Source organism: Halosimplex amylolyticum (assembly GCF_051414035.1).
GTDB lineage: Archaea > Halobacteriota > Halobacteria > Halobacteriales > Haloarculaceae > Halosimplex > Halosimplex amylolyticum.
On the sequence record NZ_JBLKNW010000009.1, the window covers coordinates 56,775 to 111,761 of the forward strand.

Annotated in this window: 60 protein-coding genes and 5 pseudogenes (2 of these 65 running past the window's edge); 43 read left to right on the top strand and 22 right to left on the bottom strand. The window is 59.7% G+C overall.

Features of this window, described 5'->3' with window-relative positions:
- The 6 genes from ACMGFE_RS23070 to ACMGFE_RS23095 all read left to right on the top strand — a co-directional run.
- Window positions 1-608, top strand: partial view of a DUF955 domain-containing protein gene (locus ACMGFE_RS23070; RefSeq protein ID WP_436927623.1) — the 3' portion only. It extends 316 nt beyond the left edge of the window; only the last 608 of its 924 coding nucleotides appear in the window; its start codon lies off the left edge, out of view; its stop codon occupies window positions 606-608.
- Window positions 609-669: 61 nt separating this feature from the next.
- Entirely contained in the window at window positions 670-1,347 is a 678-nt protein-coding gene (locus tag ACMGFE_RS23075; protein WP_436927624.1) for an IS6 family transposase, read from the top strand.
- 467 nt (window positions 1,348-1,814) lie between these two features.
- Window positions 1,815-2,318, top strand: coding sequence for a hypothetical protein (locus ACMGFE_RS23080; RefSeq protein ID WP_436927625.1), 504 nt, complete (start codon window positions 1,815-1,817; stop codon window positions 2,316-2,318).
- A 553-nt stretch (window positions 2,319-2,871) separates the two neighbouring features.
- The gene (locus tag ACMGFE_RS23085) at window positions 2,872-3,495 is read left to right on the top strand and encodes a DUF6735 family protein (protein WP_436927626.1); all 624 of its coding nucleotides are present in this window, start codon (window positions 2,872-2,874) and stop codon (window positions 3,493-3,495) included.
- A 181-nt stretch (window positions 3,496-3,676) separates the two neighbouring features.
- Complete coding sequence (locus tag ACMGFE_RS23090) at window positions 3,677-4,627, top strand: helix-turn-helix domain-containing protein (protein ID WP_436927627.1); 951 nt, start codon at window positions 3,677-3,679, stop codon at window positions 4,625-4,627.
- Between the two features lie 357 nt (window positions 4,628-4,984).
- On the top strand, window positions 4,985-5,926 hold the full coding sequence (locus ACMGFE_RS23095; RefSeq protein ID WP_436927628.1) for a transcription initiation factor IIB: 942 nt from the start codon (window positions 4,985-4,987) through the stop codon (window positions 5,924-5,926).
- 192 nt (window positions 5,927-6,118) lie between these two features.
- On the opposite strand, the gene ACMGFE_RS23100 is transcribed toward ACMGFE_RS23095, so the two are convergent.
- Window positions 6,119-7,444 (bottom strand): outer membrane protein assembly factor BamB family protein, encoded by a 1,326-nt coding sequence (locus ACMGFE_RS23100; RefSeq protein ID WP_436927629.1) that lies wholly within the window; start codon window positions 7,442-7,444, stop codon window positions 6,119-6,121.
- Window positions 7,445-7,618: 174 nt separating this feature from the next.
- Between ACMGFE_RS23100 and ACMGFE_RS23105 the strand changes: the two genes are divergently transcribed.
- The 4 genes and pseudogenes from ACMGFE_RS23105 to ACMGFE_RS23120 all read left to right on the top strand — a co-directional run bounded on the left by ACMGFE_RS23105 (window position 7,619) and on the right by ACMGFE_RS23120 (window position 9,973).
- Window positions 7,619-8,068: an SWIM zinc finger family protein gene (locus tag ACMGFE_RS23105; protein WP_436927630.1), complete on the top strand. Its 450-nt coding sequence runs from the start codon at window positions 7,619-7,621 to the stop codon at window positions 8,066-8,068.
- A 266-nt stretch (window positions 8,069-8,334) separates the two neighbouring features.
- A pseudogene (locus ACMGFE_RS23110) lies at window positions 8,335-8,469 on the top strand (CBS domain-containing protein); the annotation flags it as partial.
- Window positions 8,470-8,556: 87 nt separating this feature from the next.
- Window positions 8,557-8,784 (top strand): CBS domain-containing protein, encoded by a 228-nt coding sequence (locus ACMGFE_RS23115; protein ID WP_436927704.1) that lies wholly within the window; start codon window positions 8,557-8,559, stop codon window positions 8,782-8,784.
- A gap of 103 nt (window positions 8,785-8,887) precedes the next feature.
- On the top strand, window positions 8,888-9,973 hold the full coding sequence (locus ACMGFE_RS23120) for a saccharopine dehydrogenase family protein (protein WP_436927631.1): 1,086 nt from the start codon (window positions 8,888-8,890) through the stop codon (window positions 9,971-9,973).
- Between the two features lie 48 nt (window positions 9,974-10,021).
- On the opposite strand, the gene ACMGFE_RS23125 is transcribed toward ACMGFE_RS23120, so the two are convergent.
- Window positions 10,022-10,480, bottom strand: a complete 459-nt coding sequence (locus ACMGFE_RS23125) for a DUF411 domain-containing protein (RefSeq protein WP_436927632.1) — start codon at window positions 10,478-10,480, stop codon at window positions 10,022-10,024.
- 379 nt (window positions 10,481-10,859) lie between these two features.
- Between ACMGFE_RS23125 and ACMGFE_RS23130 the strand changes: the two genes are divergently transcribed.
- The gene (locus tag ACMGFE_RS23130) at window positions 10,860-11,846 is read left to right on the top strand and encodes a PLP-dependent cysteine synthase family protein (protein ID WP_436927633.1); all 987 of its coding nucleotides are present in this window, start codon (window positions 10,860-10,862) and stop codon (window positions 11,844-11,846) included.
- Window positions 11,843-13,036, top strand: a complete 1,194-nt coding sequence (locus ACMGFE_RS23135) for a cystathionine gamma-synthase (protein WP_436927634.1) — start codon at window positions 11,843-11,845, stop codon at window positions 13,034-13,036. Before ACMGFE_RS23130 ends, ACMGFE_RS23135 begins: the two co-directional genes overlap by 4 nt.
- Before the next feature lie 27 nt (window positions 13,037-13,063).
- On the opposite strand, the pseudogene ACMGFE_RS23140 reads toward ACMGFE_RS23135, so the two are convergent.
- The 4 genes and pseudogenes from ACMGFE_RS23140 to ACMGFE_RS23155 all read right to left on the bottom strand — a co-directional run bounded on the left by ACMGFE_RS23140 (window position 13,064) and on the right by ACMGFE_RS23155 (window position 15,072).
- Window positions 13,064-13,456 (bottom strand): annotated as a pseudogene (locus tag ACMGFE_RS23140) (DUF302 domain-containing protein).
- Between the two features lie 86 nt (window positions 13,457-13,542).
- Window positions 13,543-13,842, bottom strand: coding sequence for a hypothetical protein (locus ACMGFE_RS23145; protein WP_436927635.1), 300 nt, complete (start codon window positions 13,840-13,842; stop codon window positions 13,543-13,545).
- 239 nt (window positions 13,843-14,081) lie between these two features.
- A complete protein-coding gene (locus tag ACMGFE_RS23150; RefSeq protein WP_436927636.1) occupies window positions 14,082-14,675 on the bottom strand; it encodes a helix-turn-helix transcriptional regulator in 594 nt (197 codons plus the stop codon).
- Between the two features lie 199 nt (window positions 14,676-14,874).
- Window positions 14,875-15,072: a heavy-metal-associated domain-containing protein gene (locus ACMGFE_RS23155; protein WP_436927637.1), complete on the bottom strand. Its 198-nt coding sequence runs from the start codon at window positions 15,070-15,072 to the stop codon at window positions 14,875-14,877.
- A 128-nt stretch (window positions 15,073-15,200) separates the two neighbouring features.
- On the opposite strand from ACMGFE_RS23155, the gene ACMGFE_RS23160 reads away from it, so the two are divergent.
- From ACMGFE_RS23160 to ACMGFE_RS23170, 3 genes are all read left to right on the top strand, one after another.
- Complete coding sequence (locus tag ACMGFE_RS23160; protein ID WP_436927638.1) at window positions 15,201-15,782, top strand: AsnC family transcriptional regulator; 582 nt, start codon at window positions 15,201-15,203, stop codon at window positions 15,780-15,782.
- Window positions 15,783-15,869: 87 nt separating this feature from the next.
- Window positions 15,870-18,476, top strand: a complete 2,607-nt coding sequence (locus ACMGFE_RS23165; protein ID WP_436927639.1) for a heavy metal translocating P-type ATPase — start codon at window positions 15,870-15,872, stop codon at window positions 18,474-18,476.
- Between the two features lie 135 nt (window positions 18,477-18,611).
- Window positions 18,612-18,971 (top strand): hypothetical protein, encoded by a 360-nt coding sequence (locus ACMGFE_RS23170; RefSeq protein WP_436927640.1) that lies wholly within the window; start codon window positions 18,612-18,614, stop codon window positions 18,969-18,971.
- 171 nt (window positions 18,972-19,142) lie between these two features.
- Here the strand turns inward: ACMGFE_RS23170 and ACMGFE_RS23175 are convergent, their stop codons facing one another.
- Window positions 19,143-19,430, bottom strand: a complete 288-nt coding sequence (locus ACMGFE_RS23175; protein ID WP_436927641.1) for a cupredoxin domain-containing protein — start codon at window positions 19,428-19,430, stop codon at window positions 19,143-19,145.
- 213 nt (window positions 19,431-19,643) lie between these two features.
- Between ACMGFE_RS23175 and ACMGFE_RS23180 the strand changes: the two genes are divergently transcribed.
- The 8 genes from ACMGFE_RS23180 (at window position 19,644) to ACMGFE_RS23215 (ending at window position 23,442) form a co-directional block, all read left to right on the top strand.
- Window positions 19,644-19,946, top strand: a complete 303-nt coding sequence (locus ACMGFE_RS23180) for a hypothetical protein (protein WP_436927642.1) — start codon at window positions 19,644-19,646, stop codon at window positions 19,944-19,946.
- A gap of 172 nt (window positions 19,947-20,118) precedes the next feature.
- On the top strand, window positions 20,119-20,475 hold the full coding sequence (locus ACMGFE_RS23185; protein WP_436927643.1) for a DNA glycosylase family protein: 357 nt from the start codon (window positions 20,119-20,121) through the stop codon (window positions 20,473-20,475).
- Between the two features lie 153 nt (window positions 20,476-20,628).
- Window positions 20,629-20,949 (top strand): hypothetical protein, encoded by a 321-nt coding sequence (locus ACMGFE_RS23190; RefSeq protein WP_436927644.1) that lies wholly within the window; start codon window positions 20,629-20,631, stop codon window positions 20,947-20,949.
- 57 nt (window positions 20,950-21,006) lie between these two features.
- Window positions 21,007-21,360, top strand: a complete 354-nt coding sequence (locus ACMGFE_RS23195) for an SHOCT domain-containing protein (RefSeq protein WP_436927645.1) — start codon at window positions 21,007-21,009, stop codon at window positions 21,358-21,360.
- A gap of 94 nt (window positions 21,361-21,454) precedes the next feature.
- Window positions 21,455-21,871: a DUF302 domain-containing protein gene (locus ACMGFE_RS23200; protein WP_436927646.1), complete on the top strand. Its 417-nt coding sequence runs from the start codon at window positions 21,455-21,457 to the stop codon at window positions 21,869-21,871.
- A 3-nt stretch (window positions 21,872-21,874) separates the two neighbouring features.
- On the top strand, window positions 21,875-22,228 hold the full coding sequence (locus ACMGFE_RS23205; RefSeq protein ID WP_436927647.1) for an SHOCT domain-containing protein: 354 nt from the start codon (window positions 21,875-21,877) through the stop codon (window positions 22,226-22,228).
- A 121-nt stretch (window positions 22,229-22,349) separates the two neighbouring features.
- Complete coding sequence (locus tag ACMGFE_RS23210; RefSeq protein ID WP_436927648.1) at window positions 22,350-22,658, top strand: thioredoxin family protein; 309 nt, start codon at window positions 22,350-22,352, stop codon at window positions 22,656-22,658.
- A 19-nt stretch (window positions 22,659-22,677) separates the two neighbouring features.
- Window positions 22,678-23,442 carry a plastocyanin/azurin family copper-binding protein gene (locus tag ACMGFE_RS23215; protein ID WP_436927649.1) on the top strand — a complete coding sequence of 255 codons (765 nt, stop codon included), beginning with the start codon at window positions 22,678-22,680 and terminating at the stop codon, window positions 23,440-23,442.
- A gap of 237 nt (window positions 23,443-23,679) precedes the next feature.
- On the opposite strand, the gene ACMGFE_RS23220 is transcribed toward ACMGFE_RS23215, so the two are convergent.
- The gene (locus tag ACMGFE_RS23220) at window positions 23,680-23,961 is read right to left on the bottom strand and encodes a hypothetical protein (protein WP_436927650.1); all 282 of its coding nucleotides are present in this window, start codon (window positions 23,959-23,961) and stop codon (window positions 23,680-23,682) included.
- A gap of 14 nt (window positions 23,962-23,975) precedes the next feature.
- Here ACMGFE_RS23220 and ACMGFE_RS23225 point away from each other — a divergent pair, with 14 nt between their 5' ends.
- Window positions 23,976-24,164: a hypothetical protein gene (locus ACMGFE_RS23225; RefSeq protein WP_436927651.1), complete on the top strand. Its 189-nt coding sequence runs from the start codon at window positions 23,976-23,978 to the stop codon at window positions 24,162-24,164.
- A 48-nt stretch (window positions 24,165-24,212) separates the two neighbouring features.
- On the opposite strand, the gene ACMGFE_RS23230 is transcribed toward ACMGFE_RS23225, so the two are convergent.
- A complete protein-coding gene (locus tag ACMGFE_RS23230) occupies window positions 24,213-25,796 on the bottom strand; it encodes an ABC1 kinase family protein (RefSeq protein ID WP_436927652.1) in 1,584 nt (527 codons plus the stop codon).
- A 97-nt stretch (window positions 25,797-25,893) separates the two neighbouring features.
- Between ACMGFE_RS23230 and ACMGFE_RS23235 the strand changes: the two genes are divergently transcribed.
- From ACMGFE_RS23235 to ACMGFE_RS23250, 4 genes are all read left to right on the top strand, one after another.
- Window positions 25,894-26,037 carry a YHS domain-containing protein gene (locus ACMGFE_RS23235; protein ID WP_436927653.1) on the top strand — a complete coding sequence of 48 codons (144 nt, stop codon included), beginning with the start codon at window positions 25,894-25,896 and terminating at the stop codon, window positions 26,035-26,037.
- 63 nt (window positions 26,038-26,100) lie between these two features.
- Window positions 26,101-26,736 (top strand): MaoC/PaaZ C-terminal domain-containing protein, encoded by a 636-nt coding sequence (locus ACMGFE_RS23240; RefSeq protein WP_436927654.1) that lies wholly within the window; start codon window positions 26,101-26,103, stop codon window positions 26,734-26,736.
- A 58-nt stretch (window positions 26,737-26,794) separates the two neighbouring features.
- Window positions 26,795-27,157, top strand: a complete 363-nt coding sequence (locus tag ACMGFE_RS23245; RefSeq protein ID WP_436927655.1) for an SHOCT domain-containing protein — start codon at window positions 26,795-26,797, stop codon at window positions 27,155-27,157.
- 75 nt (window positions 27,158-27,232) lie between these two features.
- Entirely contained in the window at window positions 27,233-27,439 is a 207-nt protein-coding gene (locus ACMGFE_RS23250) for a hypothetical protein (RefSeq protein ID WP_436927656.1), read from the top strand.
- An 11-nt stretch (window positions 27,440-27,450) separates the two neighbouring features.
- On the opposite strand, the gene ACMGFE_RS23255 is transcribed toward ACMGFE_RS23250, so the two are convergent.
- A complete protein-coding gene (locus tag ACMGFE_RS23255) occupies window positions 27,451-27,741 on the bottom strand; it encodes a hypothetical protein (protein WP_436927657.1) in 291 nt (96 codons plus the stop codon).
- Here ACMGFE_RS23255 and ACMGFE_RS23260 point away from each other — a divergent pair.
- Window positions 27,640-27,870 (top strand): hypothetical protein, encoded by a 231-nt coding sequence (locus ACMGFE_RS23260; protein ID WP_436927705.1) that lies wholly within the window; start codon window positions 27,640-27,642, stop codon window positions 27,868-27,870. The two genes, ACMGFE_RS23255 and ACMGFE_RS23260, sit on opposite strands and share 102 nt — an antisense overlap.
- 44 nt (window positions 27,871-27,914) lie before the next feature.
- On the opposite strand, the gene ACMGFE_RS23265 is transcribed toward ACMGFE_RS23260, so the two are convergent.
- Complete coding sequence (locus ACMGFE_RS23265; RefSeq protein ID WP_436927658.1) at window positions 27,915-28,325, bottom strand: hypothetical protein; 411 nt, start codon at window positions 28,323-28,325, stop codon at window positions 27,915-27,917.
- 453 nt (window positions 28,326-28,778) lie between these two features.
- Here ACMGFE_RS23265 and ACMGFE_RS23270 point away from each other — a divergent pair, with 453 nt between their 5' ends.
- From ACMGFE_RS23270 to ACMGFE_RS23305, 8 genes are all read left to right on the top strand, one after another.
- Window positions 28,779-29,084, top strand: a complete 306-nt coding sequence (locus ACMGFE_RS23270) for a hypothetical protein (RefSeq protein ID WP_436927659.1) — start codon at window positions 28,779-28,781, stop codon at window positions 29,082-29,084.
- The gene (locus tag ACMGFE_RS23275) at window positions 29,072-30,793 is read left to right on the top strand and encodes a DUF8186 domain-containing protein (protein ID WP_436927660.1); all 1,722 of its coding nucleotides are present in this window, start codon (window positions 29,072-29,074) and stop codon (window positions 30,791-30,793) included. Before ACMGFE_RS23270 ends, ACMGFE_RS23275 begins: the two co-directional genes overlap by 13 nt.
- A complete protein-coding gene (locus tag ACMGFE_RS23280) occupies window positions 30,790-31,629 on the top strand; it encodes a hypothetical protein (RefSeq protein ID WP_436927661.1) in 840 nt (279 codons plus the stop codon). Before ACMGFE_RS23275 ends, ACMGFE_RS23280 begins: the two co-directional genes overlap by 4 nt.
- Window positions 31,622-32,998 carry a TrbL/VirB6 family protein gene (locus ACMGFE_RS23285; protein WP_436927662.1) on the top strand — a complete coding sequence of 459 codons (1,377 nt, stop codon included), beginning with the start codon at window positions 31,622-31,624 and terminating at the stop codon, window positions 32,996-32,998. Before ACMGFE_RS23280 ends, ACMGFE_RS23285 begins: the two co-directional genes overlap by 8 nt.
- 2 nt (window positions 32,999-33,000) lie before the next feature.
- Window positions 33,001-34,014: a TraC-like domain-containing protein gene (locus ACMGFE_RS23290; protein WP_436927663.1), complete on the top strand. Its 1,014-nt coding sequence runs from the start codon at window positions 33,001-33,003 to the stop codon at window positions 34,012-34,014.
- On the top strand, window positions 34,011-36,014 hold the full coding sequence (locus ACMGFE_RS23295) for a VirB4 family type IV secretion system protein (RefSeq protein ID WP_436927664.1): 2,004 nt from the start codon (window positions 34,011-34,013) through the stop codon (window positions 36,012-36,014). Before ACMGFE_RS23290 ends, ACMGFE_RS23295 begins: the two co-directional genes overlap by 4 nt.
- Window positions 36,015-36,157: 143 nt before the next feature.
- Window positions 36,158-37,651, top strand: coding sequence for a lamin tail domain-containing protein (locus ACMGFE_RS23300; RefSeq protein WP_436927665.1), 1,494 nt, complete (start codon window positions 36,158-36,160; stop codon window positions 37,649-37,651).
- A complete protein-coding gene (locus ACMGFE_RS23305; RefSeq protein WP_436927666.1) occupies window positions 37,648-37,938 on the top strand; it encodes a DUF3006 domain-containing protein in 291 nt (96 codons plus the stop codon). Before ACMGFE_RS23300 ends, ACMGFE_RS23305 begins: the two co-directional genes overlap by 4 nt.
- A gap of 50 nt (window positions 37,939-37,988) precedes the next feature.
- Here ACMGFE_RS23305 and ACMGFE_RS23310 read toward each other — a convergent pair.
- From ACMGFE_RS23310 to ACMGFE_RS23345, 8 genes and pseudogenes are all read right to left on the bottom strand, one after another.
- Window positions 37,989-38,240, bottom strand: a pseudogene (locus ACMGFE_RS23310) (secretion system protein); the annotation flags it as partial.
- Window positions 38,241-38,474: 234 nt separating this feature from the next.
- Complete coding sequence (locus tag ACMGFE_RS23315; protein WP_436927667.1) at window positions 38,475-39,161, bottom strand: MBL fold metallo-hydrolase; 687 nt, start codon at window positions 39,159-39,161, stop codon at window positions 38,475-38,477.
- Complete coding sequence (locus tag ACMGFE_RS23320; RefSeq protein WP_436927668.1) at window positions 39,158-39,751, bottom strand: hypothetical protein; 594 nt, start codon at window positions 39,749-39,751, stop codon at window positions 39,158-39,160. Before ACMGFE_RS23320 ends, ACMGFE_RS23315 begins: the two co-directional genes overlap by 4 nt.
- Before the next feature lie 107 nt (window positions 39,752-39,858).
- Window positions 39,859-40,997 (bottom strand): annotated as a pseudogene (locus ACMGFE_RS23325) (NmrA/HSCARG family protein).
- Window positions 40,943-41,317: a winged helix-turn-helix transcriptional regulator gene (locus ACMGFE_RS23330; RefSeq protein WP_436927669.1), complete on the bottom strand. Its 375-nt coding sequence runs from the start codon at window positions 41,315-41,317 to the stop codon at window positions 40,943-40,945. The pseudogene ACMGFE_RS23325 and the gene ACMGFE_RS23330 overlap by 55 nt, the downstream one beginning before the upstream one ends.
- Before the next feature lie 422 nt (window positions 41,318-41,739).
- Window positions 41,740-41,898: a hypothetical protein gene (locus ACMGFE_RS23335; protein WP_436927670.1), complete on the bottom strand. Its 159-nt coding sequence runs from the start codon at window positions 41,896-41,898 to the stop codon at window positions 41,740-41,742.
- 156 nt (window positions 41,899-42,054) lie between these two features.
- Window positions 42,055-43,455, bottom strand: a complete 1,401-nt coding sequence (locus ACMGFE_RS23340; protein ID WP_436927671.1) for a sodium-dependent transporter — start codon at window positions 43,453-43,455, stop codon at window positions 42,055-42,057.
- Window positions 43,456-43,584: 129 nt separating this feature from the next.
- The gene (locus ACMGFE_RS23345; protein WP_436927672.1) at window positions 43,585-44,481 is read right to left on the bottom strand and encodes a universal stress protein; all 897 of its coding nucleotides are present in this window, start codon (window positions 44,479-44,481) and stop codon (window positions 43,585-43,587) included.
- Between the two features lie 102 nt (window positions 44,482-44,583).
- On the opposite strand from ACMGFE_RS23345, the gene ACMGFE_RS23350 reads away from it, so the two are divergent.
- The 3 genes from ACMGFE_RS23350 to ACMGFE_RS23360 all read left to right on the top strand — a co-directional run bounded on the left by ACMGFE_RS23350 (window position 44,584) and on the right by ACMGFE_RS23360 (window position 46,463).
- Window positions 44,584-45,072 (top strand): DUF2267 domain-containing protein, encoded by a 489-nt coding sequence (locus ACMGFE_RS23350; RefSeq protein WP_436927673.1) that lies wholly within the window; start codon window positions 44,584-44,586, stop codon window positions 45,070-45,072.
- A gap of 197 nt (window positions 45,073-45,269) precedes the next feature.
- Window positions 45,270-45,557 carry an amphi-Trp domain-containing protein gene (locus ACMGFE_RS23355; protein ID WP_436927674.1) on the top strand — a complete coding sequence of 96 codons (288 nt, stop codon included), beginning with the start codon at window positions 45,270-45,272 and terminating at the stop codon, window positions 45,555-45,557.
- A gap of 27 nt (window positions 45,558-45,584) precedes the next feature.
- Complete coding sequence (locus ACMGFE_RS23360) at window positions 45,585-46,463, top strand: universal stress protein (RefSeq protein ID WP_436927675.1); 879 nt, start codon at window positions 45,585-45,587, stop codon at window positions 46,461-46,463.
- A gap of 13 nt (window positions 46,464-46,476) precedes the next feature.
- On the opposite strand, the gene ACMGFE_RS23365 is transcribed toward ACMGFE_RS23360, so the two are convergent.
- Both ACMGFE_RS23365 and ACMGFE_RS23370 read right to left on the bottom strand, forming a co-directional pair.
- The gene (locus ACMGFE_RS23365) at window positions 46,477-46,908 is read right to left on the bottom strand and encodes a universal stress protein (protein WP_436927676.1); all 432 of its coding nucleotides are present in this window, start codon (window positions 46,906-46,908) and stop codon (window positions 46,477-46,479) included.
- Window positions 46,909-46,996: 88 nt separating this feature from the next.
- On the bottom strand, window positions 46,997-48,367 hold the full coding sequence (locus ACMGFE_RS23370) for a nicotinate phosphoribosyltransferase (protein WP_436927677.1): 1,371 nt from the start codon (window positions 48,365-48,367) through the stop codon (window positions 46,997-46,999).
- A 110-nt stretch (window positions 48,368-48,477) separates the two neighbouring features.
- Here ACMGFE_RS23370 and ACMGFE_RS23375 point away from each other — a divergent pair.
- Window positions 48,478-49,300, top strand: a pseudogene (locus ACMGFE_RS23375) (IS5 family transposase).
- Window positions 49,301-49,464: 164 nt separating this feature from the next.
- On the opposite strand, the gene ACMGFE_RS23380 reads toward ACMGFE_RS23375, so the two are convergent.
- Window positions 49,465-49,728, bottom strand: a complete 264-nt coding sequence (locus tag ACMGFE_RS23380) for a DUF7344 domain-containing protein (RefSeq protein ID WP_436927678.1) — start codon at window positions 49,726-49,728, stop codon at window positions 49,465-49,467.
- Between the two features lie 295 nt (window positions 49,729-50,023).
- Here ACMGFE_RS23380 and ACMGFE_RS23385 point away from each other — a divergent pair, with 295 nt between their 5' ends.
- Together ACMGFE_RS23385 and ACMGFE_RS23390 are read left to right on the top strand one after the other, a co-directional pair.
- Window positions 50,024-53,893 (top strand): PAS domain S-box protein, encoded by a 3,870-nt coding sequence (locus tag ACMGFE_RS23385; protein WP_436927679.1) that lies wholly within the window; start codon window positions 50,024-50,026, stop codon window positions 53,891-53,893.
- Window positions 53,894-54,367: 474 nt separating this feature from the next.
- Window positions 54,368-54,987: the 5' portion of a CBS domain-containing protein gene (locus tag ACMGFE_RS23390; RefSeq protein ID WP_436927680.1), read on the top strand. 310 nt of this gene lie beyond the right edge of the window; 620 of the gene's 930 nt are visible here — the first part of the coding sequence; the start codon lies at window positions 54,368-54,370; its stop codon lies beyond the right edge, outside the window.

Here is a 54,987-nt window from a genome sequence, read left to right on the forward strand (position 1 = left end):
CACGCTGTCCCGAGTGCGAGAACTCGCCGAGTTACCACGAGAAGATCGGGTGTGAGTACGACGAAACGCCGCCCGAAAAGTGGTCCGAGGGTTTGGTCGGGTTCAAGCCCGCACCCGTGTTCGACGTCTCCCAGACTGAGGGCGAGCCCCTCCCCGAACTCGACACGGCGGCGAGGGGCGAGGCAACCGATCTACTTCCAGAGCTGATCAACATAGCGGACGACATCTGTGTGAGGGTGAACGTAGTCTCCGATGCCGAGTGGATTCACGGAGACGCTGATGGGATCTGTAGGCGTTCCGGAAGCGAGGAGAAGCCAACGGTCAAAATCCATGATCGAGAGAGCCGTGCGGCGGTCGCCGGGACGCTGATCCACGAGTACGCACATGCACTGCTCCACTTTGACGGCGTGGACGAAACCGAACGGTCGAAACGTGAGGTGGAGGCAGAAGCCGTCGCGTACATCGTTGGTCGCTACTGCGGGCTCGACATGAGCGGGTCGGCGTTCTACCTCGCGGCGTGGGAATCGGACGATGCCGAAACTGTTCGGGATCGACTTGCCCGTATTAATCGGGCAGCAGAGGAACTTATCGAACGCATTGCCGATTGAGGATTGCGGCACTGTCTAGTTGAGGGTGTTAGAAGTGAGCAGGTCGTAGCGAGAAGTGTCCATGCAACTCGCAGACTTGCTCAGAGAGACCTTAGATGTGGACAGCCAAGACGTTTGGGAGAACGAGCGCACCCGGACACCCATCCGTTGTTTCGGGGTGCGTCTCCATTCAATGGGGCTGTCAGTTCGGGAGACGAGTGCTGTCTTAGACTTGCTGGGTGTCGATCGCTCGCACGGAGCGATCTGGCAGTGGACGCATCGACTGGCCGACAGCGAGCATGACCCGTCGCCGGCGCAGCCGGCGCGGGTCGCAGTCGACGAGGCCGCTGTCAAAATCGACGGTGAGTGGAACTGGCTATTTGCGGCGGTCGATCTTGAGTCGCTGTATCTGCTCGCTCTCACGGTTTTCGGCCACCACGGCACAGATCCTGCTGCGGCGTTTCTCCACCGCCTCACCGAAAAGTACGACCTCGCTGATACCGAGTTTCTCGTCGATGCGTACGGCTATCGGACTGCCCTCGCTCGATTAGGGCTCAGCGGTTGGGTTGACTACGCCGACCGAAACCACATCGAAAAGTGGTTTCACACGTTCAAAATGCGCTCTGACCGCTTTCACACGAGCTGGGTGGGCAGTCGAACGGCTGTAACTGAATGGTGCCAGCAGTTTCGCCGCTATTACAACCAGCAGCGGCCAAATCAGGCACTTGACGGCGACACTCCAGCGGAGGTGCTGAACTAGACAGTGCCCTTGTATCGAACTGGTGTGCACTGGAGACTACCTTTCGCCAGCTATGTCGCGTGTCAGGAAGTACTCTCCCTCAGACGTCTTTTGATTTTGTCAGGTTTCTGCCAGGCATGGTCGCCACCAGACCCTCCCAGCACCGACCTTTTTCGTCCGTAGCTCCCCGACGGCTTCCAAGTCCTGCAAGTAATTGCGGGCTGTGTTTCGGTGGACATCAGAAGACAACTTCTCCGCGACCTGTGGAGCGGTGAACGGCTCACACCTGTCGTCTCCGTCCTCGAAGACTTCCAATACATCGTCTGTAGTTGTACTCGGGTTGCGTCCGGCCATAATGTCGGTATGCACAATCCAAGGATGGCGGTTGACGAGCCGGAAATATGGTTGTGCACACTGAAAAGAATTGTGCTGATGCCGAAATAAGCGCCTCAGAAATATTTTTGTCTATGGCGACAAAAATTCGCACCATGTCTGACGACCCCACGAACCGGGAAAGCACTTTGACTTCGGGGTCGGTTAATAGTGCGCTCCCGGCTGTGGAATTCGATAAACAGCCTATCCCGCTTGTCCGCCCTAACTACCTGCGAATCACTCGTACTACACCACCGAATATCGCCGTAGAACATTTCGAAGATCAGAAGACCGTATATGAGGCGACTCGTTCAGCAAGCGACGACGATCTCCAGACGATCTTCGGAGATCTGCTCGACCCAATTCACACCGTCGCCTCGTTCTGTCTCGTGTCGGTTGCTGTAAATGCCAACCACGTGGCAGTAGACGGAATCGTCGCAGGGTACGGAACGCCGAAGATAATCTCCAAAACAGGGGCCTCAATCACTCATCGTCAGCCGTGTTTCTCGCCTGGTGTTCAATTCTGTGTTTCCACCGGGACCACTACTATAAGTGAGATACAGGACGCGCTTGTCCACGCCCTACGGCCGCAATCCAACTGCCATTTCGTCGGTCCATAGACCCTCCAATGAATCATATTCCTGAACATCGAGATACGGCGGACTCAACACACCGTGAAATCGAGACAGCGAATGGATTCGAACCAGTCGACCAGCTGTGTCCGGAGTGTCTCACCAAGTTCGATTACCGGTTAGATGCGACGATAAATCCCGTGTTCGACGGAGAACCACCGGTTGAACTTTGTATCCATGCGGGCGGTGGGTCCGGCACTATCGAAGCGATATTCGTTCACGAGCACCCCGAGTGGATGTGACACGCCCTCTCGGCAGACCATACCGTCGTAAATTCTCGATCCGGATTAATCGTAGTTCGGCATTTACTGCTTTCTATCGGATTTCATATGACAACGCGTGTGATATTAGAAGTGGGATCGAATAGAGACGATGTACGGCACTTGCTGCTGGAAACTCCCTCTTTGAATGTTGCGGTCAGGCGCTTCCCTGGCAAGGACGAAAGTTCGGGTTCAAATGTCGGGCTACGTTACTTTCGACAGTCGTGATTTATCGCCCCCTGAGGGGTGCGGGGGCACCAACGAGGCTCCCGCGGGTACCAATGGGACATCGTGCACTCATCGCCTACGAACGGTCGGACCGCACTTACAACGTCCACTATTCCCACTGGGGCGCGCAACATCTCAGGCTCAAGACAGCGATCACGGACGAGACGCCATTCGGTGGTGACGAACCAAACCAGACGCTTCAGACCGTCCACAGACAACTCCTCGAAACGAGCTCGTACCAGGCAGTCGATCGGGTACTCGACGGGTATGACCTTCCGTCGCTCCAAGTCGACATCGAACCACAGTGTCTTGGCTGGACCGTCGACGAAATCATCGGCGACCTGCTGGACTACCTGCACCACGAAGCGTTCTACGTCGTCGACACCGACTTCCGAGTTACCGCCTACCGGACCCACTGGTTCGGCCTGCAACACGATTGCCGGGCAGTCGCGGACGCGCCCACAGTCGGTAACGGTGCACTCAGAACTGTGCGCTGGTACGAGGGCGAGCCAGTCGGCGACGGGTTCGCACAGGGTGAGTTCCGAGCGCTCAAAGATGTCGTCGGCGACTTGATCGACCGCGGCGTGTTCACCCACGCCGACGCCATCCAGTACATGGAGACGAAGCTTGACGAGTGGGTCGAAGACCAGGAAGAACTCATCGTCCGTAGACCGTGACTCCTCGAGTAGCACATTACGATTCACTGGAAATCCGGTGTGCGCTATCGCGTGATTTTGTCTCCCCCTGAGAGGGGTGCGTGTGGTCAACCGAGGCTTCGCGCTGACCTTCGTTGTCGACGACCGCGTAAACAAAAATCCAGAAACATATTTATAGGAACCGAATAAAATGTATACACAGATGATCGCAAAGGCTGGTCTCGCCGTGATCGACGCGCTGAGTACCGGCCGTGAAGCGACGCCAGCTGACCTCGCGACGGAAACCGGGTATTCCGAGGCACACACCTACGAGGTGCTCGACGAGTTGCTCGCAGCGGGGTTCCTCACCGAAACCCGTGGCCCCAACAACGAACGTCGAGTCTCCATCGCGGCGCATCCAGTTATCGAAGCGTACCGGAGTCTGCGGTCGGAGCTTGGCCACGTCGAGTGGCTCGACCTCCTCTCGCCGGCCACACTCAGAGTGTGCTGGTATCTCGACGAACCGCGCCGTGCTGCCGAGATCGCAGAACGGCTCGATATCACTCGGCAGGCGGTCCACAGGGCGCTGTCGCCGCTCAAGCATCGAGCGATGCTGTCACCGTCTGGGCCCGAATACGCATTGAGTGATGACCTCGCACCGCTCCTGTCGTTCGCTCGGGCTGTCGTGACCCACGAACACCGATCGCGGGTCCGGGAGGTCGCACCGAGTGCGACCGTCGAGTGGTGTGACCCGAAGCGGGCACTCGTCCGCGTGCAGACGGCCACTGATACGGACGCACTACAGGCGGCACCCGACTGGCAGCTCACCGGTCTCGGTCGATTCGAAGAGTACGGGCTGCAATTTTTCCTCGCCGGCGAACCCGCGTTCTGGTACGCGCCAGACGCGGAGCTCACGCCTGCCGAAGTGGTGTGCCACACGCTCGTCCTCGATAGCGGGTCCCGCCGAGTGAGTTATTCGATGCTGTTGATCGAAACACTGAATCTCGACCGGAAGACGCTCACAGCAACTGCAAAGTGGTACGACCTGGAGCCTGCGGTGGCTGCGATGTATCGGTCGCTTCGAGGCGAGTCCGAGATATCGGCGGACGCCCCCGTCGTCCTTCCGAGTGAATCCGAATTTGCGGCCCTCAAGGAGCAGTACGGAGTCTCATGACGGTGTTCACGGGCGGTGACGTGATCAGGGCGTTTCCCGATTAGGAAGGCCCCGTCGAGGACGCCATCGACCGACTGGTCACTAAACGAATTCTCGAGCGCGACGGAGCGACGATCCGGCTGCGGTAAGCGACGCTCCGAGCGGTTCATCGCCAGTTCTCGAGAACGGAATTCTCGCAGGTCTCTCGTTCACAGGAACAACCTGCATACGCGACTCGATATCGACGAGCCACGATGGGTGGTCCGACGGTCGGTTCGCGAGGACTCTCCTCGAATCACGGTGTCCGCTATCGCGTGATTTTATTCCCCCCTGAGAGGGGTGCGGGGGGCATCAAACGAGGCCTCGCGCTGACCTTCGATGGCAACAACAGAACCCTACCAGAGTGGCTTCGACGAACAGCATGGCCGAACGATCCCTGCCGACGAGTGTCCCGAATGCGAGGGGCGACTCACCACAGACGGCGGTGAAACCCGGTGTACTGAGTGCGGGCTCGTCGTCGAGGCGTGTCGCCTCGATCGCCGCGGTCCACGCGTCTTCGACGAAGACGAGACGAACCGCAAACGAACCGGCGCACCGCTCACCGAAGCGCGACACGACCGCGGGCTCTCGACGGAGATCGGGAGCAAGACAGACGGGCAGGGGAACCAACTTCCCGGGAAGAAACGACGACAGCTGGGTAGACTGCGCCGCGAGCACACGAGAGCGAAGTGGCGGTCGAAAGCCGAGCGCAACCTCGCCCACGGCTGTACGGAGATCGCACGGATGACAGGTGCGATCGACCTCGACCAGGACGACCGCGAGCAGGCCAGCGCGCTCTTCCGGTCAGCTCAGAACGAGGACCTGCTGCATGGGCGGTCGATCGAGGCGTTCGCGGCGGCAGCCATCTACGCGGTCTGTCGGTGTACGCAGGCGACCCGGACGCTCGGCGAGGTCGCATCCGTCGCGCAGGTCGACCGCGAGCGCGTCACCAACGCCTACGACGTACTCAACGACGAACTCGGCCTCCCGGCACCACCACAGCGACCGCGGGAGTTCATCCCCTCCCTCGCTTCAGCGATGGACGTTCCCACGGACACCGAGTGCCACGCTCGCGTGCTCGCCGAGCGCGCCTGGCGGGCCCAGGAGAGCATCGGTGTCCATCCTGCCGGGTTCGCAGCGGCCTGTCTCGCCGTCGCCTGCCGGGACCACGGCGTGGACATCACCCAACTCGACCTCGCCGCTGAAGCGGACGTGAGCCCGGCCACAGTCCGCGAACACCGCGATACGATCGAAGCCGAACGGGAGTCGTGGGACAGATGAGATTCCGCTGGTTCCGCGGACGGGTTCCCGGCCTGGATCCGAACGTCGAGCGCGTCTACGAGTGTCGCCACTGCGGGACGTCCGTCGAGTCAGCGGCCGAGCCCTGTCCAGCCTGCGCCCGGTCGGACATCGCGACGTACGAATTCAGATAGTTACGGCGTGGATCGAGAGCGATTCGGACGGACACCTGACTCAGCCGAGCGCGATCAGTCGTTGACCAGTCACGTCTCCGTCTGCTCGGCGTTCAGAGACGACGGTCAGATAGACCGTCCCACCTGCGATCACGAGTCCTTCGGCGTGGTCCTCGAAATGCCGCTCCCACAGTCGATCCCCGCTGGTGAGATCGAACGCAGTCGCCGTCGCGTGTTCGGCCCCGGTCGTCTCGACAGACGGATCGTGCGTCACTGCGAGGACCGTCTCACCGGCACCGACGAGTTCCATCACGTCGTGGTCCAGTACCGTCGTCCACTCCGTTTCGCCACCGTGTGTGACCGCCCGAATGCGCCGGTCGCCGAGCGCTGTCACGACGAGATCCGGAGTGACAACGGGTACGACGGGCTGTCCGACCGGGTCCGGAGCGTCTTCGGGCTCCTCGCCGACCTGCCGCACAGGTGGTGACGCAATCGCCCACCGCTCTTCGCCGTCGGTTCGAGCTAGCGCCCGTAGTTTTCCGCCAGGTCGGTCTTCGTATTCGAGCGTCGCGTAGACGGTGGCGCCGGCGACGGCCGGACTCTGGTATATCCGTGGCCCGGTAATCCGCGACTCCGGCGGAACCGACCACTTCGTCGCCGCGCCTCTGTCGGCGTGGGCCGGTTCGTCGTCATCACGGTCTTCCCACGGCCATTCCGTTGCGTTGGCCGTCAGATCGACCGCCTCGACGGTGAACGCCGTCGCGACGTAGGCCGTCTGTTCGGTGACGGCCGGCGATCCCCCGGCGTCGTGGGTCGACGCCCACGTAATCTGTCCCGTCCCATCGAGCGCCGAAAAGTATCCCCCGTACTCCAGGTACAGTCGTCCGTTCGCGAGCGTCCCGCTCGCCGTGTTCGCGCCGTGACAGGGCCGGCCGTGCCAGATTTCCTCGCCGGAGTCGAGGTCGACGCCGAAGACGCAGTCCGTGCCGGTGACGTACGCCCGGTCGGTGCCGAGCGTCGGCGTCTCGAATCCCCATGGTTCGGAGTCGGACTCCCAGAGGCGTTCCCCGTCCGTTGCCCGGAGCCCGACCGTCGAATCGTCGGCGTTCACGACGACGCGCGTACCGCGGACGACCGGCTGGTGACAGAACGAAAATTCCTGAGTCCACCGAGTCTCCGGTGTCGACCGGGGCGGTGAAGCGTCGGCGTTGTACCGAGTATTGCGGGCGTCGTAGCCGCTCGATGGCCAATCGTCCGGGCCTGGGGCTGCGTCAGGGATAGGCTCCGCACCGGCATCACCCAGTACCGAGCACCCCGCAACTCCGACTGCCGTCGCGGCGGCGGCCCCCCGGAGCAGGGACCGTCTCGAGTATCGCCTGGAGGGCATCGATCATACTGTGGATGGTTTTCACAAACCAGTTCCGGATCGTGAAATGTTGGTTTCTGGGAAGAACTGGCACGGAGTCCAGCTACCGCTCCGAGACCGGGAGATGCACACCGCATGGTCGTTTTTTCCGCGCCCCGAGGGGCGGGGCGCTCGTGTCCGGGCGCTCCGGAGACCATGCATCCACTCGAACAACTCGAATTTCCGACCCGCATCGCCAGGCGTGCCCAGTACGAAGCCTTCGAGTTCGTCCTCACGACCGAGGGCATCCTCGTTCGGAACTGCAGTCATCCCGATCCGAGCGAACACGAGTATCTCGTGACGGTCGTGGATGGAGTGCCGACCGGCTGTGAGTGTCCAGCCGACGACCACTACGAGAGCGCGTGCAAACACCGCGTCGCGCTCGCGATTCGGCGACCACTGCTCGATGCCGTCTCTACTACTCAACCCGTCGTCGCCGATGGCGGCCGGGCCGAGTCGACGACGCTGTCGGATTTCGAGACCGTGACGGACAGACGCACCGAGACAGACGAATCGAACGAGTCGGCCGATGGCTGCGATGAGTGTATCGGCGAGTTCCCATGCTGGGAGTGTGTTCGGACCGGCCACGAAGAACTGCCCGACTAACTTTCGTTCACGCAGCAAGCAACGACACTGATCGGGAAGATTCGAATGCTAATCGCATCGGGTCTGTCTCGTTCCTGAACGCGGATCGTCCCGTAGCAGCGTCGTTGTTGCTCCGATCTTCGATGTTTAGCACTCGCACCGTGATCGAGTCGATTTAGCTCATGAGGCCGCAGTTAGCTCTAGCTCGAACTGTCTGCTACCCCTCAGGGTAGTCCAATCCCTGTACTTGGTGGCGAGGACACTACTACCATGAGGTAGCACAGCTCGCACGCGACGACGTCGTCACTGTTGACCGAGACACGTTCGTTCGGGATATCGCGGAGGTACTGTTCGATCAGTCCGTGGGGAGCGTCGTTATTGTCGAAGAAGACGAACCCGTCGGAATTGTGACGGACCGCGATCTCGCCGTCGAGCTGCTCGTCGAAGACGGACCAGCCAATCTCTTGAAATCAGACATCGAACTCGAAGGGATCACTGCCGAGGACGAGATGACGGCAGAGCCGCTCGTTGTTGCGGTCGACGACGAACTGCCTCGCGTGCTCCACCACATGGCCGAGGCCCACGCACGGCGTATCCCGGTCGTCGACGACGGCTCGCTTGCGGGAAAACTCGCGCTCGACGACGTGGTCATTCTCCTGGTAGGAGAAAGTGCACACGTGTCGGCACAACTCGACAACGTCGCAGGTGTCATTCGATCGGCGTCGCCACAGGAGTGAGTGTCCGCGTCTCCCTACGTGTTCATACTGTTAGTGGGAGAATGTAGGATGGACTAGCGATGCAACGGAGAGCAACTTTCGGGCAGTCGGAGGCTGGTTCGCTGTGACTCGGACGGTACTCGTCGGAGGCTACGGTTCAGTGGGGCGCATTGTCGCCCGGGAACTCGCCTCGTCGATGGCTGATCGGGAGCAGTTGCTGATCGCCGGCCGTACCGGCTCGAAGGCCGCCTCACTCGCCAAGCGACTCGGCCCAAACGTATCCGGCGTCTCCTTCAATGTCGAAGCCCCCTCCACCTATCTGAGCGTTCTCGGGGACGCCGACCAGGCAATCGTCTGTCTCGACCAGTCGGGGACGGCGTTCGTCGAGGCGTGCCTCAAACGAGGCGTCGATTACGTGGACGTGACCGCGTCGGACGAGTTCTTCCGACAGGTCGAGGCACTCGGCCCGATTGCCAGAGAAAACGACGCGACGGCGGTTCTGAGCGTCGGGCTGGCTCCCGGAATCACGAATCTCCTCGCCGCGCGCGTCGTCGACGAACTGTCGACTGTTTCTGACGTCCGGATCGGCGTCCTCCTCGGACTCGGCGAGTCGTTCGGTTCGGAAGCGAGCCGCTGGACCTTGGAGCGCATCGGACGACCGTTCACAGTGCGGACGAACGGTGACGCCCAAACCTTCAGGGGATTCACCGACCCACGGCCGATCGAGTTTCCCCGATACGGCCGTCGTACCGCGTACCGGTTCGACTTCGCCGACCAGCATGTCGTTCGACGGACGCTCGACGTCCCGACAGCGTCGACGCGATTCTGCTTCGACTCCCGGCTCGCTTCGGCGGGCATCCACGGGCTCGTCAGGGCCGGAGTCTATCAGCCGATGGCCGACGCCGTCGGAGTCGACCTACTTGCTCGACTCAGTGAGGGTCTTTCGCTCGGGGGTGACGGGTTCGCAGTAACGGTCACCGCCGAGGGGCGACGGGATGGAACCTGGATTTCGACGACCGAAGCAGTCGACGGGCGAAAACAGAGTCGCGTGACGGGTCTCGTCGCAGCGATCGTCGCCCAGGCGGTGGCGGCTGGGAACGTGTCTAACGGCGTCTCTCACGTCCACCAAGTTCTCGAACCGACCACTGTACTCGACGAGATTCGGTCCCATGACTACAGAATGATGTCTAGCGAGCGCGTTCTCGGGTGATGGTGCAATTCCTATCGGCCCAATCTACAGGCCCGTCGTCGCTCCCGTCTAGTACTCTGTGTAGACACCACTCGCCTGACCGTCATCGAACTCGTGGATAGTAAACGGCCCTTGCTTCGACCCGCCCATCCCAGGCGACCCTGCGGGCATCCCCGGCAATGCGACTCCGTCTAATTCGGGCTCGTCGTCGAGCAGCGTTGCGATGACGGGTGCAGGAACGTGCCCTTCGACGACGTACTTCCCAACGGTGAGCGTGTGGCAACTCCGTAGCTCGTCAGGGACATCGTATCGGCGTTTGACCGTCGCGATGTCGTCAGGCGTGGTCTCCATGACCGTCCCGTCAATTCGCTCACCGAGGTACGCCGCGTACTGCGAACAACAGCTACAACCGGGAGAACTGTACTGGTGGGCCTCGACGACTGCGAGGGAAACGTCGTCGCCAGAAGCATCCGATCGACCGCCGCTTAGACAGCCACTGAGGCCGACTGCGATCGTCGTAACGCTCACACCGACGACATCTCGACGTGTCCAGGCGGGAGTCATGCATCCACGTTCGTCTCGGGGTGATTACCGTCTCTCGACGATTCCAGTGGAGTGAGAACGGCGACACCGGCTCGAATCAGAAAGCGCAAAGAAGCTCGGCGCGAGAGATTCTGTTATGGTCCGAGCCCAATCGGTCCCCGACCTCGCCGTGCGGTCAACGTTACGGCAGGGCGGGCGCCTCGGCTCGTTCGACCGTCGCCAGCAGTTGGTGACGCAACCGACGCCGTCTAACGACATGCAGACGGCACATTTCTCCGCTGGGTCGACTCGTTGTTGTTGCTGTTGACCGAAACCTGGTTCTGACCGCACCGGCCGCCGACTGCCCACAGCACGACCCAGACAGATGACTACTCACAGCGAACTGCAAGCATCGATACTCGAGACTATCGGCGAGACCCCTCTCGTTGAGCTCGACGCGTCGCCGGCCGACGTTCCCATATACGCCAAGCTAGAGGGGTTCAACCCCGGCGGGAGCGTCAAGGACCGCGTCGGAAAGCACGTCCTCGAACGGCTCGTCGAGCGCGGCGCCCTCGAATCGGGCGACACCGTCGTCGAACCGACGGCCGGAAACACCGGCATCGGTATGGCCATCGCCGCTCGTCAACTCGGCCTGGAGGCCGTCTTCGTCGTCCCAACGGGGTTCAGTGCCGAGAAGGAGACGCTGATGGCCGCGCTCGGCGCGGACATCGTTCACACGTCGGGCGAGGACGGTATGGACGGCGCCGTCGAACGGGCACACGAAATCGCTGCCGACCGCGACGACGCGGTCGTTCCCCAGCAGTTCGAGACGCCGCTCAACACGAAGGCACACTACCTGACGACCGGTCCCGAGATACTCGACGCCCTCGGCGACCGGGTCGGCGCCGTCGTCGCTGGCGTTGGCTCAGGTGGCACCCTAATGGGTGTGGCTCGTGCCGTCCGAGAGCGAGTACCCGACGCACTCGTCGTCGCCGTCGAACCCGAGGGGTCGACGTTCGGTGAGGTCCTCGGCCATCACCGCGAGGAGGCGCCGTACAAAACGGAGGGGATCGGGACCCACGACCCGGACGTCACCGACCTCTTCGACCCCGCACTCGTCGACGACGTGCTCGCAGTGAGCGACCGAGCCGCGCACGACGAGGTCCAGCGCCTCGCCGCCGATGAGGGACACCTCGTCGGCTCCAGCTCCGGCGCGGCGAGCGTCGCCGCGCAGCGGATCGCCGAGGACATTGCATCCGGCGAACGCGACACCCCTGTCGACACAGTTGTCACGGTGTTCCCCGACGGAAGCGAGCGCTACCTCTCGAAAAACATCTACGGGTCGTTCGACGCCTGGGAGGGGAAAGCATGAGCGACGGAGAAACGCCGCGACCAGATGGGGATGTGGACGATGCCGGAGAATACCTCGACACGCGGGCGATCCACGGCGGCCAGTCTCCCGATCCGCCGACCGGAGCGGTGATGACACCTATCTACGCCACGTCGACGTTCGCCCAGGACGCGCCGGGCGAGCACCGGGGCTACGAGTACTCGCGGACAGACAACCCCACGCGAACGGCGCTCGAAGCCAACCTCGCGAGTCTGGAGAACGGGGCACACGGACGGGCCTTCGCCACCGGCATGGCTGCGATCAACACCGTCCTGAACCTCCTCGAGTCGGGCGACCACGTCGTCGTCGGCGAGGCCGTCTACGGCGGCACTCACCGACTGTTCACGCAGGTCTACGAAGACTACGACCTCAGCTTCGACTTCGTGGACGCGACGGATCTCGACGCTGTCGCGGACGCGGTGACGGAGGCCACCGAACTCATCTGGGTCGAAACGCCGACCAATCCGTTGCTCCGGATCGTCGACGTCGAATCCATCGCTGCCGTCGCCAGTGGCCGAGACGCACTCTTGGCCGTCGACAACACGTTCGCCACCCCTTACCTCCAGCGCCCGCTTGACCTCGGAGCGGACGTCGTTGCTCACTCGCTGACAAAGTACCTTGGCGGGCACTCCGACGTCGTCGGCGGTGCCCTGGTCACCGCCGACGCGGATCTCGACGAGCGAATCGGGTTCTACCAGAACAGCGTCGGGGCGACGCCAGACCCGTTCGCCTGCTTCCTCGTCCTGCGGGGGACCAAGACCCTGCCCGTCCGGATGGGGCGCCACTCCGAGAACGCCCACGGTCTAGCGGCGTGGCTCGAGGACCATCCGGCCGTCGACCACGTGTACTACCCGGGACTCGGGTCCCACCCCCAGCACGACTTGGCGGTCGACCAGATGGACGACTTCGGCGGCATGGTCAGCTTCGAACTTGACGGGTCGCTCGACGACGCCGAAGCGCTTGTCTCGGAGACGGAGGTGTTCACGCTCGCCGAGAGCCTCGGCGGCGTCGAGAGCCTTCTGGAACACCCCGCGTCGATGACTCACGCGTCAATCCCGCAGGAAGAGCGGGCGGCGAACGGTATTACTGACGGGTTAATTCGCCTGAGCGTTGGCATCGAGGATGTCCGCGATCTGCAGAGCGACCTCGAACAAGCTCTCGGCGTTGTCTGACTAGTCAGGAACGAGCGGAACCGATCTTCAGGTGTCCGACAGACCCCTACTTACCTCGCCTGCACTCTCTAACGCGCGCTCGAATCGCTCCTGTACGTCGGTCGCGATGGAATCGAGCGCGTCGTTGTCTACTATGTCCACGAGTTGCGCCGGGTCGACGGCACTCACGACGACGGCACCGTCGTCGCGTTCGAAGACGATGACGGTTCAGGGGAGTGCGCCGAGTTCGATTTCCTCTTTGAGTCCCTCCAGCGCTAGCGAGGGATTACATGCGCCGAGCATCCGATACTGCCGGAATTCCTCGCCGAGTCTCTTTTCGAGCGTCGCTTGCACGTCCATATCGCAGAGCACCCCGAACCCCTCGTTTTCGAGTGCATCGATCGTCGCGTCGACCGTCTGGTCGAAGTCGTCGGTCGACATCGCCTAAACCGTGTATGCCATGCGGAATGAGAGCCCTGTGATTATCTTACCCATGCGCCGAATCGAGAGTATCTGGCCAGGAACGTCTAGCAGCCGCGTCCCTGACCGTACATGCCACCACCGTGGTCGCCGTCGGCCATGTTCTGAGCCATCTCGTCGATGGTCACGTCCATATGCCATTCCATCCACTCGACGGCACCGGGACCCATGTGGTCAGTCATGTGGCCTTCCATCCAGACGGCCCACTCAGCCGCAGTTCCGTTGTCCTTGGGTGCGTCAGCTGCAGTCGTTTCGGTGCCGTGCGCCCTGACGACGGGAGCAACCAAGGTGAGACCCACAATAGCGAGCGCTACGAGCAGCCAGCGACCGACGTTGATGTTGGTCATTGTCCTTCTCCTCGGTTACTCGTAGGACAGCTCGGGGGTTATCCGCGAGGGTGTGAATCGGCGTAAGAGATCGTTCGAGACTGTATATCTGACGTTCTAACCAATTCTCTCTGACGAGACCGTTCGTCCCTTCCGAATTCAAAGGGCCATTCGGCGGTGGTCCGGTGAACGGCTACGACCGTTCGACGTTCGTCCCCGAACCGGCTGCCGACAGTCGAGAAGATGGCTTCGAGAGTGCCCTACGCTTCGATTTGGGCAATCTCCTCACTGGGGTATACCCGGTACGTCCGACCCTGGCGCTCGCGGGACAGTAACCCGCGTTTCTCCAGCGCGCTTACTGTCTGACTTACTTTGCTCTTCGAGAAGTCCGAACGGTCACGCAGTTCGATCTGCGTGATTCCTGGTGAAGTGAGAACGGGTTCGAGGACACGGCGCTCGTCTTCCGGCAACAGGTCGAGGGCCCGGGAACGTGATTGCTTCACTGGATCGACCCCGTCGTCCGGATGTTCGATATCGACTGGTAGGTCGTCGCTCTCGTCGGACGTCACGCCGGCCGTATCCTCGTATAACCGACGACTCGACGCTGACGTGGAGAGGTCCTCGCGGACGACCAGATATCCACCACCGATGAGGACGGAGACGACGACCGTCCCGAGGACGTACCAGAGTGGATTTGTCCCGTGGACTGACCTCATTGACGACCCCATTATCGATCCAATCATCTCATCGATGGCACGCTGTTGCTGGTAGGCCTGCCAGCTGAGGACACTCCCGACGAGGAGGGCTATCCCGACGATGAGACCGACGGCGGCATCGGTTCGGCGGCGGTTCATCCTGATCGTCCGGACCGAATTGGGTGGTTGCTCATAGATGTCGTTTGGAAGGCGGCCTCGCACTCGTTTTGATTATTTGTCATATGTCCATGGAGTCAATTCAGCGTGGCACTCCAACCCCAAATGGCACGTGTAATAACCCTCCAAAATCAGAGGGAGCGCCGTGCGATGCCTCGTAACGGTGCAGTCTCCGACCCGGTTATGCCGAGGCGTCGTACCCGGCTTCGTCCACTGCACTGACGAGAGCGTCTGTGTCTGCGTCGCCCTCGACAGTCACTGATTCGGCCTCCCGATCGGCCGTCGCGCTCGTGACGCCGTCGATGTCTTCGAGCGCTGCTTCGACGGTCTGCTCGCAGTGTTCACAGGTCATCCCCTCCACGGAGATCGTTTCGCTCATACAGGTAGAGATACGGGCACCTATTCTTTGTCGCTTTCTGCTTCGATTCCAAAGTTAGAATCTATCTGTCCGTTGCAGGCCTAAGTACAACCCGTTGTATTATTGGCCGTAGTGAGCGACGTAGATGTATGCGAGAGTTGGACGAGACAGACATGACGATTCTCACGCTCCTGGGTGAGAACGCCAGACGCCCGTTTAGCGACATCGGTGACGTCGTCGACCTTTCCGGTCCCGCGGTTTCCGACCGCGTCACTCGCCTGCAGGAAGCTGGCATCATCAACCGATTCACCGTCGACGTAGACCGCTCGCAACTGCACGCCGGGATCCCGGTATTCGTCCAGGTGACGGGTGTCGACGACGTCGACGGCCTTCGGGAGCGCGTCGGCGACGCCGACGCCGTCGAGCACCTCTTCGTCACCGCCGACGGGGGCATCTGGTTCTACGCTCGCGCGCAGGTCCAGAACGTCCGCCGGTGGCTCGACGGACTCCTCGATGACGACGTCGAGTACACGGTGACGCTGATGGACGACGTCGAATGGCGTCCGTCGCTGGACGGGACCGAGTTTGCGCTCACTTGTGCCGAGTGTACCAACACCGTCGACAGCGAGGGCCACTCGACTCGCCTCGACGGGCAGGTGTATCACTTCTGCTGTCCGTCATGTCAGAGCCGGTTCGAGGAGCGGTACGAGCGTCTCGAAGAGGGCGCCTGACCGCTTTCGATTCGAAAGATCGCGCGGGTCGTAACTTTGGAACATTCCCAGAAAGAGGGGTAAGCAAAGATCCCGTATTCTTCTGTAATGAGTCGGCAAACCACCCACCTGGAAATCCAGGGCATGAGCTGTGCGAACTGCTCGCAGACGATAACGGATGCCCTGGAGAACCTCGACGGTGTCGCCGAGGCGAACATCAATTTCGCCACGGACGAGGGCTCCATCGAGTACGACCCCAATGAAGTATCGCTCACTGAGATCTACGATGCTATCGACGCCGCGGGCTATCACGCCGAACGCGCCAGCGTCTCGATCGGTATCTCGGACATGACGTGTGCGAACTGCGTCGAAACCAACGAAGACGCGCTTGAGCGCGTTCCCGGTGTCATTAGCGCAGAGGCGAACTTTGCGACCGACGAGGCACAGGTCGAATACAATCCGGCGGACGTCTCGCGAGCGGCGCTCTACGACGCCATAGAGGACGCCGGCTACACGCCTGTCCGCGAGGACGACGACACGGGGGAGTCGGATCAGGATCGGCGCGACGCTGCCCGGCAGGCCGAAATTCGTCGACAACTCCGTTTGACGTTGTTCGGTGCGGCGCTGTCGGCACCCCTGTTGTTCTTCCTCGTCGAGAAGTTCATCCTCGGCGGCGGCGTCATCCCCGAAAGAATCCTCGGGGTCGAGTTCGGCTGGGTGGAGTTCCTGCTGGCAACGCCGGTCCAGCTGGTGCTGGGCTGGCCGTTTTACAAGAACTCCTACAAGGCGCTGGTCAAGAACGGGCGCGCCAACATGGACGTGCTGATCGCGCTGGGGTCGACCACCGCGTACGTCTACTCCGTCGCCGTCTTACTCGAAGTGATCGCCGGCGGGCTGTACTTCGACACGGCCGCGCTCATCCTCGTGTTCATCACGCTCGGGAACTACCTCGAGGCACGCTCGAAGGGCCAGGCTGGTGAAGCGCTTCGGAAGCTATTGGAGATGGAAGCCGAGATGGCGACCGTCCTCGACGAGGAGGGGAACGAAGAAGAGATCCCCCTCGAAGACGTCGACGTCGGCGACCGGATGAAGGTCCGCCCCGGCGAGCAGATCCCAACCGACGGTGTGGTCGTCGACGGCCAGTCGGCGGTCGACGAGTCGATGGTCACCGGCGAATCGGTCCCCGTCGAGAAGGGCGAGGGTGACGAAGTCGTGGGATCGACCATCAACGAGAACGGCGTCCTGGTCGTCGAAGCGACGAAGGTGGGCAAGGACACGGCCCTCCAGCAGATCGTCCAGACGGTCAAAGAGGCCCAGTCGCGCCAGCCCGACATCCAGAACCTCGCCGACCGCATCTCGGCGTACTTCGTCCCGGCGGTCATCGCGAACGCCGTCTTCTGGGGTGTCGTCTGGTACCTGTTCCCCGGATCCCTCGCCGGGTTCGTCGAGTGGCTCCCGCTGTGGGGGCTCGTCGCGGGCGGCCCCGCAGTCGCCGGTGGAACGGTGACGGTCTTCGAGTTCGCTATCATCGTGTTCGCGTCGGCCGTGCTGATCGCCTGCCCCTGTGCGCTCGGCCTGGCGACGCCCGCCGCGACGATGGTCGGGACGACTATCGGCGCCCAGAACGGCGTCCTGTTCAAGGGCGGTGACATCCTCGAGCGCGCGAGGGACGTCGACACGGTCGTCTTCGACAAGACGGGGACGCTCACGAAGGGCGAGATGGAACTGACCGACGTGGTCGTCTTTGACGCTGACGGACAACCGCTGGCCGACGGCGGAGAGCCAGCTACGGACGGTGGAGCACTGAGCGCTCGGAACCGCCTCGGTGAAGACGACGTACTCCGTCTCGCTGCGACGGCAGAGAGCGGAAGCGAGCACCCGCTCGCCCGCGCCATCCTCGATGGCGCTGAGGAGCGAGGGATCGAAGTCACGGAGCCAGACGAATTCGAAAACGTGCCTGGTCACGGCATCCGCGCCTCCATCAGTGGAAGCGAAGTCCTCGTGGGGAACCGCAAACTGCTTCGCGACGAAGGGATCGATCCCTCGTCCGCCGAAGAGACTATGGAACGTCTCGAGAACGAAGGGAAGACTGCGATGCTCGTCGCGTACGAGGGTGAACTCGTCGGCGTCGTCGCGGACGCGGACACCGTCAAGGAGAGCGCGAAAGACGCGGTAGCCGCGCTCCGCGAGCGCGGGACCGAGGTGATGATGATCACCGGCGACAACGAACGGACGGCTCGCGCAGTCGCCGAGCAGGTCGATATCGACCCGGACAACGTCCGGGCGGAGGTCCTTCCAGAAGACAAGTCCGATGCGGTCGGATCAATCCAGAGTGAAGGGCGGAAGGCGATGATGGTCGGCGACGGCGTCAACGATGCACCTGCGCTCGCCGTCGCGCACGTCGGGACTGCCATCGGTAGTGGCACCGACGTCGCTATCGAGGCAGCGGACGTGACGCTGATGCGCGACGACCCGCTGGACGTCGTGAAGGCCATCCGCATCTCCGACGCCACGCTCCAGAAGATCAAACAGAACTTGGTCTGGGCGCTCGGCTACAACACCGCGATGATCCCGCTAGCCTCGCTGGGACTGCTCCAGCCGGTGCTGGCCGCCGGCGCGATGGCGTTCTCCAGCGTGTCAGTACTGTCGAACAGTCTGCTGTTCCGCCGGTACTCCCCCGATCACGACTACAAGCTGTTCGGTCGCCTTCGCTAAACGCTATCCAACGTCATCATCGTGAATCCTGAGGTCCTGAACCCACGGGACCGCGCATTGCTGTCGAGGTGTCCGATGCACACGTCGACGACGTCAACGATCGTCTGCATGACCATGGTGCCTCGACAGTCGACGATGCAATACCGCATCACGGTGACCAGTGAGAAAAGCACGGTTCGGATTCAGGATTATCCGTTTGGAAGACCAACAAACCCTATGAGCTCACGGACACCGACAGAGTGCATCGAACTCACGATCGATTCGTCGGCGAGTGACGAAGATCGGAAAGACGCGATCCACGCGCTCAAACAGGCGAACGAGTGTGACGAGCTGGCGCACCTCGTCCAAACGGAGAGTCTTGAGGACCGGTTTCGTCACCAAGCGCTTGAGGCCCTGGCGACACCGCAGTGTGATTCGACGCTCCGCGATCTCTCCGAGGGAGAGCTATCGGACCGCGAGTTACGTGAGAAGGCCTCGGACCTGCTCGAACGATAGCCGAGACGGTCCGATGCTTCGGATCGTCGACGCGAACCTATCCGGCGCTCGTAGACTCCGGACCGTGTACGCATGCAATGTAATCCCTGGCGAGGAGTCCAAGAGACGCCGCGAGTAACTCCTCAGTGTGGAGTTCCCCCCGGCGGGGCCACGCCGGCTCGTCTCAAGTTGTCACTCGCAGGGAAGTGACTCGGGCAGCGAGACGTCGCCGACGAGTATCACTCCGCACATGGTCTCTCCTTGGAGTCCGCAGTAGTACTCGTAGATCCCCTCTTGGTCGAACACGTAGACGGCACTATCGCCGGAGCGGAGGGTCTGGGTCCGAAACTGCCACTGGTCCGCGATGTCGTGAAACTGGACGCTATCGACGACGTGGTCGGCTGACCCGGTGTTTCTCCAGACGACCGTGGTCCTCGTTGGTACCTGCTTTCGAACGGGATCGAACGCTCGCTCGTCCATCTCGACGGTGGCTCATCCCATACGGGAGAGACGCGGTCCAGCAGTATGAACTGTCGTCTCCGGGATGGCGATGAGCAGTATTGGGAGCGTCCGTGCCACGGTTTCTGATCTGACGGCAGGCCCGTCATCGGCCGTCCGGCGGACAGCCCCCGCCGGAGCAGCGACCGGCGACCACCAAACACGCAAAGGAGTGGAGACACTAGAGAGGCTACTATGTCTGAAACACTTGACGGGTACGTTATCGACGTCGGGTGTATCCGGAAGAACTCCCGCGACGAACTCCTCGAGAAGGCCCGGACGCACACGCGAGAGTGCGCCCTGATGGGCCATTGCATCGAGAGCGGGTACGGAATCGTGACCGAAGACGACCGGTTGACCGTGCTGGACTCGGAGGCGACGCCAGAAGTGGTCGACGAGGTCGAAGCAAGCGACACCGAGAGCGGGATTCTACTCCGGGTACAGCGTGAGAGGAATGACGAGGCGATGGAAACGACTGACGTTCGAGAAGTAACGTGAGATGGGTCCGCGCGGTCCCATTCCGTAGCGAACGCACTGCTGACTCGTTGTCTTTAGAAGTAGGTCCTTGAACTCGGGTGTCATCCAGGGTTCTAACGCTGCAAGCGTTGTCGACCTGCAGTCGACATTCGAAAGCGCTCAGTCGTTTCTGTGTCGGCGGACTGATGGACGAATGTACGAGGAAGCCACGTCGCACGGGGATGACTGTTGGTACTACACGGACACGGGAGACGACGTCGTCTTCGTCCGCCAGCAGTTCAGGCAGTTGGAATGGCGAGCTACAACGGACCCCTCCGACACATTCCACGAGAGGCTCCGGCTCGGCGACGACATTGACGAGATCTTCGCCACCTTCCCCGACGACTCACGGTTGTGTGTGGACCGACGAGCGTTTCCTGGGTTCCGGGTCATCAGTGATCCGTTCTTCCCGTGTCTGGTTTCGTTCATCTGTTCGGCTCGGATGACTGTCGATCGAATTCACGACCTCATCACGCGACTCGGACGGGAGTTTGGAGACACCGTTACTTGAGGGCCACCTCGGTGAATTCGAGCCGGATGAACGATTCTGTTCTCAGGAAACGATTAGAACGCTCTATATACGTTCTCGAACGCTCTCCTGCGTACGTTCACACCCACGCCAGTAACTCCCGAGCAGTCCTACGAGTAACCGAGGAGAAAGACAATGACCACCTTCAAACTCGGCCGCTGGCTGCTCGTGGCGCTCGCCATCGTCGGACTCGCGTTCGCCACCCCCGTGGTCAGCGCACACGGCAACGACACGACCGCAGACGACGCGCCCACGGACAATGCTACCGCAGATGACTGGGCCACCTGGATGGAAGCGCAGATGACCGAGCACATGGGCCCTGGTAGTGTCGAGTGGATGGAATCGCACATGGGTGTGACCGTCGACGAGATTGCCCAGGACGTGGCTGACGAGGAATACCACGACGGGGCTGACGACGACCACAGGGGCGGGATGTACGGGCAGGGCCACTGCTGACGGCCCTGACCGTTTCGGTCGCTTCGACCGAATACCATGAATCACCAACTCGAGACAATGACGCAACTCACCACTCACATCGGACGCACCGCTGGTCGACTCGCGATACTCGCTGTCCCGCTGCTGATCGTGACGACTGGAACGGCTGCTGCCCACGGCAGCGGAAGCTACGGCGGCGCCATGATGGGCAATGGCTGGGGACTCTTCGGCGGAGCGATGGGGCTCTGGGGACTCCTCTGGATGGGGCTCCTCATCACCGTCCCGCTCTACCTCGTCTACGTGTTCCGCAATCGAGGATCCGGCGGGAACGACGAGCAGTCGCTGTCGGTCCTCCGAGAGCGCTACGCCCGTGGCGAACTCTCGGACGATGAATTCGAGGGGCGGCGTGAACAACTGGAACGTGCCGGATGAACCATTCGGTGCCAGTTTCAACACAGATGACTCCATCCGTGACGACGGCCCCCGGAATCACACCTTTAAGTCAGCCTACAGGCCACGATATTGTATGGAGTACACAATACAAACGTCCGTATCCAGTGACTTCGACCACGTAGTCGAGACAACGATCGACGAGCTCAAATATGACGGATTCGGCGTCCTCTGTGACATCGACGTCTGGGCGACGTTCGAGGAGAAACTCGGCGAGGAGTTCCGACAGTACCGCATCCTCGGCGCGTGCAACCCGGGACTCACACACGAGGGCCTGAGCGAGGAGATCGAACTCGGCGCACTCCTCCCGTATACCGTCATCGTCTACGAAACCCACGATGGCGAGATCACGGTGAGTGCCGTCGACCCGCAACAGCTCGTCGGCATCGCTGACAACGAGGCACTCGACTCGATCGCGAACGAGGTCCACGACCGGTTCGAACGCGTTCTCGCCAGTGTCGCGGACAAACTTGAATCATCGACAGAGATCTGAGCGATGTCATCATCAACCCAACTCGATACCACAACCATCGTCCTCCTCATCCTCGGGGCGATCATCGTCCTGCCCTTGCTCACGATGGGGATGGGCTTCGGCGGGATGATGGGCTACGGTAGAATGATGGGCGGATACGGGACGACCAGCGGCTGGTGGCCACTCGTCGGGATGCTCGTCCAGTTGGTCTTTTTCCTCCTCCTGCTCGGTGGAGGATATCTCGTCTACCGTCGCGTGACGGCATCGCAGTCGTCGCGGAATCCTGCCATGGAGGAGCTACGTATGGCATACGCCCACGGTGATCTCACCGAGGAAGAGTTCGGGACGCGTCGGAACAAACTCGAACGTTCGGAGTGACGCCCCGACCACCACCTCCGGAGTACTCACGCCCGATTCCCTAGAATCCGAAATCTGTGACCCTCACAGCTTTCGGATGTGAATAGAAATGTGCTAAAGGAACAAGACCATACTAGGTACTATGACGGAAGTAATCCTGTTCACACAAGAGACGTGCGGGGCGTGCGCAACGCAACGAGAGAAAAATGAAGGTATCGAGGACGAATTCCCCGACGTCGAGTTTCGAGAGGTCGACATCCGGAACGACTTGGAGACGGCCGAGGAGTACGGTGTCCGGAAGACGCCAACGACACTTGTGTACGCGAACGGGGAACGGACTGCCGAATTCATCGGCATCGTCGACCGGGACGAGCTGGAGGCAGCTATCGAGAGCGCCGGCCAGCAATCGCCCGGACTCGTGCACCGACTCGCCAGCATCATCCGCGGATAGCAGAAGTCAAACAACAACAATGACAGACTACAGTAGACGCCAGTTCCTAGGAGCGCTCGGTGCCGGCGCAGTCGCGAGTGCGGGATTCACCCAGCCAGTCGCCGCACAGGAGACGCCCGTCGTCGAGATGGGGAACAACTACTTCGACCCGATCGGGCTCCACGTCGAACCCGGCACGACCGTTCGCTTCGAGATAGCAGCCGGTGCACACTCGGCAACGGCCTACGAGAACCGGATTCCATCCGACGCCAGCGCATTCGATAGTGGGACCATCTCGTCGGGAGAGTTCGAGTACACGTTCGAAGAGCCAGGCACGTACGACTACTACTGTATCCCGCACAAGTCGGTCGGGATGGTCGGTCGCATCGTCGTCGGCAGTCCCGGCGGGCCAGCCGAAGCGAGTCCGATTCCGGACGGTGACGTGCCCGAGAGCGACGCGATCTTCGAACAGGGTGCGATAGCGTATGGATCCAGCACTGGAGCAGATGGGAACTCCGGTGGCGGAATGATGGGGCCCGGGAGGGGTTCTGGGCCTGGAATGATGAACGGACGGAACGGTGGCTGGTTCGGCGGACTGCCGTTCGTCGGCGGGGCACTCGGAATGCTCGGCGTGGTTGGCGGACTGCTCTACTGGACAGTAGGTCGAGGTGACACCTCCCCCACGAGTGACGATTCCGCGATAGAAACCCTCCAACGCCGATACGCACGAGGCGAGATCGACGAAACGGAGTTCCAGCAATGCCGTGAACGGCTCGCAGACGACAGAGAGGATTCGTCCCAGTAAGGCAGTCACCTCACCATATCGGGAAACGAGGTCAATGAATCCCGCCACGGCTATAGCACCCGTTCGACTACCTCCTCACATCCGTCGAGATCCTCGATAGTACACCCACAAGGCCAGGAGTACGATGACGAGGAGATAGCCGACCCCTCAGCCGAGTGACGCAGCAGTGTATAGGTCCGTCGTGAGCCCGGTATCGACCACCACGCGGACAGGATGATATCCCGGGAAGAGTTCCATTCACCACTCGGGTTCAGACTGGACGAACAGCGGGTCCCGGAAGAGGCCGATGTCGATCATCGGGAGAATCAACAAAATCCACAGGCCGGCCAGGCAGTTGAAGACGACACCGGCGAGCATCCCAAGAAGTCCGTAGGTGACTGAAAGGACCAGCATCGCGGCGACGAACCACCATAGCTGTTCGGGCTGGAAGTCGACGAGCATTACCCCGACGTCGACGCCCTGCTCTTCGAGGTCGCCCGCGTACTGAAATCGGGTGGTGAGTTCCGATTCCTCGAACACGTCAGGGGACCGGTGTGACCGGGACCGTCCATGATGTGCTTGCGCCGGCGTGGCACGCCGTCGCCGGTGACTGTCATCTGAACCGGGAGACGGACGACGCATTTCGGAGCGACGACCGGTTCGAACTCGTCGACCACTCGCGTGTGTCGTCCGTACTATCGTCGATCGTTCCGGTCGTCCGGGGGACTCCCCGACGCCGGTGACCCCGATCGCGGCCCCATCTGATTGGAGCCCGTGTTCGTGATCCCCGTCTACTGAGATTGACGAATCGACGAACGGAGAAACAGGACGACGAACCCGAACGCGACGACGATCCCGACAGTAGCATACATGCGGCTTACGGGTACTAAGAGGCCACTCGCTACGAGCGTCCCGGCTGCGAGGATGGCGTACCCGATCGAACGAGTCTGTCGTCGTTGGTTTTCTACCATTGCTCGGGGCGTTTCTACACGTTCCTGTTCTCGTGCGTCAAGTTCACGCTCCAATTTCGTGGGTAGTCGGAGGAGTGCCCAGAGAGTGGTTTCAATGTCGGACCGAGCTTCGGTGAGTTTCATCCGGGCGGCTCGCTGGAGGAAGCCGTGCTCGCGGAGGAACGTCTGTGCAGCGGCGAGAATGTCGAACTCGGGGTCGAGTTGTCTGAGAACGCCCTCGCTGATCGAGCCCACCCGAATGACCAACATCACGTCGGGCGGAATGCGAAACGGGAACTCTCGCAACATTCCGACGACGACGTCGATTATCTGCTGCCAATCCACCTCCTCGCTCCCCTCGAGATCCTCGATAACTAGCTCGAGGACGTGTCCGACGGCGGCTCTGTCGGCGTCGGGATCGAGCGCACCGAGGGCGACGAGTTCGTCGATGATAGCGTCGACGTTCCGGTTTACGGCGGCTAGATAGAGATTCACAACGCTCGCTTGCATTGCCGGCGTGAATCGGCCACTCATCCCGAAGTCATAGAAGACGATCCTGCCGTCGTCGTCGACAGCGAGATTTCCGGGATGCGGGTCGCCGTGGTAAACGCCGTGCTCGAGTCCCATCGTAAAGTACGCGTCCGCAACTCGCTCGGCGACGATCTCTGGATCGTGGCCGTTCTCTTCGAGTTCCTCCACGTCGGTGACCTTCGTTCCCTCGGCGTACTCCATGGTGAGGACGCGATCAGAAGAGACGTCGCGGTACACGCGTGGGATCGTAACGGTCTCGTTCTCATCGTCGGCGAAGTTCTCCCGGATCTCCTCCATCATCCGGGCCTCCCGTTCGAAATCGAGTTCCTCCAGGATGATTCGCTCGAAGTCGTCCGCCATGTTCCGGAGTGAGAAACTGAATCGATCTGGTGCAAGAAACAGTGTGAGCGGGATGATGCGACGGATAATACGTAGATCAGTCTCGATGAGGTCCCTGACCCCGGGTCGCCGGACTTTCACGACCACTTGTTCACCCTGGTAGGTCGCCCGGTAAACCTGTGCCAGCGAGCCGCCGGCGATGGGTTCGGGATCGAAGTCGTCGTAGGAGTGATACCCGACATCTTCAGCGAGGGCTGGAATCATCTCGCGATACGGACCCGCCGGAATCGCATCCTGGAGCGTGACGAATTCCTCGGTGTACACCTGCGGTACGAGGTCAGGGCGCGTCGAGAGCACCTGACCGACCTTCACGAATGTCGGCCCGAGATCGAGCATCGCTTCACGGAGGCGGCGGGCACGCTGCTCGTGCTCAGATTGAGAGACAGTACGCGATCCACCTGCGATTAGAAAACGGCGTCTATCACGGAGGAAGAGCAATAAGAACGGGGTGAACGTCCGAGCGATCCGGACGAACCGGAGGAGAAATTTGACCATTGGCGTTAGTAAAGCGTTCTCCCGACGGACCTTAATTCGTATCTGTCACTGCCCCTTCGAAATACCCAATCGGGCGGGAAGCGAACCAATGTCTAGGATGCCGAATGACCCCGTCTGTGGTATGCAACTAACAACTGACGAGGCGGTCGCGTCGATCAAATATGACGAGGCAACGTACTATTTCTGTAGCGAAGAGTGTCGAGAACGCTTCGAATCGCGACCAGCGATATACATCGAGTAGGGAAATCACGGGAGGGAGGATTCGCTGACCGATGTTTATCCGAGAGCCAAGCGTACTGCTGGTATGCCGATCGATCCGGTTTGTGGTATGGAAGCCAGTGAGTCAAACGAGATAACCGCCCAATTTGAGGGAACGACGTACTACTTCTGTTCGACTGACTGCCGCGACTTCTTCGACGAGCACCCGAAACGATTCGTCGACCAGCCACATCCCCACCTCAGCGAGGCGAGCGGCGTGACGGTTCCGCGCTTGTACTACGGCCGCGCTGGCGGCGAGTTCGACCTGTCGATCGCCGATCCTGAATCGCTGAGCGTCGGTGACCGCGTCGAGTTCCGGAAGACACTCACCGATGACGACGTCCGGAAGTTCGCCGAGGCGACCGGCGACACGAACGCGCTCCACCTGAACGATTCGTTCGCGGAGAAGACTCGCTTCGGCGGTCGCATCGCTCATGGGACGCTCGTTTCGGGACTCATCAGCGCAGCACTGGCCTGTCTCCCTGGACTCTCGATATACCTCTCACAGAATCTCGAGTTCGAGGGGCCGGTGCATATCGGCGAGACGCTCACGACGGTCTGTGAGGTCAACGACGACCTCGATGGCGACCGCTATCAACTGACGACCCGTATCGAGAACGGTGACGGGGAACGCGTCCTCGACGGAACGGCCACGGTCCTCGTCGATCCCCTGCCGGCGTAGTCGGTTGGGACTGAGTTACTTGGCATTCGGCCCCGTAGGACCGACGAGGAGAGACACTATGGCTACACAGCGCTCGTCCGACGGATGGTTTCGGATCGTCGTCGTCGTCCTTGGCGTCATCGTCCTGTTACCACTGTTGATGATGGTGTTCGCGATGCCGATGATGGGGATGATGGGCTGGTGGTGGGGCGACGGCATGGCTAGCGGCCTCTCGCCTCTGTGGGGACTCGGGATGATGCTCGTCTGGCTAGTCGTCTTGGTCGGTATCGGCTACCTCCTGTACCGCGGGCTTGTCGGCGGGACTGGGTCAGACGCACTCAACGATCCGGCGGTCGAGGAACTGCGGGTCGCATATGCCCGGGGCGACCTCTCGGAGGCAGAGTTCGAAGAGCGGCGGGCGAAACTCCAGTCGGACGAATGACCGAATCAACAATCAGCACTCACTGTAGGTGGCCAGCGACGAAACGGTTTCCTGAATCGTCTCCGTAGTTTCGGTATGTCCACTACCGTTTCGACACCTGATGCGGACGAGGCCTGTAGGTACTGCGGGGCCCGGATCTTCGACCATGATCCGATCTGCGTTCGGGACTGCACCGACGATTGCGGCTCACCGACCTACTTCTGTAACTACGCGTGCCTGTCGGCACACATCGACGAAAGTGACCTCACAGCTGGGAACGCATGTGAGTGGTCTCCCGAGTAAACGACTGCCGATCACTCGACGTCCGTCGCCCGGTAGAAGACAAGAACGCCGATAGCGAGGAGGCCGACGGCATATGCGACGGCTGCACCGAAGTCCCACGCGTCGACGCTTGACGTGAACACCGCGTCGAAGAGGACGTTTGTCGCATAGTGGCTCGGTAGTAGTGTCGTCCACTCGGGCGCGTCGGTCGCGAGCGGGTTCTGGAACATGAGGACGTCCACCATCGGGGAGAACAGCATCACGTACACCCCGCCCAGCCGACCCAGGACGATACCGACGACGACGGGCCGACCGCGACTCACGACGGCGAGACCTACCACTTCTGCTCGCGCACCTGCAAGCGCGCGTTCGAGGACGACCCGAGCGGATTCACACCCAGTCGCCCACAGAGGGCTGGTTCAGATCCCTCTCAGGGCCATGATCATCACTAAACTCGATCGCTTGACCTCTATCGACGCCGATTGTCCGTCCGCCGTTATGCAACGATTAGCCCGACCGAACGGACGGCCACGAGGTGGCGGTTGCCGAGGAACCTCACTTCCTCAAGCAAATCATGTGAATCTATCTCGCCATCAGCCCAAGACATCATGTAAATCTCCTCGAGTTCGAGCAGACGCGTCTGGACGAATAATCCAGGGTGCTCCCTGGTATGGTTCCCCGTTCGCCTCAACGGTTCTCGGGTACACGATCGGTCGTCAGGCGGAGATATCGTCGCCCGGACGGGCCCGTGGTAGGTGCCGTGATACTCATTGATGAAGCGCCGAGCGCGGGCGAACTGGTCGTCGGAATACTCGTCGCAAAGAGAGGTCGATATCGTCTGACTGCAGAATCCACGGAGTCCTGCTTCCCCAAACATGGCTGCACCGGTTTCCAGGCGAACGTCCATCGAAATGCCTGTGGGACGCCGCCGAAGACTAGTAATTGTGGGATATAGAGTCTGATTCTTGTTGAGCGATGTTCCCAACGATCGTACCAACTCGAGCTATTCCGTCTTCGGCATTCTAATGATCTTCAGAGGCTCGTCGTCAGCGTTGTCTTTTGTCACGTTGGCGGACCTAATCCACTGGTCGCCTGTCCCACTGGGATGTAATAAATTATCCAACAATTATGTAACAAAGTAACAGCCAACAACAAGGTATATGTAACAAAGGGTGTCAACCAATCAATAGACACTGGCCGCGACCTCGTTCCGGGGGGAACGGGGGGACGGCGAGTGGCGACACTGGAAATCATGCGCCCTGTCAGTGACATCGATAACGAAGGGGAATCGATTCATAAAGCAGTCCGGGCCCTGAGACGGGCCGTTCCGAAACTGGGGGTCCTCACGGTCGCAGTGGTCATGTTCGCGGTGGAACCGGCGAGTGCGCAGTCCGTCGGTGAATCCTTCTGCGACACGGACATGGCCACGACGATCAAGAATCTCTTCACGCTCATCCAGTTCGGCGGTCCGCTCGTGGGTGGCGTCGTCGCGCTCGGTGCGACGGTCGCGCTGCCGCTATTCAGACGAGCGGATACGAAAAAGGAGCTAAAGTCGATGCGTGCGCAGGCGGTCATCTGGGGCGTCATCGCGGCGCCACTCGGGACGACCATCCTGCAGTTCCTGCTCACGTCCGTCGTGGCGGGTGGGTCGAGTTGCAGCTTCTGATCCGCACGCTGGGCGTCGGCGCGGCCGTCATGTTCGCCGTCGCCGTGAGCGCACTCGTTGCGACGCAGTCGGTCACCCGCCCACTCGGCGCACCACAGGTCGGCCCGAACGAGACCGGTCACCACCACGACAGCGACCGGAGTCTGTGGTCACGGGACCGCGATAGCGTCGACCGGCCGACGCTGCGGAACTGGACGGGAGACGATGCGCCCAAGCGCTCGCTCGCCGCGACGACGGACGTTCCGTTCAATCGCCCACCCGGCGCGGTCGGCGAGTGGAATCGTGACGTCGTCTCCGACTTTCCGAGTTTCCGGACGGACACGTCGGTCTACCCGTCTGTCGCGACGCCCGTCGACGGGACGTACGTTCGCGACGCGTACGTCGAAATCTTCGCCGTCCAGCCGTCGACGATCGTCCGGGCGACGCCCGACATCCAGCCCCACTACGCTGCACCAAACGGCGAGCTCTTCGCGACGCTCGATTATCGGTTCGTCGTCCCAGAAGACTCCAGTACGCCGTACAACAACGAGACCTGGCAGCTACAGGCGCACAACGTCTCCAGGATACACCTCCTCGTCGACGGCGAACCTGAAGCCGAACGGCCGGGGACGCGCGTTGCGACCCTGGAGTACGATCTCGCCGAGCATCCCGGGACCGACCACACGCTCACGATCGAGACGAACGTCACCGTCTCGCTCCAGCGCCACCACGAGTGGTGTTCGAATCTCACGGCAGGTAACTGCACGGAGTGGTCCTCGGAGACCACGAATATCACGGAGAGCGTTACCGTCTCGGACTCGATCGACGTCACCGAGTACACCCTCGACGTGTCCGGTTCCTACGCGCGCTTCCCAGACGGCGATCTCGGTATTTTCGTCTACAAAGACGACCCGTGGCTGGGCTACGAACTTCCCGGTGGCCGCATCAACGGGATCTGGCGTTTCTACTCCGCCCGTGACCCGGGCTGGGATCAGCTCGTGACCGCGACGGCGGATGGTAAGTCGGTAGACCACTCGCCGATCCATCCGTTGCAGCTCTCGGCGTACCCGATAAAGACAGGGCCGACTGCCTCGCCGGTAGAGACCGTCTCGATCCGCGACGTCTACGGGTGGGAGTACCAGCCACCGTCACTTCCGGGAACGGTCCATCTCGACGTCCTCGAACAGCCGTATCGAGGGAGTTTCAGACTCGCAGCGCACTTCCAGACGCCCAACCAGACCATCTCGGATCTGACTGCCTACGGGCTCGTCCACGGCGTGAAGACCGATACCGACCCCGAGGCCTACGAAGAGATCCCGATCCACCGGAGCAATCTCACGCTCGACGTGCTGAACACGACTTCGGAGACCGCAACCGTTCGCATCACGCTCACAGATGCGCAGACAGGCGATCCCATCGCGACCGAGGAGCGCGACGGCTACGTCATGCTTGCCGGTGAGCGCGTCCAGACAGGCTCCGATGGGACGCTCACGAAGACCATCGACCGACCGGCCGGAGCCATCAGCGCGCGCTACGAACCCAAACACTGGTGGCTGCATTCGATCGGCTACGTCGGGGACTCGGACGCCTCGTCTGTGCAGGGGACGGTGCTGACGATCGTCCGGTGGATCTACCGTGCAGGCGTACCAGTGTCACTGTTCTTGCTGGCCGTGTTCTTCATCGACCGGATCACGGGGATGCCCATCTGGCCCCCATGGAGGGGACTATGACGGACGAGAATCCATCCCGACGGCAATTCCTCCGGGGCGGGCTGGCGCTTTCAACGGTCGGTATTGCTGGGTGTGCCAAGCTCGGCCCGATTGGAAGTACCGGGAGTTCCGTCATCACGGGCACGTCGATTTCTGGGTCGACGCTGGTCGTGGAACTGGAGGACGACCACGAAGTCTCCAAGGTCAACCTGATAGATTCGTCTGGGAGTTCGTTCAAGTCCGCACAGGTTACGACAGGTGCGACTAAAGTCTCCATCGAACTTTTCGATCTCAGTCGAGACTGGAGCTATCAACCGGGTAAACATTCGATAGTCGCTGTAGCTGACAGTGAGGAAGTCGGATCCACTACGATCAACCTTCAACCGGAGCTGGAAATCAAGGATATCGAGCAATACACCGATGGTCGGCCAACACCGTCGAACAGAGCGAATCTTCTTGTTACAGTTGAAAATGTCGGGACTGGACCGACTTGGGTATATCACGTCGGGTACGAGAATGCGCTTCATTCTCCCGCGAATCGGATTCCCACAAATCAATACGCTCGGACAAGTCCGTTATTGAACCTTGACAAGCCAGAGTCAACAGAAGAGCTTGTTCTAGATCCAGAAGATTCGGTAACGCTTCTTGGAACAGACTCGCCCTTACTCCTCTCTGAGGATGATCACTGTAACAACCTGCAAGTTGAGATGTCGGTCATTGTCTCTGCTGGCATTGGTGAAAATGCCCGGAAAGAGGTCCAAGCAATCCTTGGTGGGGAGCCTGAACGAGCGAACTTTCGAGGGACTTGTAGTGACATTCGGTTACAATATGATGGGACGGTGAGGAGTGATGGTTGATCGATCTCGCTGGATTTCGATATTCAGTCTCTGTCTCGGTCTTCAATACGCTGTAGGAATTGTTTCTGCTCAAAACGGAAGCGAGGACGGTGGCGCTCTTGGCGATACTATTGTATGGGCTATCAAGAAAGCTGTCAAGGTTCTCTTTCGCCCACTCAAAGGAATAATTCAGAATCATGCAAACGACGCAATTAGTGTGATAATTGGGACTCCCCATCCAAACGCGGTGTTTACAGCGCCTACAAACAGCACTTGGCCGAGTATCTATGGGTATTTCTGGGATGTGATGGTACCCCTGGCATTGTTGCTATGGGCGCTATCAATTGGTATCGTAATTTTCCTTGAGTCTACAAGTTTTCTCTTCAGTGGTTATCACCGTTCGAAGCTCAAGCGTAGGGCCTTTTCTGGGTTACTCGGCGTTTTGGCGTGGTGGTGGATGGATGCACTTGCTCGGCAGTTCAGTAACGAACTTGCGGTCTTTATCGCCCCTGATCTCTCTACAATTTCGCTGTTTGAGACTCTTTCTTTAGGGAGTGTAGGTGCGCTAATAACAGCAATAACCTACTCTGTCGACTTCTTCTTACTTGCACTCGTTATCCTCATCTACTTCATTAGAGAGATCGTTCTATATCTGTTCACGCTCTTGATGCCGGTCCTGATTGCCCTGTGGATTCCGGGGGTTGGACCATTTAGTCTCGTCTCGAAGTTCATGAAACGCCTCGCAGGATTCTACGTCCCATTTTTGTTTATGACGGTGCCTGTAGCAGTACTATTTAGATTGGGTCACCTTCTCGGCGAGAATTTTGGATTTTCAACACAAGGACTTGGCCTATGGCTCACAGCCCTCATCATCCCAATTGTCGCCATCGCCTCTCCGTTCGTCCTCTTCTGGCAGGCCGGGTCGATATTCTTCATGGCGCAGAGCGCCTCTCGGCACGCGTCGTCACGACTAGCCCGGTCAAGGGTAAACCGTACCAGGGACACCGGGAATTCCGCACTCCACAGCGGTCGCAACTTCGTCCGGGGTGTCCGCGGCCAGGCCGCAATCAGATCTGACGGGCAGGCGGTCTTCGACTCCGGGAATTCACGGGCACACGCCGCTGGATCGCGACTCAACGACACAGGGTCGCGTCTCCGCGGGACATTCCGTCGCACTACCAGCACGGATGCCCGTTCAGACGGTGGCTCCACGGGCAAATCCGGGAGTTCAGATACGATCGAGACCACGGACAGCCAGGCCGATTCGGACGATGGAGACGACCGAGACCGTCAGTTCGACGCTCTTCGGGACCCGGAGCGGACGGGGACCCAGTCCAGTGACGACAGCAAGCGCAGTGCGATCGACGACGACCCACGGTACATCCGCTAACAATGGACGACGACGCAACGAAACGGATTCCGAAGTCGCTCGGTACAGACACGAAACTGCTCGGGCAGTACACGATGACAGACCTCGCCGTCGCCCTCTTCCCGGGCGTCGTTACGGTACTCCTCCTGCAGGTCGTCCTGCCCGCAAACGTGACCGTCCGCGGCTATCACCTCGACTCACTCACGCTCCCACTCGCCGGTGTGATGATCGCCCTCGGCGGAATCTTCGTCTACCTCACGCCGGCCTACACCACCAGCGCCGACTGGGTAACGTCGATGCTGACCTTCCATCGCCGGTCGAGCCAACTCGACCACGAGGCGGCCAAGGAGTACACCCAGATCGAACGAGTGTATCCCGACCGCGGTGCGATCGAACGGACCGACGGTGCGGTCATCGGGATGGTCCAGGTCATCCCACCGACGATGGCGCTCGCGACGAGCGAGGAGTGGGCGACGAAGGCCGAGGCGTTCCAGGACTTCCTGAACACGACCGTCGAGTTCCCCATTCAGATCTACTCGACTACTCAGCCGTTTCCCGTCGACGAGCACCTCGCCGAGTACGAGTCACGTCTCGACGACCCCGACGTCGAGGCGAACCCACGGCTCGAAGCGCTCATCGAGAACTACGTCCAGTGGTACGAGGCGGAACTCGACGAGCGCCGGATGACCATTCGCGACCACTACGTAGTGGTCCCAGTGACGCCGGCGGAGGTACAGTTCGACGAGGCGAGTCTCGCGCAGAAACTCGCCGACCTCCCGGTACTCGGTCTGTTCGTCCGGGAGCTGTTCGCACCGCGGAAGGCCATCGAACGGGCGGCACTCATCGAAGAACTCGACGACCGACTGTCGCGCGTTCAGTCGGGGCTTCGGTCGATCGACGGCTGTACGGCCCACCGGGTCGACGCGACCGAGGCGACGAGGATCGTCGGCGAGTACTGGAGTGACGAGTCACAGAACTACGGCCAGCTTGACCAGGTGCTTCGTACGCGCGGTATCGTCGGAGGTGGACAGGCATGATCGGATCACTTCTGTCGGTACTGCCCACGCGAGAGCAGTCCGACGAAGAGTCGGACGGGGAAGCCGACCCGGAGAAAACCGGGCCAGACACACCTGAGGCCGGCGACGCAGCCGAACACCCAGATAGTCCCACAGCGGGCGTCACTGTCGAGTATGACGGCACGGACTCGGAGCTACCGACAGTGCCCGATATTCACCAGACGGTGGTCACGCCGTCGAGTATCGAGCGCTATCCCGATGCCGTCAGGACGGGCCAGCAGTGGACGCGAACCCTGTGGATCGGCGAGTACCCGGATACGCCGATGGATGGGCTCTTCGAGACGCTGTACTCCACTGCGGATTCACGGCGGACGGACATCACCCTCCACATCAGGCCACGTGATACGAACGCGACGCTCGACACACTCGAACACAAGATCGAGGATCTGGAAGCCGATCGAGAGTACCTGGCAGAGAAACGCCGGGCGGGCGCCCGCGGCGTCGAGAAGGACCTGCAGGACTACCAGGACCTCTACGACGCGCTGCGGAACACGTCGATGCAGGCTTTCGACGTCTCGATGTATCTCGCCGTACAGGGCGACGCTCGCGACGACCTCAACGCGAACGCCGTGATGAACACGGCCCGGCAGTCGCCGACGAACCTCACGCCCGTGATGCCGCGGTGGACACAGCTCGACTCGTTCATCTCGGCGAGCCCGGTCGGCGTCGACAAACTCAACGAGTCGATGGACACGACGACGCCGATGCTCGCCCGTGCAGTGGGTGCGATGTTCCCCTTCGTCGCCGGCGCGTTCGCCGAACCCGGGATCGAGTACGGCACCTACGCACTCAACGAGAGTCCGCTCATCCTCGACCGGTTCGAGCGTGAGACGGGCTACTGCTCGATGGTCATCGGGCAACTCGGTGCCGGGAAGTCCTTCTCGACGAAACTACAACTCCTTCGACGGGCGATGTACGACCGCGACACGGTCATCATCATGCTCGACCCGCTGGAAGGGTTCGCCGGTGTGAACGAAGCCCTGGGCGGGGAGCGCATCACCGTCGGCGGTACTCGCGGCTTCAACCCGCTCGAAATCCGGGCGACGCCCACGGAGATTCTGCGGGAGGTGCCCGACCTCGACCCATGGTCCGAGCAGATCTCGTGGGTGCTCACCTTCTTCGAGACCTTTTTCGCCCACGTCGCGTCGAACCCGCTCGAAGAGCGCAAGCAGACGCTTCGGCGGGCGATTCAGGAAGCCTACGAACGCCAGGGGATCACGCGGGACCCGGCGACCCACGATCGAGAGTCACCGACGATTCGGGACGTGATTACTGTTCTCGAAGACCTGCTAGAGAACCCCGCGGAGTTCGGCTACGCGACCGAGGGCGAACAGGAGAAGGTCCAGAGCGACGCACAGACATTGCTGACGGATCTCCGCCCATCCTTCCACGAAGGCGGCGAACTCGCGAACCTCGCCCAGCCGACGGAGTTCGACCTCGACTCGTCGGTGTTGTATCTGGACCTCCACCAGGAAGAGGGCGCGACCGGCCGTTCGGAGACGAGCCTCATGATGCAGGTGTTATTCAACGCCGTCTACGAGCGCGCCAAGGGGACGGACAAGAAAGTCGTCTTCGCCATCGACGAGGCACACTACCTGCTGAACGACGCGACGTCGCTGGAGTTCCTGGAGACGGCCGTACGCCACAGCAGGCACTACGATCTGTCGCTGCACTTCATCACGCAGACCGGGGGTGAATTCGCGCTGACGCCCGAGGCACGGACGATCGCTAACCTCTGTTCGCTCACGCTAATCCACCGGGTACAGGAAGAAGCCGACAAGCTCTCCGAGTGGTTCGGCCTGACCGAGCGAGAGGTGAACTGGATCCGGACGGCGAAGGCCGGCAACGACGAAGATGGGTTCTCCGAAGCATTACTCGGGATCGACGAAGAGGGATGGTTCCCGCTCCGGGTACGGGCGAGTGAATTTGAAACGGCCGCACTCGACCAGTCAGACAGCTGACCATCCGTTCCTCTGGTGTCACCTGTCGTGGGTTACAAGCGAATGTTCGTGTGTGGACTCCCCAGTCCGTTACTCTCCGACTGGAGTACCTGGCACGATACTGGGGCGCAATCCTATTCACCTGGGTCATCGTACGTTCTACTGTGAGTCGCGGGCATCCCTACACGACAGCTGTGGTCGTCGTTCTCGTCGTCTTTGCTGGCTGTACAGGTGTCGTCGAGAATAACCCCGGTCAACCCGCAACAGATAGGCCGGAGACGGCTGCGAGTGACTCGCCTGCCACCGAGGTCACTACAGCCTCATCCCCGTCACAATCGTCAGACAATTCGACTGCGACGGTCATTGGGACGGCGTCGGTAAACGGAACCGTCGAGGTCCACTTCATCAACGTCGGCCAATCCGTGAGCACGCTGATCGTCGGTCCGACCAACGAGACGATGCTGATCGACTCGGGTGACTTCCGGGACGATGGTGAGTACGTCCTCCAGTATCTCGACCAGCACGATATCGACCGGATCGACCACTTCGTCACGACCCACGCCGACGCGGACCACATCGGCGGGAACGCCGCGATCATCGACTACTTCGAGACCGAGGCTGACGGGATCGGCGCCGTCTACGATCCAGGGATCGCTGCGAGCACGCAGACCTACGAGGAGTACCTCGACGCTGTCGAAGCACACAATGTCACGTTATACGAGACGCGCGAGGGTGACCCGCTCCCGTTCGAGGGCGTCGAAGTCGAGGTCCTCGGTCCACCCGAACCGTACCTGGAAAATCGTGACCGGAACGAGAATAGTATCGTCCTGCAGCTCAGCTACGGGAATACGAGCTTCCTATTCACGGGTGACGCCGAAGACGACCAGGAAGCGTATCTCGTCGACACCTACGGGACAGCGCTCCAGTCGACGATCCTGAAAGCTGGCCACCACGGGAGTGCAAGCAGTACCAGCGGTGCGATCCTTGATGCCGTTGACCCGAAGGCTGTCGTGATCTCCAGCGCGTACGACTCTCAGTACGGCCACCCACACGAAGAAGTACTCCAGCGGCTGGCCGCTCGGTCGATCCCGGCCTACTGGACAGCGACGCACGGTAATACAGTCCTCGCCAGTAACGGGACGCACGTCGTCGTCAAGACTCAGCAAGCCGCGCCCACCGATCCGACCGAGCTCCGGACGGGTTCGTCGATCGAACCGGGTGCGACCAGTTCCGTGGAGACTCGGATGACGATCGTAGGATCGGGGAACGGACCCACCCAAACGCCTGTCGCCACTGACGGCGGAACGGAGACTCCATCCGACGATGGGTCACTGGTTGTCGACGAGATCCACGCCGACGCCGAAGGGGACGAACGGGAGAACCTGAACGACGAGTACGTGGTCTTCAGGAACACCGGGCCCGAACCGCTCGATCTGAGCGGCTGGACCGTTGCGGACGCGGCCGACCACACGTACACGTTCCCGGATGGATTCACGCTCGATACGGACGCGACTGTGACGCTTCACACCGGCAGTGGAACCGATTCCAACACCGACCTCTACTGGGGCTCCGGAAGCCCGATATGGAACAACGACGGGGATACCGTGATCGTAACTAACCATGAGGGAGACGAAGTCCTGCGGGAGGAGTATTCGTGATTCCCGACGGAACCTACACGGCAGTCGTCGACCGCATCGAAGACACACTGGCGACGTTGCAACTCGAAAGCGACGACGACCTCTACAATCTTGTCGTCGGTGAGGAAGAACTCCCGGAGTCAGCGCGCCATGCCGACGCGATCCTCGATGTCGAACTCCAAGACGAGGAACTCGTTCGAGCGGACTATGACAAAGCTGAGACCGAGGTGCGGAGGGACAAAGCACAGAGCCGCTTTGATCAGCTGTCGGAGCGTCCCCCTCATGATGGGGACTCTGATTCCAACTGACTGAGTCCGAATAATTGACTTTCAGTTCGGACGGACGATCCTTCTCAGATCTAACGTCTCTTTACCTCCACGATGAGCTCCACGTCGGGATTGAGATAGTTCGTCTCGGTCATCAGGTCGACCATAGTCACTCGCCTGTACTCGTCCTGGTGCTCGCGCGTGGTGAGAGAGACGCCGGTTTCGTGCGGGAGCCACACATTGCGCAAACCCTCGTCGATGCCCACCGGCCGGTCGCGGAAGCTGATGAACGGCATGTGGGCGTTCCACGTTCGAGAACTACTAGTAGGCGAGAAGACTGTGACAATCGGACGACAGCGGCTCACTGCCGACACTACATTCAAAATATCTTATAGGAGTATAGCGGTCTGCTGAATACACAGCGCGTATCTTGTAAGGCCGCTCTCCATGGATGGGGTCGTAATTCAACCCCGGAGGAATCGACGCCGTTGGGCATATTTGTCCCGTCGTCACTGAAACTATCTCTAACCGGAAATAGGGTGGTCTCCTCAACGGAGGGCCTCACCTAAGTCGCCGGTTCACGGGTCTCCGTGACCGGGCAATAGAAGGACGTTCCCGAGTGATTCGAGGTCGGCAAGCGACGCCCGTGCCTGGTCGTGGTCGATATTTAACCACTGTGGCAGGAGTTGAGGTGTGTGGCCTTGCCATGTCTCGAAGTCCACGGTAGCCAACGCATCGCCACAAAACAGGACATCACGGTCGGGCAGATAGAAGGCGACCTCGCCCTCAGTATGGCCAGGAACGTGTATCACTGCTGGCCTGCCCGGTACGTCAAGTTCGTGGCCATCGTGAATCCTCTCGACCGTCTGCACGGGCTGAATCGAAGTCCCATCCGACTGAATCACTTCGATGAAGTATCGCAGGATAGCCGGTCGCCAGAGGTTCTTGACCAGTCCGCCGAGCGGTGGCTCACCGCCGGCTTGCGCACGTTGGATATCCGCCGGGTGAAGGCAAGCTGAGACGTCACACGTCTCTCGAAGCCGCTCTGCAAAGCCGATGTGATCGGGATGCGCATGGGTGAGCAGACACGCCTCAATGTCGGTGTAGTCATAGCCCAATTCGTCGAGTCGATGGAGAAACTGCTGCCAGTGGGCCGGAAAGCCGGTATCGATCACCGTGAGTGCGTCATCGTCCTCGACGAGATACCAATTGACGCGGTCGCTCCCGCATCGATACACCCCTTCGGTCAGTTCGGAGAAAGTCATATGAGTCCCCGAAGGCCGACCATCATCACGATGATAGCGAGCATGAACACGGTCTGAAGGAGACCCCACTGCAGGGCCGTGCCGAACAATGCGTCGAGTCGATCGCTATCAGGCTCGTCCTTGTCGAGTTCGACGACCATCTTCGTGGTGGCGAAGTGCAGTGGTCCGAAGCCGTTGACGAGCATCAGAATGCCGATAACGAGGGCTCCCCACAGCCAGATAGACGGGTCAGCCCAATAGCCAAACATGTATGCGAGGCCGATACCGGAACCGATGACACCAACACTGAGCGGTTCAGCAACGACACCCGGTTTCGGAATGAGCTGGTAATTGATCGCGCCAGCCGCCTCGTCAGGGGCAGCGTCCAGCGATGGTCCGAGTACGAATTTGAAAAAGAAGTCGAGCCCGAACCAGAACGATCCAAGTGCCACGTGGACGTAAAACATGAGCGACGCGATACCCGACAGGTATGCGACCACTGGTGAGCCGAGTGTGGTGAGGACGGCAGCAAAGGCGAACTGCTGATCGGCCCGTTCGATGACTAATCCGAGTTCTTCCCGATGGGACGTCGGCTGGTCAATAACCGCCATCGTTCCCCTGAATCATGTGGCGGTTGATGCTCTCAAATTCGCACCGGTGACCACGTGTAACGGCCGTGGACGATGTATTGGATGTCGTCATGTTCCTGCTGTCTGAGTCAGTGCTGCAACATCGCCTTGACGAGGCCCGGCATTCGACTCGGTTGGTTCTTGTCAGTCCAGCCGTTGTTCTCAAGGTACTCACGGAAACTGGTGAACTCGAACCCGAACTGTCGTCCCATCCGCTCGACATCGACCGCGTAGCCCGCGTCGTTGAACCACTGGAACAGTTCGGCCATGGCATCACCCATCTCTTCTCTGGCGTCCTCGATAGGAATGGAGAACGGCTGGACGTCAGCACCCGTCACTTTGGAGAGGATCAGGGCCATCTCGGAGAGTGTGTGTTCGTCTCCTGCGAGGTCGAAGCCCCCGCCGGCGAACTCGTCAGGATCAGCGAGAATCCGCGCGGTTGTCCGCCCTACATCCTCAACGTCGATCATCTGGAGAGTCACGCCCTCTTCGATGGGCAGGGCGAGCGTGCCGTCGAGGATATCCTTGAAGGCGGGTTCGAGGTTGTGCATGAACCATACCGGCCGCAGGAAGGTTGCAGGCACATCGAGCGACCTGATATACTGCTCGACCTCCCCGGCTGGTTCGAGGGCGGCAATTCCGAGATCCCGGTCGTGGTAGCCAGCGCCGCTAAACACGATATGGTCGACACCCATTTCAACAGCCACGTCGGCGATGTTCTTCCTTGGCGAACCGACTCGTCGAATCCGGCTGACCAGATGTTCGTTACGATGACGACTACGTCGATACCGTCAACGGCAGTTCGGAGGGTCTCTCTGTCGTTCAGGTTCCCTCGCCTGATGTCCACCCCCCGCTCTGCGAGTGCTCTTGCGGCCTCGCTGTCCGGTGTTCGTGTGAGGCCACAGACGGTGAATTCCTTGTCGGCCGCTAACAGATGATCGATCGTGACGCCGCCCTGGTTTCCGGTCGCACCGACAACTAACACAGTCTTTTCGTCGGTGTCTGTGGTATCCGATTGCGCTTCTGCCATGTATATTAACTTCCCTGGCCGAAGTGGCCACGACGACGATATCGTCCCGAACAAAATTATAATTTTTGTGATAGATGTGTGAGTCGGTTGTGGCTGTATAAGGAAGTAACATTTCGTAACCGGGGACCGTCGATCAGTGCGAACTACTCGGGTAGATCGACGGCAGGCATCTCCGCGGCAGTGTGTTCGAATGCCCATTCTTCGAATTCGTCAAAAACGCCGGTGAGTGATTCCCCTCGTTCCGTCAAGTCGTAGTAGGTGGCAATCGGCCGGTCCTCTAGACGTCGGATAACGAGATTCTGCTCTTCCAAGCTCTTAAGCACACGAGAAAGGGTCGTTGAGTCGGCCGTCGTCGTTTCCTGGAGTTCGCTGAATCGTTGTTCGCCGTACAGGTGGAGACTCCTGAGTACGGTGAGTCGCCACTTTGAGCCGACTATCTCGAACGCCCGAGCAACCGGACACACCTCGAATACGTCCTCATCGGGATCTGGTTTTGGGGGGAGTTCATCGCAACCCATATTGTTATATGTTACCACACCACTCGATAAAAAGCTATGCCGTATCTCTATCCGTCGTGTTGAGATATCCCGTCCGCTCGGTATTCAGCTCCGTCTTCTTATTGGGATATGGTAGGTGCGTCTCAGGTGATGAACTACTAGCAACTCGTAGTTGTGGAGACCGCACAGATGTAGAGGGACTCTCACTGGAAAAGCGTTCCACATTCAGAAACTACTAGTAGACTCAAATTTACCAGGAACCACAAGACAGCAGCTGGTTTCCCGAATTGACTGCCTCAATCTTTGAAAGAACAGTAGAGATCTGCTGGAGATTGACTGCGACCCTGACATGGGATCATTCCTCTACTTTCAGGAGCTAGACCGCTCAGTACAGACGAGGTACTTACCGCTCAGTGACGGACACAAAGATGACAGCTGTCTCCCTACAACCAGTCAGCCGGGAGTTCGTCTTCGCGGTCGTCAAGCAGTTCAAGTAGTGGTCTGATTTCATCGAACTTCGGCCCTTTTGTTACCTCGTGGGTTCCCTGGTTCCACTCGATAAACCGATAGTCCGCCAACTTCGGGAGGTGCACGTGCTGCATTGTCACGAGTCGTTCAACGGCATCAACTTCACTATCAGAGTCAACAATAACGACCGGTGTTTGGCAAAGCTATCGAAGAGATCGAAATTTCGATTGTCGAACTTGACATCGACACGATAACGGGTCGAACTACACCGATGGAATAGTTTGGGATGATCACTTACCCCCTGCTCGCTGGAGACGAAGCAAGAGGTAGGCCAAAATACCGATAACAGAGAGGATTGCGGCGGAGACGAGCGATCGGTCCAGCGTACTGCTTGGAAGGGTATGCCAGCCGGGGAAATCAAACCCGAGGAACAGCTGCGAGGCGACGATCACGACCAGAACCGGAGGAAGAAGGTATTTCGTTGATATGGCAGTTAATCGTTCGATACGAGATTCCCGGACCTCCTTGTGTCTTGCAAAATATCCGAACGAGATCGTGATCATGAGCGCCGTAACTGGCAATCCGAGCGTTCCGACAGTATTGTCCAAGAGGTCCAGAAAGGGCGTCCCCCATAGGTGGAGTTGAAACGGTGTGTAACTCAGTAGTGACGGCATCCCGAGAAGGAACACCAAACCAGAGACGAGTACCGTCGCTTGCCGCCGTGAGAACCGTGTCGCACCACGAATTGTCGAAACTCCCACTTCCATCATGGAGACGGCTGAAGTGATCGCGGCCGCGAAGAGGAGACTAAAGAATGCTACCGCACCGATCCGTCCACCGGGGAGGAGCGAGAACGCTGCAGGAAGGGTGGAGAACGCCAGTTCCGTTCCGAGGGACGGTTCGAGATCGAACGTAAAGACGATAGGGAAGATGACGATACCTGCCAAGACGGCGACGACAACATCCGCCACCGCAATGATAGCCGCGGCTTCGGGAACGTCCATCTCTTCGCCCACATAGCTCCCGTATGTGAGCAGAATCCCCATTCCCGCGGATAGCGAGAAGAAGGCCTGACCGAACGCGGCGCTCCAGATGAGCGGGTCACCGAGTACAGACGGATCGGGTGTCAAAAAGAACGCCACTCCCTCGGAAAACCCCGATAACGTCATCGAGAACACCGCCATCCCGAGGAGAATCACGAACACGAACGGCATGAGAACGGTCGTCACCCGTTCGATCCCTTCTCGCACCCCAAGAGAAAGCACAACAGCAACGATAGCGAGCGAGACGGTAAAGGAAAGCACCGGTGCATACGTTGCTGTGAAGCTTGCAAGCGAAACCTCGCTTCCAGTGATCGCGGAACCCAGGAATGCGAGAATCCAGCCCGTGATGACGAGATAGTAGCTGAGGATCAGGACGACGATAGCGACGATGAACCAGCCGAAGATCCTAAACCGTGGCCCGACGCCACGGAACGTGGCGACGATGTCAGCGCGTGTCCGCCGTCCACTGTTGATTTCGAGTATCATCAGCGGCACCGCGAAGACGAATACGGCAACCAGGAACGGAATCATATACGCGCCCCCGCCGTTTCGACCGACAACTGACGGGAAGCGCCAGATGTTCCCGATACCCACGGCTGCACCCGTGGCAGCTAGGATAAAGCCACTTCGTGACGACCACAGGTCCATTGTACAGTCCTTCAAAGTCCGGTTTGTTATAGCTCAGTATTATCCTATCCGATAGTAGAACTTGTACGGTTATCTGATAGCAGTGATGGCAACGGAAGGAGACACAAAAGAGCTCTCTCGATGAGGGCGTCAATCAGATCGCTTTACCACGAGGACTGGGACGTCAACAGTCCGAAGCACGGTGGACGCCACACTGCCGAGTAGTTGACGTTTGAGATTCGACCGGCCGTGCGAACCCATTACCACGAGATCGATCTCGTTTTCCGCGACGTACTCTCGGACGCCGGCAGCGGCCCCCTCGAACGATGTCGTCCGTTCGACGGCGGTCTCCACAGGTAGTTTCGGAGCGGATTCCTTGATTTTGGCTGCAATGCTGTCAACGGCGTCTTGTCCTCTCATTTCGAGCCGTTGGATGAACTCCTTTTCGAGACCCCCCGCGCTGAATGCGCCTCCCGCAGCCTGGAGATCCACGACGTTCAAAACGTGAACGGTCGAACCAACGCGCTGAGCGATCCCGATTCCATGAGGAATCGCCACGTCGGCGTTTTCGCTGCCGTCCGTCGTGATGAGGACGCGTGAATAATCGGTCTCTATCTCGCCATCGTGGTTTCCGCCCGAAACGACGAGTACGGGGATATCGCTCCGATGGAGTACCTGCTCGGTGACGCCGCCCAGGAGACGACGTCCAAGCCCGGTCAATCCCTGTTTCCCGACGACGATCAGGTCTGCATCCTGCTCGTCCCCGTACGTGCAAATTTGGCCAGCGGGCTTTCCTTCGGACAGTTTCGTGGTAACAGATTGGCCGGACTCTGTCGCAAGTTCTTCAATCTCTGCGAGAGCCTCTTTCCCCTGTTCTCGCAACCGGGTTTTCTCGTCGGACGTTTCTGTGAGGCGGAGGGCTTTCCGTTCGACGACAGAGAGAACAGCCACGTTCGCATCGAAGATCTGAGCGAGTTCGAGACCACGTCTCGCTGCTCGTCGCGCTTCGTCACTCCCATCTACAGCGATTACAATCCGGTCGTACATCCTGGGTGGGGATTTGGGGCCGACTCTCTTCATCGTTTGGCAGAGTGATCTCAACGGGCCAGATGTTATGAGAGCGTGTCCCGTAGTTGCAGGGGTAGAGCCATGAATTTCGATGAATTTACAGGGGAGGTACAGCACCGTCTCGAACTCCCGGGAACCGGTGAAGCGGTTCGGGCGATCCGAGCGACGCTGATGACGCTTGGTCAGCGCATTCCGGAGGGAAACGCCGAGGATCTCGCCGCCTCACTGCCGATGGAGGTCAAGTGGTATCTCACCGGAGCTGTCCACGAACACGGCCAGCGATTCGACTGGAAAGAGTTCGTCTCGCGCGTTAGTGAGATAGAGGGAGCGGATCGACCGGAAGCAGCCTATCACGCCCAGGTTATCGTGGATCTCGTGAGTACACTCGTACCCCCCTCGGACCTACAACAACTTCGAGACCAACTCCCGGAAAGCGAAGACGACGAGAACTGGCGGAAACTCTTCGCGGTCATCGATGCCGGTGGGTGGGGAGACGCCCAGGAAGCGCAAACCGGTGGTGGCCCCCAGCCCGTCGATGAAACCGATAAAGACCCATCGAGTGAGCAGTAACCGAACACGATATCTCTTCTCTCATTACGAACGTGACCTCGCTCTGGTAACGTACGGTATTTCGAATCGCCGTTATATCACACCGCAACCAGAGTGGCCATGATTCGTCGCCACCCGCTAATTATGAACGGCAAATGGTTCCCCTGGTTCGAGAATCCTCCCTTTCGTTTATCGGGGTGTAAAGCGTATCGCTCAGTATGGGAGAACTCGAAACCGAAGCCGAGAAAACGCGGTCTGAGATCGCATCGTACCTCCGCGAATTAGCCGATCAGCTTGACGGTGGCGGGGACGTCACGCTTGATCTCGGTGGTCAGCAGGTGCGATTGAATCCAACGGATCCAGTCACGTTCAAACTGGAGGGCGAGTCGGACTGGTCTGAGGGGGACACCGAGGCGAAACAGAGTATCGAGTTCGAACTTGTCTGGTGGCGTGAGGCGCAGACATCAGAGGAGGGAACGTTGGACATTACTACCACGGGGAAGTGAGTTCCGCCGTGCCCGAGTTTTGACGCCATGTACGACCAGATCCTATACCCGACGGATGGGAGCGAGCCGGCAGAATCAGTCCTCGACTATTCACTTCGGATCGCGTCCGAACACGAGGCCACGATCCATATTCTCAACGTCGCGGACACCAATCAAGACAGCCTCACCCGAATACAGGGAGAGGTCATCGACGTCCTAGAGCGAGAAGGTGAAAAGATCGTGAATGAGGCGGCACAGCGTGCGACAGACCGAGGTATCTCTGTTGTTTCGGAGGTCCGTCAGGGAACTCCGTCTACATCTATTGTCGAGTACAGTCAACAGTTCGATATCGATCTGATCGTGATGCCGACCCACGGACGTTCCGGGCTGAAACGGTTCCTCATTGGGAGCGTCACCGAACGCGTCATCAACACCGCTGAAGCGCCCGTCATTACAGTCAATCCTGATCGGGACCGACCGCTCACCTACCCGTGCCAGAATCTCCTCGTCCCGGCAGATGGAAGCCGCGGTGCAGAACTCGCACTAAGGGAAGGGATCGCCGTAGCGAAAGCGACTGGCGCAACACTCCACCTGCTTCACGTCGTCGAAACGGGGAGCCTCGGCCCCGATGCTCGGTCTGTTCTAAAGGAGGGAGAACTAACCGAAAGAGCGAATACGATTATGGCAGAGGCGACTGAGACGGCAACGGCGGAATCATTCGATGCAGTCGAGAGTGAGATCGACTATGGTTCTCCGGCCAAGAAAATCCGCACCTATATCCAAGAAAATGAGATTGACCTCGCAATCCTAGGTACGCACGGCGAGACAGATTTCAGCCGATACATGATGGGTGGTGTCAGCGCAAAAATTGTTCGGACGTCACCAATCCCTGTGATGTGGGTCCGTGAATCCGAGTCGAGCGAATAGAAGGTCAGGGTTGCTATCGAACGATGGAAACGAGTACAGGCGAACGCCGCATGACCGTCTCAGCAACACTTCCCAGGGGAAGCGGTGAATCGTCGTCTCGACCGTGGCTCCCCATAATGATGTGATCGATATCGTTCTCCTCGGCGTACTCGACGATAGCCCGCCATGGTTCACCCACATCAACTTTCGTGGTTAACTCCGCACCGTGATTGGAGGCTAGTTCGCGTGCTTCATCCAGTATGTCCTCAGTTTTCTCCCGAGCCTCGTCGTACCAGTTCTCGAAGTCGGTCTGAGAAAAAGGTTGGTCGCCATCGTTCTGTGCGCCGTGTGGCGACATGACGGAAAGAACCGTGATTTCGTCGTCGGAATACGTCGTTACCGCGTATTCCAGACCCTCCAGAGACTTTTGCGAGCCGTCCACAGGTACGAGGATGTGCCGTGCCATACGAATACACTCACCTCGAAAACAGAAAACTCCTCGTCAGAGTTGGCCTTGGTAAACGCATTACTAGCTGGTGCATCGAGGGAGAGAGCTACTTATTGAGCCGCTGTTCAAGTGATGCTCGCAGTTCGCCTGTCTTTGTCTGTAGTTTGTCACTAACCGCAACGTCGTATGTTTCAGGATCTTCGATGCGTCGATGTTTAGCTGGGAGCTTGCGACGTTGCTCTCGGGCAGTGGCACGGATCGTATCGAGGTCGGGTAAGTCAGCGACCCGAGTACCGTCCTCGATAACAGTCCTCAGTAGATCCTCTCCAGGGAGTTCCTCGTCTCGTAGCCCGATTATATCCTCGGTGTAACGCCCACCTTCTTCGGTTCGCAGCACGCTTTTCGCGTTCGGATACGTCACCTTTCCTTTCGAGAGCTTCATCGTCGGGCACATTCGACCATCTCGTTCGACTGCGACGAGTTTGTAGACGCCCTCAATCTTCGGTGCATCCGTACTTGTGACCAGCGCAGTCCCGGGACCGAACCCCGATCCGATACCGTCACGTTCGAAGAATTCTTTGAGTGCATATTCATCGATACCCGATGAGATGTACTGATCGAGAGCTGGAGCGACCTTGTTGACCTCCTTCGAGAGGGCCGGTAAGTCCCCCGAATCGAGGCGAACGCCGCGAATATCGACTCCCATTTCGTCCGCGACGTCCGTGGCTATCTGTGCACCGTTGACCGTATCGTACGTGTCGATCAACAGGATACTGTCCTCGCCGTGTTCGGCAACGAACGTCTCGAAGGCGTCGCGCTCAGATTCGAAGCTTTGTACCCACGAGTGAGCCATCGTCCCGAAGACGGGAACGTCGAATAATTCGCCGGCGGCAGCGTTCGACGTACCGTCGAAACCACCGATGTACGCGGCTCGTGCAGCCTTGATCCCTGCGTCTGTTCCGTGTGACCGCCGCGATCCAAAATCAACCAGCTGCTGATCGTTCCCATCTCGGTCGATCACGTCCCGCATTCGACTAGCCTTGGTGGCGATGAGGGTCTGAAACCCGATTTGGTTGATTACAGCCGTCCCAAGCAACTGAGCTTGGAGAATCGGTACAGTGACCTCTACCATTGGCTCGTTTGCGAAAACGAGGGTTCCCTCGGGAAGCGCACGCACCTTGCCGGTGAACTCCAGAGAGTTCAGGTGTGAGAGGAACTCGTCGTCGAAGCCCTGCTCAGTTAGGAACTCAATCGTTCGCTCACTAAAGGAGATGTTCTCGATGTAGTGGATGGACTGTTCGAGCCCGGCTGTCACCATGTACCCGCGGTTCGGAGGCAATTCACGAAAAAACAGACTGAACGTCGCCCTCGGGTTGTGACCTTGATTGTAGTACGCCTGCATCATTCGAAGCTCGTACATATCGGTGAACAGCGGTGCGTTCTCCGCGGTCAGATATCCGAAGGTTGTCTGAGTCATTCTTCATCGTTGACTTCGCCCGGTCCCGTGATAGGCCATCAGGGCAATTTCCTGTTGCTGGCTTTGTTGAAATCCTTAGAGAGTTATAGCTCGGCCTGTGATTTCACGAGATGAACGCTCTCCCGAAGTCGCGGATCCTCCGCTTCGCTGAGAAGGCGGTCCATTTGGCACGCCGGGCTGTTTCTCGGTATTCTTCGAAGTTCTCCAAACAACGCTATACACTCCCGCAACACATTGTTTTGCTGTGTCTCAAGGTTCGGAAGAATACGACCTACCGTGGGCTGCTTGACGAACTGATCGAGATGCCACGCATCTGCCGAGTACTTGGATTGGACGAACTTCCTGCTCCATCAACGCTCTGTAGGGCGTTCAACCGGCTGGATATGGCCGTGTGGCGTGTCTTATTGACGCTCTCAGCGACGCAACTGCCAACAAACAGCGTCGTTGGCGTTGATGCGTCGGGGTTTGACCGCAGTCACGCCTCGAAACACTACACCAAACGAGCCGAACTCACCATTCAGCACCTCAAAGTAACGTTGCTGGTCGATACCAAAGTGAACGCAATCCTTGATCTACACGTGACGACGACACGAAAACACGATAGCCAGATTGCCCCGACTTTGATCAAGCGCAATCCCGGGGGATATTGACATCCTTGTCGGTGACAAGGGGTATGATGACCAGAAAATCAGGCGACTTGCCCGCCAACACGAGGTACGTCCACTCATCAAACACCGGGAGTTCTCGTCGCTTCACAAGGCGTGGAACACTCGGCTGGACGCCACTCTCTATGGCCAGCGCAACCAAAACGAGTCAGTCAATTCCACCCTCAAGCGAAAGTACGGTGCGTTTGTCCGATCACACCGGTGGTGGAAACAGTTCCGTGAACTCACACTCGTCTGCCTCGTCCACAATCTTGACCGTACCCTCTAACGGTCCCCTACAGCGGTTGTTTCCATCACGACCATCTCACTTACTCGCATCAGAACTGCCCTGTCCTCTGATCAGGAGAGGCATATCTCACATCCCCCTGTCGAAGCACCACCGTGACAAACTCCGATGACCAATGAAATCTCACCTCGTCTGGAATCGCGGCATCAGGGACACAACTCAACGCGGGATGAGTCCGGGTCGTAGGCAATTAGCCCGAGGTTTGCCATCTTCGGGAGGTGATTGTGGTGGAGGTTGATTGCAACACGCTCAGTGGTCGCTTCGTCGGGGACACGCACATCGCTTTCACGGGCGGCAACTGTTGTCGCCAGCTCCTCTAGCTCGACAGGAGCGGTTGATCCCGCTAAGATGTCGAGCGTTGTTCTGCGTCGCTCTACCGAGAGCAACTCGTGATACTCATCTTCGGTCAATTCTTCTGTGTCAGCTCGTGTGCACGTTCTCGGGCACTGTGGTGTTGTCGGCTCCATATTTGATGTTGCCCCCGGTGGTATTGATTGAGCATTTTCAAGCTGAACCCGGCCATCCTAATTATCTCGGTAAAACTAATTAGGTAATCTTGCTCGGTGATCGGGACGAATGCGTTTTTCTCTAGCCTGGCTTTCATTACGTATCGATAGGAGATACTTTCCAGGTTATCCCACGCCCCCCAAACGCTGCCCCTCCAACGTGGGAGTCCTTATACAGACAGACGACGTATCGGGGGTAATGACTTCCTCCTCGTTGACCGAGGTGCTTCGAGAAACACTCACACACTTCGACAACGGAGCGCCACAGACGACATCCGAGGTGGCGGACCAACTTGGTATCGGCCGCCGGAGCACCTACGAACGCCTGCACCGCCTCGTCGAGCACGACCGACTCGAAACCAAGAAAGTCGGCGCGAACGGCCGCGTCTGGTGGAGATCGACGACGGATACGGCCGGTCAAACATCCAGGACAACGCACGGGGCAGCCGATGGCGAACCCCGGAGCGTCGACGACTCCGACCGGATGCACTCGAACCGAGCCGGCGAGATCTACCCTGAGAAGTTCGAATCGGCAGACGAGACAGTCGCCCAGTCCGCGAGCGTGATTCTCGATTCAGCAGGGTGCATCCAAACCTGGACTGCGGACGCCAAGGCCCTGACCGGGTGGTCCGAAGCCGAAATCCTCGACGAACCGTTCTCTAGGTTGTACGCCGGCGGCCTTGCGGACCACGGCAGTCTGAACCAACTGCTTGAAACCGCGCGCGTTGACGGGCACTGCGAAGACGAGAGGGTGTGTGAACGGCCCTCCGGGACTGTATTCTCGGCGTCGACTACGATCACGCCGCTCCGGACGGACGACGGTGTGTCGGGCTACACGATGGTTCTCCGCGACGAAACCGACAGGAGACACGTCGAAGCCGAACGTCGGCTCCTGGCAGAGGTTAGCCGGACTGTTGCCCGGGCCGAGTCATTCACCGATGGCATCGAGTCGGCGCTTGCGGCGGTGTGCGATCACACTGAGTGGGCCTACGGCGAGGCGTGGGCGCCGGTCGATGATGGGAAGTATCTGGAGTACATCGTCGGCCACGCGGAAGACCAAGCGATGGAGCCGTTCACGAACGCCAGCGAGTCAGTGACGTTTCCGTTTGGCGAGGGGCTCCCCGGCCGGGTCTACGCGTCCGGAACGTCCGAGTGGATCCCGGACGTTTCCGCGACGACGGAAGACGTCTTTCAGAGGACGGACCACTCTTCCGACGTCGGTCTGCAAGCGGCCTTCGGCGTGCCGATCACGACCGACGACCGCGTCGTCGCGGTCCTAACCTTCTTCCTCAGGGACCACCGCTCCACCGACGATAGGCTCGCTACCGTCGTCGAGGACGTCGCCGCGGACCTCGGCGGACTGGTGGCACGCAAGCAGACCGAAGCGGCCCTCGCCGAGAGTGAACGGAAGTTTCGGGCCGTCTTCGAGGAGGCGTTCGACGGGATGCTGATCGCCGACGACGACGCGGAGTACGTCGACGTCAATCAGGCCGCCGCCGACCTGTTCGGCCTCTCCGAGGAGGAGTTACGAGGCCGATCCATCGCCGAGTTCGCACCCGAGGACTACGACTTCGAGGACGCCTGGCAGGAATTCCAGGAGTCAGACCATGATCGCGGTCTCTTTCCCCTCGTCCGGGCCGACGGGGAGCGCCGCACCGTCGAGTTCGCGGCGACCCCGAACATCATCCCTGGTCGTCATCTTTCGGTGCTCCGTGACGTCACGGAGCGCGAGGAGCTCGTCCGCGACCTCCAGCTGACGACGGATCGCCTCGACGCGATCATCGAAGCATCACCGGACGGGATCATCGTTGTAGATACAGACGGCATGGTCGAGCGGTGGAATCCAGCCGCCGAACGTATCTTCGGCTGGACGGAAAGCGAAGTACTCGGGGAGTTTCCACCAGTCGTCCCGGACGAGAAACGTTCTGTGTTCAAAGAGCGACTGGACGCGGCGAACGAAGGGGAGACGTTCACTGGACTCGAAGTGCAACGTCGGACGAAAGCGGGCGACCTGATCGATCTCAGACTTTCGACGGCACCGATCCACGACGCCAGCGGAGCGATTGCTGGTACGGTCGTGGTTCTTCACGACATCACCGAGCGCAAGACGCGTGAACGCCAGCTCCGCACCTTTCGCAAGGCTGTCGAGGCAGCAGGTCATTCGGTCTATTACACCGATACTGACGGCATGATCGAATACGTGAATCCGGCGTTCGAGGAGACGACGGGATATACTGCCGAAGAAGCGATTGGGCAAACCCCACGGCTCCTGAAATCGGGTGAGCACGATCAGGACTTCTACGAGGAGTTATGGAATACGATCTTGGCGGGCGACACATGGAGCGGCGAACTCATCAATTCGACGAAAGATGGTGATCGGTACATAATCGAACAAACGATTGCGCCGGTGGAAGACGAGTCCGGCGAGCTCGAACAGTTCGTCGCTGTGAACATGGACATCACCGACCGTAAGGACCGCGAACGCCGCTACGACGCCATTTTCAACCAGACATACCAGTTCACCGGCCTCATGGACCCGGATGGCACGCTCCTCGAAGCCAACGAGGCCGCCCTGGAGTTCGGTGGGATGGACCGCGAGGAGGTCGTTAGTGAGAAGTTCTGGACCGCGGATTGGTTCCAGCACGGCGAGACAGCCCAGCACGTCCGCGAAGCGGTCGAACGCGCCCGCAACGGCGAGTTCGTCCGCCAGGAACTCGAAGTACAGGGCGCTGACCGGACCGCCATCATCGACTTCTCGATTCGGCCCGTGACCGACGATCACGGCGAGATAACCTATCTCATTCCGGAAGGCCGCGACATTACCGACCGGGTAGAAGCCGAACGGGAACTACAGCGCAATCGGGATTACTTGGCCGCACTCAATCACATCAATGACATCGTCCACGACGTCACGGGCGCGGTCATCGAGCAATCGAACCGCGAGGAGATCGAACGGACCGTCTGTGAGGCCCTCGTCGACGTGGACTCCTACGACTTCGCGTGGATTGGCGATGCCGACAAAAATCAGCAGGCTGTGACAGTTCGGACCGAGGCCGGTGTGCAGGAGACTCTCGACGAGATGAAGATTCCAGTTGACTCTGGAGATGACCATGGCACGGGGCCAACGGAGAGCGCGTACCGGACGGGAACGATACACGTCAAGAACGGAATTGACACCGAATCCCGACATGACCTCTGGCGCGACCAGATCGAAGCTCGCGGGAACCGGTCAGTAGCTGGCATTCCACTCGTTCATGATGACACGGTATACGCCGTATTGACCGTCTACACCGACCGGCCGAACGCCTTCGGGGAGCACGAGCAGGCAGTGCTCGCCCAGCTCGGGGAGATCGTCGGTCAGGCAATCGCGGCGTCCGAGCGCAAGCAGGCACTGATGAGTGACGAGATCGTCGAACTAGAGTTCCACGTCTCGGACGTGTTCGAATCCATGGGTGTTGACGCGTCGGACGACGGTCGGATCGCCTTCGACGACGTTGTTGCCACCAGCGACGGGGCGTACCTCGTGTACGGCTCGATGACCCCCGACGCCCACGAGACGCTTGCCGCCATGACCGACCAACACCCCCATTGGGACTCGATAACCGTGATTAACGAGACGACGGACAGTATGAGATTCCAGGCTCGGGTCACCGAGCTTCCCTTTCGATCCGAGGTGGCCTCGGCGGGTGGCTCTATCGAGGAGGTCCTGTTCGAGAACGGCGACCTCGATCTGCGGATCCATCTCTCGCCGGGTGCCGACCTAGACGCCATCACTGAGATGGTCGAGGGAAGGTATCCGACCGCCCAAACAGTCGCCAAACGCCAGTTGCCGCGCTCCCAGGACTCGGTGATCGAAGTTGGACAGTCGCTCTCCAAGAATCTCACCGACCGCCAGCAGGCAGCCCTCGAAGCCGCCTACCATCGAGGATACTTCGAGTGGCCCCGAGATGCGACTGGCGAGGAGGTCGCTGACTCGCTAGGAATTGCCCCACCGACGTTCTCCCAGCACCTCCGGAGGGCCGAAAAGGCGGTGTTCGAAACGGTATTCTCGTCCGCTACGCCGGCCTAACGGTCGCAAGGAAGACGTGGGGGGAGAAATATCTAAGCCATCTACTCATTTGACGGGGACTAGCTCCGTGGATGCCATGATGGCGCGAGAGCCACTCCGACCGATTCGTTTGATCCCCAGACTTGATCTTCACAGTGACGAATGCGTGCCCGATTCGGAACGACGTCTGAAAATGTAACTTATGGGGGATTTCAACAAGGCCCTGTTGCTAACAATTGATAGGGAGATTTGCGTGATCGAGCACTACCAGTCAATTGCTGTTCGGAGGTATAGACTGTGAATCGCTGGGCACCAACTATCTCGTAGTTTCACCAGAAATCACCCATAATCGCTAACTGGTGAGTTCGCCTTTGTTCGGCATCAGGCGGGCCCGGAAGTTGCATCTGTGAAATCGCGTCTGAACGCTGTATTCCCCTTATCGATTGGTATATCTTCGTCAGATAGCCTCTTGTCACGTCGGACCGACGTACAACCATGGTGTTCCCGGTTCGCGTCAACGACGTAATGAGCAGTCCGGTCAAGACGGCTTCGCCTGAGACAACTGCCAGCACTGCCGCCGGCCGGTGTCATGCGTCCTCAATCGGGTCACTAGTCGTCGTCGAAGACGGAGAGGTCGTTGGCATCGTCACCAGCGACGACTTCGTACGGCTACTCAGCGAGGAGTCGGACCCGGAGGAGCGCTCGCTTTCGGAATTCATGTCAACCGACGTCGTGTCGGTCAATGCGAGCGCCACCCTTGGCGACGCGGTCGAAACAATGTTTGAGCACGACATCGCCCGGTTGGTCGTCTTTGATGGAGACGAACTGGTTGGGCTCGTCAGCACTGACGATATCGTCCGCCACGTTCCGCAAATCCTCCAGCGACGGGAAATCGAAGGCCACGAACGACAAACGGCCCGCTACCATCGATATCAAGAGACCGCCTACGAGAAAGACGACTGGGATGTTGAAGGTACAGGACTCGACGACCAACACGTCACCGTCGGTGACAGAGTCGAGTTCACAAAGACGGTCAGCGAACAAGACGTTAGGACCTTCGCTGCCGCCAGTGGCGACACAAACCGGCTCCACCTCGACGACGAGTACGCCAGCCA

Excerpts from the sequence above, each read along its gene's own strand:
- ACMGFE_RS23075 (WP_436927624.1), top strand. The coding sequence starts at position 670 with ATGCAACTCGCAGACTTGCTCAGAGAGACCTTAGATGTGGACAGCCAA.
- ACMGFE_RS23080 (WP_436927625.1), top strand. The coding sequence starts at position 1,815 with ATGTCTGACGACCCCACGAACCGGGAAAGCACTTTGACTTCGGGGTCG.
- ACMGFE_RS23085 (WP_436927626.1), top strand. The coding sequence starts at position 2,872 with ATGGGACATCGTGCACTCATCGCCTACGAACGGTCGGACCGCACTTAC.
- ACMGFE_RS23090 (WP_436927627.1), top strand. The coding sequence starts at position 3,677 with ATGATCGCAAAGGCTGGTCTCGCCGTGATCGACGCGCTGAGTACCGGC.
- ACMGFE_RS23095 (WP_436927628.1), top strand. The coding sequence starts at position 4,985 with ATGGCAACAACAGAACCCTACCAGAGTGGCTTCGACGAACAGCATGGC.
- ACMGFE_RS23100 (WP_436927629.1), bottom strand. The coding sequence starts at position 7,444 with ATGCCCTCCAGGCGATACTCGAGACGGTCCCTGCTCCGGGGGGCCGCC.
- ACMGFE_RS23105 (WP_436927630.1), top strand. The coding sequence starts at position 7,619 with ATGCATCCACTCGAACAACTCGAATTTCCGACCCGCATCGCCAGGCGT.
- ACMGFE_RS23115 (WP_436927704.1), top strand. The coding sequence starts at position 8,557 with ATGACGGCAGAGCCGCTCGTTGTTGCGGTCGACGACGAACTGCCTCGC.
- ACMGFE_RS23130 (WP_436927633.1), top strand. The coding sequence starts at position 10,860 with ATGACTACTCACAGCGAACTGCAAGCATCGATACTCGAGACTATCGGC.
- ACMGFE_RS23135 (WP_436927634.1), top strand. The coding sequence starts at position 11,843 with ATGAGCGACGGAGAAACGCCGCGACCAGATGGGGATGTGGACGATGCC.
- ACMGFE_RS23145 (WP_436927635.1), bottom strand. The coding sequence starts at position 13,842 with ATGACCAACATCAACGTCGGTCGCTGGCTGCTCGTAGCGCTCGCTATT.
- ACMGFE_RS23150 (WP_436927636.1), bottom strand. The coding sequence starts at position 14,675 with ATGAACCGCCGCCGAACCGATGCCGCCGTCGGTCTCATCGTCGGGATA.
- ACMGFE_RS23155 (WP_436927637.1), bottom strand. The coding sequence starts at position 15,072 with ATGAGCGAAACGATCTCCGTGGAGGGGATGACCTGTGAACACTGCGAG.
- ACMGFE_RS23160 (WP_436927638.1), top strand. The coding sequence starts at position 15,201 with ATGCGAGAGTTGGACGAGACAGACATGACGATTCTCACGCTCCTGGGT.
- ACMGFE_RS23165 (WP_436927639.1), top strand. The coding sequence starts at position 15,870 with ATGAGTCGGCAAACCACCCACCTGGAAATCCAGGGCATGAGCTGTGCG.
- ACMGFE_RS23170 (WP_436927640.1), top strand. The coding sequence starts at position 18,612 with ATGCAATACCGCATCACGGTGACCAGTGAGAAAAGCACGGTTCGGATT.
- ACMGFE_RS23175 (WP_436927641.1), bottom strand. The coding sequence starts at position 19,430 with ATGGACGAGCGAGCGTTCGATCCCGTTCGAAAGCAGGTACCAACGAGG.
- ACMGFE_RS23180 (WP_436927642.1), top strand. The coding sequence starts at position 19,644 with ATGTCTGAAACACTTGACGGGTACGTTATCGACGTCGGGTGTATCCGG.
- ACMGFE_RS23185 (WP_436927643.1), top strand. The coding sequence starts at position 20,119 with ATGTACGAGGAAGCCACGTCGCACGGGGATGACTGTTGGTACTACACG.
- ACMGFE_RS23190 (WP_436927644.1), top strand. The coding sequence starts at position 20,629 with ATGACCACCTTCAAACTCGGCCGCTGGCTGCTCGTGGCGCTCGCCATC.
- ACMGFE_RS23195 (WP_436927645.1), top strand. The coding sequence starts at position 21,007 with ATGACGCAACTCACCACTCACATCGGACGCACCGCTGGTCGACTCGCG.
- ACMGFE_RS23200 (WP_436927646.1), top strand. The coding sequence starts at position 21,455 with ATGGAGTACACAATACAAACGTCCGTATCCAGTGACTTCGACCACGTA.
- ACMGFE_RS23205 (WP_436927647.1), top strand. The coding sequence starts at position 21,875 with ATGTCATCATCAACCCAACTCGATACCACAACCATCGTCCTCCTCATC.
- ACMGFE_RS23210 (WP_436927648.1), top strand. The coding sequence starts at position 22,350 with ATGACGGAAGTAATCCTGTTCACACAAGAGACGTGCGGGGCGTGCGCA.
- ACMGFE_RS23215 (WP_436927649.1), top strand. The coding sequence starts at position 22,678 with ATGACAGACTACAGTAGACGCCAGTTCCTAGGAGCGCTCGGTGCCGGC.
- ACMGFE_RS23230 (WP_436927652.1), bottom strand. The coding sequence starts at position 25,796 with ATGGTCAAATTTCTCCTCCGGTTCGTCCGGATCGCTCGGACGTTCACC.
- ACMGFE_RS23235 (WP_436927653.1), top strand. The coding sequence starts at position 25,894 with ATGCCGAATGACCCCGTCTGTGGTATGCAACTAACAACTGACGAGGCG.
- ACMGFE_RS23240 (WP_436927654.1), top strand. The coding sequence starts at position 26,101 with ATGCCGATCGATCCGGTTTGTGGTATGGAAGCCAGTGAGTCAAACGAG.
- ACMGFE_RS23245 (WP_436927655.1), top strand. The coding sequence starts at position 26,795 with ATGGCTACACAGCGCTCGTCCGACGGATGGTTTCGGATCGTCGTCGTC.
- ACMGFE_RS23250 (WP_436927656.1), top strand. The coding sequence starts at position 27,233 with ATGTCCACTACCGTTTCGACACCTGATGCGGACGAGGCCTGTAGGTAC.
- ACMGFE_RS23265 (WP_436927658.1), bottom strand. The coding sequence starts at position 28,325 with ATGGACGTTCGCCTGGAAACCGGTGCAGCCATGTTTGGGGAAGCAGGA.
- ACMGFE_RS23270 (WP_436927659.1), top strand. The coding sequence starts at position 28,779 with ATGTTCGCGGTGGAACCGGCGAGTGCGCAGTCCGTCGGTGAATCCTTC.
- ACMGFE_RS23280 (WP_436927661.1), top strand. The coding sequence starts at position 30,790 with ATGACGGACGAGAATCCATCCCGACGGCAATTCCTCCGGGGCGGGCTG.
- ACMGFE_RS23285 (WP_436927662.1), top strand. The coding sequence starts at position 31,622 with ATGGTTGATCGATCTCGCTGGATTTCGATATTCAGTCTCTGTCTCGGT.
- ACMGFE_RS23290 (WP_436927663.1), top strand. The coding sequence starts at position 33,001 with ATGGACGACGACGCAACGAAACGGATTCCGAAGTCGCTCGGTACAGAC.
- ACMGFE_RS23295 (WP_436927664.1), top strand. The coding sequence starts at position 34,011 with ATGATCGGATCACTTCTGTCGGTACTGCCCACGCGAGAGCAGTCCGAC.
- ACMGFE_RS23315 (WP_436927667.1), bottom strand. The coding sequence starts at position 39,161 with ATGACTTTCTCCGAACTGACCGAAGGGGTGTATCGATGCGGGAGCGAC.
- ACMGFE_RS23320 (WP_436927668.1), bottom strand. The coding sequence starts at position 39,751 with ATGGCGGTTATTGACCAGCCGACGTCCCATCGGGAAGAACTCGGATTA.
- ACMGFE_RS23330 (WP_436927669.1), bottom strand. The coding sequence starts at position 41,317 with ATGGGTTGCGATGAACTCCCCCCAAAACCAGATCCCGATGAGGACGTA.
- ACMGFE_RS23335 (WP_436927670.1), bottom strand. The coding sequence starts at position 41,898 with ATGCAGCACGTGCACCTCCCGAAGTTGGCGGACTATCGGTTTATCGAG.
- ACMGFE_RS23340 (WP_436927671.1), bottom strand. The coding sequence starts at position 43,455 with ATGGACCTGTGGTCGTCACGAAGTGGCTTTATCCTAGCTGCCACGGGT.
- ACMGFE_RS23345 (WP_436927672.1), bottom strand. The coding sequence starts at position 44,481 with ATGTACGACCGGATTGTAATCGCTGTAGATGGGAGTGACGAAGCGCGA.
- ACMGFE_RS23350 (WP_436927673.1), top strand. The coding sequence starts at position 44,584 with ATGAATTTCGATGAATTTACAGGGGAGGTACAGCACCGTCTCGAACTC.
- ACMGFE_RS23355 (WP_436927674.1), top strand. The coding sequence starts at position 45,270 with ATGGGAGAACTCGAAACCGAAGCCGAGAAAACGCGGTCTGAGATCGCA.
- ACMGFE_RS23360 (WP_436927675.1), top strand. The coding sequence starts at position 45,585 with ATGTACGACCAGATCCTATACCCGACGGATGGGAGCGAGCCGGCAGAA.
- ACMGFE_RS23365 (WP_436927676.1), bottom strand. The coding sequence starts at position 46,908 with ATGGCACGGCACATCCTCGTACCTGTGGACGGCTCGCAAAAGTCTCTG.
- ACMGFE_RS23370 (WP_436927677.1), bottom strand. The coding sequence starts at position 48,367 with ATGACTCAGACAACCTTCGGATATCTGACCGCGGAGAACGCACCGCTG.
- ACMGFE_RS23385 (WP_436927679.1), top strand. The coding sequence starts at position 50,024 with ATGACTTCCTCCTCGTTGACCGAGGTGCTTCGAGAAACACTCACACAC.